37 protein-coding genes and 1 pseudogene are annotated in these 52578 nt (G+C 27.3%); 31 read left to right on the top strand and 7 right to left on the bottom strand.

Annotation, left to right across the window (positions count from 1 at the left end; all coding sequences use genetic code 11):
• Positions 1 to 51: 51 nt before the first annotated feature.
• The 3 genes from NG918_RS13750 to NG918_RS13740 all read right to left on the bottom strand — a co-directional run bounded on the left by NG918_RS13750 (position 52) and on the right by NG918_RS13740 (position 2357).
• Positions 52 to 882: a pyridoxamine kinase gene (locus NG918_RS13750; RefSeq protein WP_252226641.1), complete on the bottom strand. Its 831-nt coding sequence runs from the start codon at positions 880 to 882 to the stop codon at positions 52 to 54.
• 36 nt (positions 883 to 918) lie between these two features.
• The gene (locus NG918_RS13745) at positions 919 to 1746 is read right to left on the bottom strand and encodes a Cof-type HAD-IIB family hydrolase (RefSeq protein WP_252211779.1); all 828 of its coding nucleotides are present in this window, start codon (positions 1744 to 1746) and stop codon (positions 919 to 921) included.
• A gap of 341 nt (positions 1747 to 2087) precedes the next feature.
• Positions 2088 to 2357 (bottom strand): ATP cone domain-containing protein, encoded by a 270-nt coding sequence (locus NG918_RS13740; protein WP_252211780.1) that lies wholly within the window; start codon positions 2355 to 2357, stop codon positions 2088 to 2090.
• 342 nt (positions 2358 to 2699) lie between these two features.
• On the opposite strand from NG918_RS13740, the gene NG918_RS13735 reads away from it, so the two are divergent.
• The 15 genes and pseudogenes from NG918_RS13735 to NG918_RS13665 all read left to right on the top strand — a co-directional run bounded on the left by NG918_RS13735 (position 2700) and on the right by NG918_RS13665 (position 25673).
• Positions 2700 to 4919 carry an N-acetylmuramoyl-L-alanine amidase gene (locus tag NG918_RS13735; RefSeq protein WP_252226639.1) on the top strand — a complete coding sequence of 740 codons (2220 nt, stop codon included), beginning with the start codon at positions 2700 to 2702 and terminating at the stop codon, positions 4917 to 4919.
• Between the two features lie 299 nt (positions 4920 to 5218).
• The gene (locus NG918_RS13730; protein ID WP_252211782.1) at positions 5219 to 7216 is read left to right on the top strand and encodes an N-acetylmuramoyl-L-alanine amidase; all 1998 of its coding nucleotides are present in this window, start codon (positions 5219 to 5221) and stop codon (positions 7214 to 7216) included.
• A gap of 458 nt (positions 7217 to 7674) precedes the next feature.
• Positions 7675 to 10650, top strand: a complete 2976-nt coding sequence (locus tag NG918_RS13725) for an N-acetylmuramoyl-L-alanine amidase family protein (protein ID WP_252211783.1) — start codon at positions 7675 to 7677, stop codon at positions 10648 to 10650.
• Between the two features lie 211 nt (positions 10651 to 10861).
• Positions 10862 to 11482, top strand: a complete 621-nt coding sequence (locus NG918_RS13720; RefSeq protein WP_252211784.1) for a hypothetical protein — start codon at positions 10862 to 10864, stop codon at positions 11480 to 11482.
• 354 nt (positions 11483 to 11836) lie between these two features.
• Entirely contained in the window at positions 11837 to 12382 is a 546-nt protein-coding gene (locus NG918_RS13715; RefSeq protein ID WP_252211785.1) for a YcxB family protein, read from the top strand.
• 419 nt (positions 12383 to 12801) lie between these two features.
• Complete coding sequence (locus tag NG918_RS13710) at positions 12802 to 14661, top strand: NTP transferase domain-containing protein (RefSeq protein WP_252211786.1); 1860 nt, start codon at positions 12802 to 12804, stop codon at positions 14659 to 14661.
• Between the two features lie 492 nt (positions 14662 to 15153).
• The gene (locus tag NG918_RS13705; RefSeq protein ID WP_252226638.1) at positions 15154 to 15852 is read left to right on the top strand and encodes a sugar phosphate nucleotidyltransferase; all 699 of its coding nucleotides are present in this window, start codon (positions 15154 to 15156) and stop codon (positions 15850 to 15852) included.
• 83 nt (positions 15853 to 15935) lie between these two features.
• Positions 15936 to 17396 (top strand): flippase, encoded by a 1461-nt coding sequence (locus NG918_RS13700; RefSeq protein WP_252226637.1) that lies wholly within the window; start codon positions 15936 to 15938, stop codon positions 17394 to 17396.
• A gap of 189 nt (positions 17397 to 17585) precedes the next feature.
• Positions 17586 to 18293, top strand: coding sequence for an N-acetylmuramoyl-L-alanine amidase family protein (locus tag NG918_RS13695; RefSeq protein WP_252226636.1), 708 nt, complete (start codon positions 17586 to 17588; stop codon positions 18291 to 18293).
• 394 nt (positions 18294 to 18687) lie between these two features.
• Entirely contained in the window at positions 18688 to 19659 is a 972-nt protein-coding gene (locus tag NG918_RS13690) for a DMT family transporter (protein ID WP_252226635.1), read from the top strand.
• Between the two features lie 201 nt (positions 19660 to 19860).
• A complete protein-coding gene (locus tag NG918_RS13685; protein ID WP_252226633.1) occupies positions 19861 to 21867 on the top strand; it encodes a diguanylate cyclase domain-containing protein in 2007 nt (668 codons plus the stop codon).
• A 38-nt stretch (positions 21868 to 21905) separates the two neighbouring features.
• Positions 21906 to 21989: pseudogene (locus tag NG918_RS13680) on the top strand (HAD family hydrolase); the annotation flags it as partial.
• A gap of 231 nt (positions 21990 to 22220) precedes the next feature.
• Positions 22221 to 23540 carry an ABC transporter substrate-binding protein gene (locus NG918_RS13675; RefSeq protein ID WP_252211792.1) on the top strand — a complete coding sequence of 440 codons (1320 nt, stop codon included), beginning with the start codon at positions 22221 to 22223 and terminating at the stop codon, positions 23538 to 23540.
• A gap of 283 nt (positions 23541 to 23823) precedes the next feature.
• Positions 23824 to 24711 (top strand): carbohydrate ABC transporter permease, encoded by an 888-nt coding sequence (locus tag NG918_RS13670; protein WP_252211793.1) that lies wholly within the window; start codon positions 23824 to 23826, stop codon positions 24709 to 24711.
• A gap of 50 nt (positions 24712 to 24761) precedes the next feature.
• Complete coding sequence (locus NG918_RS13665; protein WP_252226631.1) at positions 24762 to 25673, top strand: carbohydrate ABC transporter permease; 912 nt, start codon at positions 24762 to 24764, stop codon at positions 25671 to 25673.
• A 212-nt stretch (positions 25674 to 25885) separates the two neighbouring features.
• Here NG918_RS13665 and NG918_RS13660 read toward each other — a convergent pair whose 3' ends face one another.
• Positions 25886 to 26893, bottom strand: a complete 1008-nt coding sequence (locus NG918_RS13660) for a glycosyltransferase family 2 protein (protein ID WP_252226630.1) — start codon at positions 26891 to 26893, stop codon at positions 25886 to 25888.
• A 224-nt stretch (positions 26894 to 27117) separates the two neighbouring features.
• Between NG918_RS13660 and NG918_RS13655 the strand changes: the two genes are divergently transcribed.
• The 4 genes from NG918_RS13655 (at position 27118) to NG918_RS13640 (ending at position 32635) form a co-directional block, all read left to right on the top strand.
• Complete coding sequence (locus NG918_RS13655) at positions 27118 to 27996, top strand: LicD family protein (protein WP_252226629.1); 879 nt, start codon at positions 27118 to 27120, stop codon at positions 27994 to 27996.
• A gap of 235 nt (positions 27997 to 28231) precedes the next feature.
• On the top strand, positions 28232 to 29215 hold the full coding sequence (locus NG918_RS13650) for a glycosyltransferase family 2 protein (protein ID WP_252211797.1): 984 nt from the start codon (positions 28232 to 28234) through the stop codon (positions 29213 to 29215).
• Positions 29216 to 29279: 64 nt separating this feature from the next.
• Positions 29280 to 31142, top strand: a complete 1863-nt coding sequence (locus NG918_RS13645; protein ID WP_252211798.1) for a nucleoside-diphosphate sugar epimerase/dehydratase — start codon at positions 29280 to 29282, stop codon at positions 31140 to 31142.
• Positions 31143 to 31144: 2 nt separating this feature from the next.
• Entirely contained in the window at positions 31145 to 32635 is a 1491-nt protein-coding gene (locus NG918_RS13640) for an O-antigen ligase family protein (RefSeq protein WP_252211799.1), read from the top strand.
• Positions 32636 to 32830: 195 nt separating this feature from the next.
• Here the strand turns inward: NG918_RS13640 and wecB are convergent, their stop codons facing one another.
• On the bottom strand, positions 32831 to 33895 hold the full coding sequence (gene wecB, locus NG918_RS13635) for a non-hydrolyzing UDP-N-acetylglucosamine 2-epimerase (protein ID WP_252211800.1): 1065 nt from the start codon (positions 33893 to 33895) through the stop codon (positions 32831 to 32833).
• Between the two features lie 212 nt (positions 33896 to 34107).
• On the opposite strand from wecB, the gene NG918_RS13630 reads away from it, so the two are divergent.
• The 8 genes from NG918_RS13630 to NG918_RS13595 all read left to right on the top strand — a co-directional run bounded on the left by NG918_RS13630 (position 34108) and on the right by NG918_RS13595 (position 43385).
• On the top strand, positions 34108 to 35361 hold the full coding sequence (locus tag NG918_RS13630; RefSeq protein WP_252211801.1) for a glycosyltransferase: 1254 nt from the start codon (positions 34108 to 34110) through the stop codon (positions 35359 to 35361).
• Between the two features lie 173 nt (positions 35362 to 35534).
• Positions 35535 to 35966: an Rrf2 family transcriptional regulator gene (locus NG918_RS13625; RefSeq protein ID WP_252226628.1), complete on the top strand. Its 432-nt coding sequence runs from the start codon at positions 35535 to 35537 to the stop codon at positions 35964 to 35966.
• A gap of 151 nt (positions 35967 to 36117) precedes the next feature.
• Positions 36118 to 36723, top strand: a complete 606-nt coding sequence (locus NG918_RS13620; RefSeq protein ID WP_252226627.1) for a DsbA family oxidoreductase — start codon at positions 36118 to 36120, stop codon at positions 36721 to 36723.
• Positions 36724 to 36749: 26 nt separating this feature from the next.
• On the top strand, positions 36750 to 37388 hold the full coding sequence (locus NG918_RS13615; RefSeq protein WP_252226626.1) for an NAD(P)-dependent oxidoreductase: 639 nt from the start codon (positions 36750 to 36752) through the stop codon (positions 37386 to 37388).
• A 364-nt stretch (positions 37389 to 37752) separates the two neighbouring features.
• The gene (locus NG918_RS13610) at positions 37753 to 39771 is read left to right on the top strand and encodes a methyl-accepting chemotaxis protein (RefSeq protein WP_252226683.1); all 2019 of its coding nucleotides are present in this window, start codon (positions 37753 to 37755) and stop codon (positions 39769 to 39771) included.
• A gap of 383 nt (positions 39772 to 40154) precedes the next feature.
• Positions 40155 to 41375, top strand: coding sequence for a glycosyltransferase family 4 protein (locus NG918_RS13605; protein ID WP_252226624.1), 1221 nt, complete (start codon positions 40155 to 40157; stop codon positions 41373 to 41375).
• A gap of 150 nt (positions 41376 to 41525) precedes the next feature.
• The gene (locus tag NG918_RS13600) at positions 41526 to 42131 is read left to right on the top strand and encodes a sugar transferase (RefSeq protein WP_252211806.1); all 606 of its coding nucleotides are present in this window, start codon (positions 41526 to 41528) and stop codon (positions 42129 to 42131) included.
• A gap of 150 nt (positions 42132 to 42281) precedes the next feature.
• Positions 42282 to 43385 carry a Gfo/Idh/MocA family protein gene (locus tag NG918_RS13595; protein ID WP_252211807.1) on the top strand — a complete coding sequence of 368 codons (1104 nt, stop codon included), beginning with the start codon at positions 42282 to 42284 and terminating at the stop codon, positions 43383 to 43385.
• Positions 43386 to 43444: 59 nt separating this feature from the next.
• Here the strand turns inward: NG918_RS13595 and brnQ are convergent, their stop codons facing one another.
• On the bottom strand, positions 43445 to 44716 hold the full coding sequence (gene brnQ / locus NG918_RS13590) for a branched-chain amino acid transport system II carrier protein (RefSeq protein ID WP_252211808.1): 1272 nt from the start codon (positions 44714 to 44716) through the stop codon (positions 43445 to 43447).
• Between the two features lie 345 nt (positions 44717 to 45061).
• Here brnQ and galU point away from each other — a divergent pair, with 345 nt between their 5' ends.
• From galU to NG918_RS13575, 3 genes are all read left to right on the top strand, one after another.
• On the top strand, positions 45062 to 45934 hold the full coding sequence (gene galU, locus NG918_RS13585; RefSeq protein WP_252211809.1) for a UTP--glucose-1-phosphate uridylyltransferase GalU: 873 nt from the start codon (positions 45062 to 45064) through the stop codon (positions 45932 to 45934).
• Positions 45935 to 46176: 242 nt separating this feature from the next.
• Positions 46177 to 48186 carry a methyl-accepting chemotaxis protein gene (locus tag NG918_RS13580; RefSeq protein ID WP_252226621.1) on the top strand — a complete coding sequence of 670 codons (2010 nt, stop codon included), beginning with the start codon at positions 46177 to 46179 and terminating at the stop codon, positions 48184 to 48186.
• Positions 48187 to 48448: 262 nt separating this feature from the next.
• Entirely contained in the window at positions 48449 to 50470 is a 2022-nt protein-coding gene (locus tag NG918_RS13575) for a methyl-accepting chemotaxis protein (protein ID WP_252226619.1), read from the top strand.
• A gap of 203 nt (positions 50471 to 50673) precedes the next feature.
• On the opposite strand, the gene trpS is transcribed toward NG918_RS13575, so the two are convergent.
• Positions 50674 to 51684 carry a tryptophan--tRNA ligase gene (gene trpS, locus NG918_RS13570; protein ID WP_252226617.1) on the bottom strand — a complete coding sequence of 337 codons (1011 nt, stop codon included), beginning with the start codon at positions 51682 to 51684 and terminating at the stop codon, positions 50674 to 50676.
• Positions 51685 to 51964: 280 nt separating this feature from the next.
• On the opposite strand from trpS, the gene NG918_RS13565 reads away from it, so the two are divergent.
• The gene (locus tag NG918_RS13565; RefSeq protein ID WP_252226615.1) at positions 51965 to 52513 is read left to right on the top strand and encodes an ECF transporter S component; all 549 of its coding nucleotides are present in this window, start codon (positions 51965 to 51967) and stop codon (positions 52511 to 52513) included.
• The last annotated feature ends 65 nt before the right edge of the window (positions 52514 to 52578 follow it).

Genomic DNA, 52578 nt, shown 5'->3' with positions numbered 1-52578 from the left:
TGCTTATGTATATATCAACATTCACTTAAAATATAGCCTTAATTAATTATGTTATTTTAATTCACATAAGTATTCTTCAAAGCATATACCTTCGTGTACTGAAATATCTAATTCTGATGTGAATTCTAGGCATTTGCTTATAAAATCACTAGCTTTTTTTACACTAGCTATAATATCTAAATTATTTACCATATCAGCAGCTAATATTGAACTAAACACATCTCCTGTACCACAACGATCTTTTCCAACTTTTTTTACACTTATTATCTTTGGAGATTTTCCAATTTCATAAATATAATTTTGTACATAATTATTATTTTGTAATCCTGTTATTACAATTTTTTTAGGACCATTTTCACATAGGCTTTTAGCTATAAATTCTAGTTCTTTTTCATTTAGAGTTCTATTTGGATAGGGCATATCTATTAACTTGCAGGCCTCAGTTAGATTTGGAGTTATTATATCAGCATATTTTATTAGTAATTTCATCTCATTACACATTTCATTTGTATATGTTGAATATATTTTTCCGTTGTCGCCCATTATAGGATCAACTAAAATATGTGTATTATTATCTTTGAATTTTTTTATAAAATCTATGACAATATCAATTTGATTTTTAGAACCTAAAAAACCTGTACATATGCCATCAAAGTTTAAGTTGAGTTCTTTCCAATGGTTCGTGAAATTTTCCATCTTATCTGTGTAATCATCAAAAAAGAAATTTGGGAATGCTGTATTTGCAGATAAAATTGCAGTGGGCAATGGGCAACATTGTATTTTCATAGCAGATATTATTGGAAGTGCAACAGTTAAAGAACAACGACCAAATCCAGATAAATCATTTATAACAGCTATTCTTTTTTGTTTATTTTTATTCATATTAACACCTCTATTAAGTAACATTTCTTTATTTGACTAAAGTATAAACTTTTCTATTACTTTTGCAACACCATCATTTACATTTGTATCTGTAATGTAATCGGCAACTTCTTTTACTACATCTGAACCATTTCCCATAGCTACCCCAAGTCCAGCAAATTTAATCATTGATAGGTCATTTTCGTTATCCCCTATACAGATGACTTCTTCTTGCTTTATTCCAAGTTTTTCAGAAAGAATTCTTGCAGCATTTCCTTTTGAAACACCCCTTTGCATAACTTCAAAATTGTTATCACCAGAACTTACAGTCTCTATATCTGAAAATTTTAACAAATTATTTTTAACTTCAAATAAAGTATTTTTATCTTTACTATTATCTAAACAAATTACTTTTATTATTTTATTACTGTATTTTTCAAGAATTTTATTTATATCAGATGTAATGAAAAATTTAACTTTTTTTTCATCACTGACTAATTTATTTGTTACATTGTATGTATGATTTTCAGGAAATAGAGAATCAACAATAGCTGTATCATGAGTATAATATATTATTTTAAAATCATGTCCTTTTATAGAATCATGAATCTTTAATACTTGTTCATTAGTTAAGGTATTACTATACATTACTTCATTTGTTGATCTATTTTTTATGTATGCTCCATTGCATGAAATAAGATCTGTTTTTATACCTATAAGGTCAGCAAAATAATCAGCAGAAGCAAATATTCTCCCTGTGCTTATAGCAACTTGCACACCTTTCTTAACAGCTTTTTTTAAAGCATCTTTGTTTCTTTCACTAATATTACTGTGACCATTTAATAAAGTACCATCCATATCGATACATACTAATTTATATTTCATAAATAACATCCTCCCTTTAATGTATGACTATGTTTTTTATTGTACAGCAAATTATAGAAAATTTTAAGTTTTAAAGACTTAAAAAACTATATCTATGAGCAAATATTAGTTGAAAATTGAGATTACCAGATAAAGAGTAGGGAATTTAGAGTGCTGAAAGAAATTCTATATTAGAATTTTAAAATATATATTTTTGAATGAACAACGAACAATTGACAATTTAGGATGAAATAACAACGTGATTTCTAAATATATATTTTTTAAGAAAACCAGTGGCTTTCAATCATAATTGTCCATTGTCAACTGTAAATTGTTCATTGAAGGGTGGCACAACCGTTTTTTTAAAAACTTAATGAGCCTTCAAGATATGACTTACATATTGCTTTAAATCCTAATTCTTTTAGTACATTTAAGCATATAGCAAACACTTCATAAGAAGAAGTTTCTGTTCTATTTAATTTACATAAAATATTATTAACTTCTTTTTCTATTAATTTAAGTTCAGCATCTGATAATGGTTCTGTAACTTCTTCTGATGCGTTAAGTATTGATTGTCTAATTTTTGACATTTGAAATTCTTCAATTCTTCCATTTTTTTTAATTATGTTCATATAATCATCTCCTGACTTATAAATGTTTATTTATATTATCGGTTAAAAGCTATATAAAGTAAATGTTTAATGCACTAATAGAATATATTGTTTGGAATTATGGGGATTTATATTAGAATTTGTAATAAGTAAGAATTTTATTTAAAATAGAGCATTATTAAAAAATTGGTAAATTTATTGTTTTGAGCATATATTTTATTTATAAGGAAGTTGTTATAGATTAATTATCCATGATAACTATAATTTACATCAAGAACTTCATGTGATAAAATTAGATTATATTTATAAGAAAAATGGATAATTATGTTAAAAATATGACAACTAGGAAGGGGGAATACTATTTTGAATATTAAAAGTAAAATAGTGTCATTTTTATTTGTATTTGTAATGGCACTAGGTTTTATGTCATCAACTATTGTACAAGCATCTGTAAAGGATATAAACATAATATCAGATACAGAAGCTACTGCAAGTGATGCAAAAAAATGGGCAAAAACTAAAGGCGCAACTGAAGAATTTTTAAGTTTAGCAGACCTTTATTGGAAGTATTCAGAGACTTGCGGAAATGTTAATCCAGCTATTGCATATGTACAATCAGCAAAAGAAACTGGATTTGGAAGATTTGGAGGAGTATTAGATTCGAGTTTTCGTAATCCATGTGGAATGAAGACTTCACAAGGTGGATCAGATGGAGATAAATATGCTCATAAGAAGTTTAATACTTGGGATGAAGGCGTACAAGCTCACATGGATCATTTAGCACTTTATGCAGGGGCTAATGGTTATCCTAAAAGTGATACATATGATCCAAGACATTTCATAAGTATAAAAGGAAAATCACCAACTGTTAATTCATTAGGTGGAAAATGGGCTCCAAGTATTACTTATGGAGAAGAAGTAAACAAATATTATATAGAATTATGTGATTATTCAAATATTACGGTTGATAAAGATGAGCAAAAAGATGATGAAGATAATTTAAATGACAATGATGATTCATCTTATTTTGCACCACCAGGACCTGTTGAAAAGAAACCTAATTCTTTGGTAACTGATTCTGTAATAATGTTTGACAATTCTTTTGTTGAGCCAACACTTAATAGAGAAACAAATGTTAGTTCAGATATTGGCTGGAAAGAACAAGATGGAAAGTGGTACTATTATTATTCAGATGAAAGCAAGGCAGCTGGATGGATTAATCCTAATGGAAACTGGTATTATTTAAATTCTACAGGGGAGATGTCTGTAGGATGGACGAATTTAGATAATTCATGGTATTATTTCGATGCTGATGGAATTATGGTGACTGGTTGGAAGTGTATAAATAATAATTGGTATTACCTAAAGACAAGCGGTATAATGGCAACTGGATTTTTACAAAATGCAAATGATTTATATTACTTAGATAAGTCAGGTGCTATGCTTTCAAAAGAAGGTTGGAATTTAATAGACGAAAAATGGTGCTATGTTGAAAATAGTGGAAAGTTAAAATTAGGTTGGCTTTTAGATAATGGAAATAAGTATTATCTTCAAGGTGATGGAAGTATGGTTACAGGAATAAAGTTAATAGATAATAAAACTTATGTATTTGATCAAAATGGAATCAATAAAACAGGTTGGACAAATATAAATAATTATTGGTATTACTTTAATGAAAATTCAGAAATGAGTACAGGATGGCTTAATTTAAATGGAACATGTTATTACTTATATGATACTGGAGCTATGGCAACAGGGTGGTTAAACTTAGGTGATGAGTGGTATCATTTAAATGATAATGGAAGTAGAAGCACAGGATGGGTACAAAGTGGTGGATATTACTATTACTTAGACCTGGAAAGTGGAAAGTTACTTAAGAATACAAAAGTTGATGGTTATGATATAGATAAAAATGGAAGAAGGAAGTCAGATAAAAATGATGTAACTTCTGGAAATAATTCTAATAATAGTTTAAGCAAGACTATTGTAGTGGATGCAGGTCATAACTTTGGTGGAGATGATGGAGCATACGCTACCAATAATGGGATTACTTATTCAGAAAGAGATTTAAATATGCAAGTTGCAACAAAACTTAAATCAGAACTTGAAAATAAAGGTTATACTGTTGCTATGACTAGAAATGAATCAGAGAGAGAAACATTAGCAGCTATGCAAAGTCTTGATAAAAGAGTTAAATTAGCTAATGATCTTAATGCTACTTTATTTGTAAGTATACATCATAATTCAGCAGATGCAGCATCTGCAAATGGAGTGGAAGTATTTTATAGCACTAATGCTCAAGATGATAGAATGGGTGGAAAATCACCTAACCAATCAAGAATTGAGAAAAGTAAAGCAATGGCAACAAGTGTTGTAAATAATATATGTAGCAAAACAGGTGCTACAAATAGAGGACCTAAAAATGGGAATTTAAATGTTTGTAGAAACACTAATATGCCAGCAATACTTATTGAATGTGGATTTATAACTAATGCAAATGAAGCAGCAAGATGTGCGGATTCAAACAATCAGACAATTGTAGCAAAAGCAATAGCCGAAGCAATTGAAAATCAATTAAATTAATTGTAGAAACTTAGAAAAGTTAAATAAAAAAATCTTTTACGTAAATTTAAGGTTTATGTAGAAGATTTTTTATTTTTTTCTATGGAAAATGAAACCATAAAAAACTTGCTGATTAAGTATAATTAAGTAGAATAAAGGCTTTAGACAGAATTAGAAAGTTAATTATAAAAATTTACTTTTTTTTTTGCATATGTTAGAATTAGTGTGATTTTAGAATATTAATGCAAATTTTTTGGAGAATTTTGTAGATGATATTTTAAATTATATATTTCAGAGGAGAATGGAGGGAAAGAAAGATTTTGAATATTAATAAAAAGGTTATTTCACTATTTCTTGCTTTGACTATTGTATTTTCAATTGTTCCGACAATTAATGTACAAGCCAGTACTAAAGGAGACTTTGCTGATATTAAGATAGTATCAGATACGGAAGTTACTGCCAAACAAGCTAAAGAATGGGCTGAATCAAAAGGTGCTACAAGTACATTTGCAAGTTTAGCAGAGCTTTATTGGAAATATGCAGAAAAATGTGGAGATGTTAATCCAGGGATAGCATATGTACAAGCTGCCAAGGAAACTGGATATGGTAAGTTTGGTGGAGTATTAAATGAAAGCTATAATAATCCATGTGGAATGAAAACGTCACAAGGTGGAGGAGATACAGATCCAAATGCACATCAAAGATTTAACTCTTGGGACGAAGGAGTACAAGCCCACTTAGATCATCTTGCGTTATATGCAGGTGCTCAGGGCTATCCAAAAGAAGGTACATATGATCCAAGGCATTTTGTAAGTATTAAAGGGAAAGCAACTACTGTTAATTCATTAGGTGGAAGATGGGCGCCAAGTCCTACATATGGTAAAGAAGTTAATGCATTATATAATAATTTATTAACTTACTCAGGAATAGACAGCGAGTACGAAGAAAACACAAAACCAGATGTACCAGGTTCTAACGAAGAAGAAAATTATATTCCTGAATTTCCAGAAACAGGAACAAAACCGAGCGTACCGCAAACAACAAAACCTATAGAAGATTCAAATGATAATAGTACTAATATTTCATCATCAATTGGTTGGAAACAACAATATGGAAATTGGTATTATTATAAATCAGATGGAACTAAAGCAACAGGCTGGATAAAGCCAGATGGAAATTGGTACTATTTATATAGTGATGGTTCTATGGCTACAGGCTGGTTACAAACTAAAAATCACTGGTATTATCTTCAATCTTGGGGCGGAATGCAAAAAGGTTGGTTAAATGATGGAGGTAAGTGGTATTACCTTCAAGGTGATGGAATTATGGTTACAGGATTTAGTTCAATAAATGGTAAAACTTATTTTCTAGATATAAGCGGAGCTATGAGAGTAGGTTGGTTTGAAATAAGCGGAAATTGGCATTATTTCAATACTGATGGAAGTATGTTAACTGGATGGATTAAACCATATGAACATTGGTATTACCTATATTCTAATGGCGCTATGGCAAAAGGTTGGATAAAACTTAATGGAGACAAATGGTATTATCTAAACAATAGTGGAGACATGGCAACAGGATGGACTATGGTAGGTAATGATACTTATTATTTACATTCATCATCAGGTGAAATGCTTAAAGATACTGTTATAGATGGTTGGAAAATAGGACCGGATGGAAAAAGACAAAGTAGAGTTGATGGCGGATCATCATCTTCTAAGCTAGTAGTAATTGATCCAGGCCATAATTATGGTGGAGATGATGGGGCTTATGCAACCCATAATAGAGTTACTTATTCTGAAAGAGATTTAAATATGCAGCTTGCAATGAAACTTAAAGTAAAGCTTGAATCTATGGGTTATAAAATAGTTATGACTAGAAATGAAACTGATAGGGAAACTTTAAGTGTTACTCAAAGTCTTACTAAAAGAGTTAATCTTGCCAATGAACTTAATGCTGATTTCTTTATAAGTGTGCATCATAATTCAGCAGATGCTACATCTGCAAGTGGTGTAGAAACTTATTACAGCACAAAAGCTCAAGACTCAAGTTTTGGTGGTGCTTATAGTGATTCTAAGATTTCAACAAGTAGAAGAATGGCTACTAATATTACAAATAGCATTGTAAATAAAACAGGTGCGGTTAATAGAGGTGGCAAGGATGGTAATTTATTTGTGTGTAGAAATACAAATATGCCATCAGTATTAGTAGAAGCAGGATTTATAAGTAATCCAACAGAAGCAGCAAATTGTGCTGATTCAAATTATCAACATAAAATAGCAGATGGTGTTGCAGAATCAGTAGCAAATTCATTTTAAAATAGAAGAAGGCGTAAAGCCTTCTTTTTTTATTCTTTAGGAATTTATATTATTAAAAAATTTGTGGATAACTTTTAAAATAATGTGTTTTAAAGGTATTATGAGTACCCCTAAAGAATAAAAAATAATCATATGCCGCACCATTATTCCTGCACTACGTTTGGAAAGGGCGCATGGCTAAAAAAATCGACGGCTCCAAAGTCGCCTTAGCGATTTTATTCTTTGGAATAATTTTCATAGATATATTTTACCGTTTAATGATGATTTTATATAAAGCTATATTATATTTGGACGAAAAATATAATATGATTAATATTTTAAAAAAAACGTAGTTTTTTGAATATTTCCTGAGAAATAATTAGAAATAAGTCTAATGCAAATATATTATTCTATTGCTAAAATATGATAATATATAAGTATATATAATAAATTTGGGAAAAAATATTAGGAGGATGAACATGGGGGAGAAAATTAATAAAAAGAGAATTATATCACTATTTGTAGCACTAACGTGTATTTTTTCTTTATTACCAACATCATTTGGTGTAAAAGAAGTACAAGCTGCTACTGCAAAAGCGGATGGTGGACCAACCCTAGACATTAGTGCACCAGAATATGCATTAACTGTTACAGGTACAAAACTTGATGGTAATACTATTGACACAGGAGTAAAAGTTGATAGTACTAAAACAATTTATAACACTCAAGGTAGATTTAAAGAATTTCAAATAAATTTACCAAAGTATAAACAAGAGAATATTACTAATAACTCACAAGAAAATGCTTCAGAAAGAATAGACACTGAAACAATTACTAATATTGATAGAACAATAGATATTGACTCAATTAATAAAATTTTGAAAGACCAATTAAATGATATTGATGTTGAGTTAGAGAAAACTCAAAATAAATCAACTTCTAATGAAGTTACTAATGGTATTACAGTAAGAAATGTACCACTAGGAACTAATGAAGTTAATTATAAGATAACAGAAAAAACTACTATAACTGTTAAAGAAACAATATATACTATTAAATACGATGAAAATGGTAAAAAATACTATGAAGAAAAAGAAAAAAAGGATCCTGTTGTAACAGTAGATTCAATAGATAGTAAATCAACTCCAATAACTATTGAACATGCTGAAAATTATGCTCAAGGCAAGATAAAAAAAATTGATTTCGAAAGTTATGTAGGTTCAAGAGATACTTATAATCCAGAAACTGATAAAAATAAAGTACCTTTTTTATATACTAAAGAGCTTTTAACAACTGATACTGAAAGCTTTTTTACTTATGAACATATAGTAAATGACCAAATTCAAAACTTAGATTATATAATAAATTTTGAGGAATCATTTAATTTAAATGGTGCTAATGTATGGATGGATGGACAAAAACAAGACAAGATAACAAGTGATAATAATAATTTAAAAGGATCATTAAAAAAGACAGATTCTAAAATAATGGTAATTAAAATGCCTAATGAAGAGAGTTTAGGTAAAAATTATTCTATTAAGTTAAAGTTTACAGATGAAAATTCTAATAACGATTATACATTAAGAAAATTAGATATAGAAAATAAATATAATAATGACACTATAACTGATGCTACTAGCTATATTGGAAAAAAATTTAAAGATGTTAGCATACCAGGACAACCTAAAAGATATGAGGGAAATATTTATTTAGATGAAAGTGCTGGAAAAGTCAAAATGACTCCTAGCTTTGGTAAGAATGAGGGGTATGTAGTAAAACTGAGTAATCATTACTTAGATGAATATGGAAAAGTAAAAATAAAACAACAAGATTTTGATAAATTTGTATCGTTTAATGATAGTACTAGTGATAAACCAAATGCAAATGTTCTTTATGTAGATGTTTATGAAGGATCTGACTCATCAGATCAATTAGGAGCATTATTAGCAACTTATGAATTAACAGTTGTATTGAAAGGCAAACAATCTTCGTTTGATTTTGAATTCGGAAATATTACTTTAAAAGAAGCTAATGGTGGAAATAAAGAAATAAACTTTAACTCATCAATTCATAAATATGATTTATATGTAACAGATCCATCACAAAAGATAAGAATTACATATAAAGATGGATTAGAAAAAACAGTAGCAAGAGTTAAAGTAAATGGAATTGAGGAATCTATTCAAAGGTATGGAAGCTCTGAATTTGATTTGAGTAATTCAGGTGGAAAGCAGTTAACTATTACTGTTTACAAAGATGGAGATTTAGCATCAGACAAGTATATATTTAATATACAAGGTGATTCAGATGATGGTGGTGAAGAAATACCAAGTGCTCAAAATGCATATTTAAGTTACTTAAATTTCAATACTGGAGAGTTAAAGAAAGAAAATGGAACTTCAGGATTTTCAAGAGAAACTTTAAATTATGATTTAGTAGTTAAACCAGATACAAAAGTTGTGGATGTTACAGCAATAGTTGATGAGCCTAAGGCAAATATAACTGAAGCAAAAGTTGTTGAAACAGGTGAAATTTATAATTTGACATCAGGTACTAAAAGTCAAATTCCTTTACAGGAAAGTGGAATTACAACTTTACAAATAGTTGTTACTGCTGAAAATGGTAAGGATAAAAAGATGTATACTGTAGTCATTAAACACGATGGAAGAAGTAATAATGCTGACTTAAAAGATATAGAACTTAATACAGGTGATTATGAATTTAATTCTAAACATGATACATTTAAGGCACGTGTTGATCAAGATGTAAAATCTGTTAAAGTTAAACCGATACCTGTAGATGAAAATTATTCGAGCATTACTGTAGATGGAGAAAAATTTACAGGAAGTCCAATATCAATAAGTCTTAAAGGTCAATGGAAAACAGAAGTTGATATAGTTGTAGTAGCTGAAGATAAAAGTACAAAGAAGACCTATGAATTAACTATATATAGAACCAATGATCCTTTAGATGACATCAAAGATCCAGATGATGACGACGACGATGATGATGATGATGACAAAAATGACGCATACTATGATGAAAGCAATAAAATTTGGATTGATATGAGCAAGTATGAAGAATGGGGAAAAGTAAAAGGAAAATACATTTACTTTGACAAAAGAGGAAGACAAGTTAAAGATGCTTGGGTAAAGGTTGACGGTAATTGGTTTTATGTTAACAAATCAGGATATAGAGACACTGGTTGGATAAAACAAACTGATGGTAGATGGTACTATCTTGATAATAACGGAAGAATGATAACAGGTTGGTTTTATGACAAAGAAAGAGGAAACCAATATTACTTTAATCCAAATGGAGCAATGCAAGTAGGTTGGTTATACTTAGGCGGGAATTGGTACTATTTTGAATCAGGTGGTAGAATGCTTCAGAATGAAAAAGCATATATAGATGATGGTTGGTATTCATTCTCTAACTTTGGAATAATGTATTAGAAGTAATTTACCTATTGCATATATCAACACACATTTAAAACAGAGCCAATAATTTAAAAGGTGTTTATTAAGCAGTAAATAATTTTATGTGAATATAAAGTTATTTACTGCTTTTTATATAAAAATTATATAATTTAAGAATATTTAAAGCCAAATAAAGTATTGTAAAATTTTATCGATAAATTAAATAGAGAAAATAAGGGGGATAATTATGGAAATAAATAATAGAATATATAATGGATATATGGAAAATGCAAATATTAATCAAAGGAAAAATATTGATAATAATACTCATAAAGACACTATAAAAAATGTTTATAATAATGCTGATAAATTAGAATTATCTAAAGATGTGAGAATAGCTGCTAGTAGAAGTAGGGCTATAATGGGACCTCAATTAGATAAGGGGACAGCTAGCAATACTACTATTTATGTGGATAAGTCAACATTTATGCAAATATCAAGCTATACAACCAATAATTCTGAGTGTCAGTGGGAGGAGCTTGGTGTAGATGGTGAAAAAAGATGGGTTGTAGTAAATGGGCAAAGATTTGAATGTCCGTTAAGTAAAGAAGAAAAAGAAGCTATAAAAAGAGCATCAAAAACTATGCTTGATTATCTAATAGAAGCCGACAAGGAAAAAGAAGAAAAGGAAGAGAAAAAAGAAAATATAGATTTTAAATTTAATGGCGATGGAAGCATATCTATAGGTGATGAATCTTTATTAAGTAGTAATCCAAAGTTAAGTGGATTATTAAAAAATGATAAGGTAATGAATATGTTAAAAGATATTGCTAAATTAAATGGTGGTAGTTTATCTATGCATATTTAATTATATACTTTAATGAGAAATAGAATACATAGTAAGTAAATTTTGTAATAAGTATAAGATTTAAGTATGTATTCTATTTCTTTTTATATGAAATGAGAGGAAAATTATAATATATACTATGCAAAAGTATATATTAATGTTATTGGATATGTTTACAAATTGTAATATAATTAGAATATAAATTAATTGCTTTCTCTGAATGTAGTGTTTATATTGTAAAGTGATTATTATAGTAGAAAATTATGATTCTATAGTGATAATAAAATTTAATTTAAATCTAATTTATAATATAAAAAGCTATATGTTAAAGATAATATTAATTTATATACTAACGAAAATTTGGGGGGAAGAGAATTGATTGAGTTAAGGTATAAAAATACTGAAGAACAATGGGTGGATTTTTCTATTTATAAAATGACTAGCCAAAGTAATAAGGATAGATTGGCTACTTTAAGAAGAAATTTGTTTTTGGGAATAGGTCTTTTTATAGGTGTGCTGTATTGCGTTTTAGGAATTCAAGAATATAGTAAAGGAGAAAGTCCAATATTTTCTATTGTATTAGGTGTAATTTTTGCTGGTACAGGAATATTTGGATATTTTAAATTACCTACATACTGGATTAAAAGAGCAAAGAAAAATTTTAAGGACTTATTTAAGAAAAATGAAAAATCTTTGGGAAGAACTATAGAAGTATTTTTGGAAAAAGACGGGTTGATAATTAATAGAAATAAGGAAAAGACGAAACTTTTATTAAATAACATTACAGATGTTACGGAGATAAATAATTGTTTGTATGTAATTTCAAATGATAATCCTGGAATAGTTATTCCTAATGATGCATTTGAAAATGCAGATGATAAGATGAATTTTAAAAATACTATAATGAGTAATGTAAAATAGTTAACCCTGTCCTACGTTTGGAAAGGGTGCATGTCTAACAAAATCCATAGGCAATTTTGTTCTATTGGTATTAGAGTTTAATAAAAATTAATATAATATTTTAAAGCTATATTTTAAGTTGCAATTTAACTTAAAATATAGCTTATTTTTTGGAAATTCTATGAAGTATAGTAGGATTAAATTATTTAATAACAAATTTTGTTGAATATATTTACATTTTTAATAAAGTATAATATAATTTATTATAGTTCATATTATGAACAAAAATTTTGGGCGGAAATTTTAAACTGGAAAGCAGAGAGATGTTAAAAAAGCATAAGCCTAAAAATTAAAATTTTGGATAATATAATTTAGATACATATAAATAAAATATTCATATAGTTTAAATGTGTAGAGTGTAAATCAAAGGGGGAAGTTATATGTTAGAAGATAGATTGGAAATATTAAAAATATTAAACAATAATTTTAATATTAATCAAAGAGAGTTATCAAAAAGAACAAATATTTCATTAGGAAAAGTAAATTCAATTTTAAAGGAATTTACTCTTGATGGAACTATAGAGAGAATTATAAATAATAGGGGAATTTTATATAGAGTAACTGAAAAGGGAATGAAGATATTAGAAGAAAATCTTGCTTCAGCTAAAAATACTAGGTTGAAAATCCATGAAGAAGATAATAAACCTGTCAAAGAAGCTGTAATTCTTGCTGCTGGAAGAGCAAAGGACTTTGGAAAACCTGTTGGAATGCTTGAAATTCAAGATTTTAAGTTAATAGATAGAACTTTAAACATACTTAAAGAAAATGGAATTAATAAAATTACTATAATAACAGGTTATGAAAGTAATTATTATGATGAGTATTTTAAATCAAATAAAAATATAACTTTAGTTAAGAGCGATAAATATAAATGGACGGGAACTATGTATTCATTATCTCTGGCTAGAGAGTATGTTAAAGAGGATTTCTTATTAATAGAAAATGATTTAATTTTTGAAAAAAGAGCAATTAAAGAGCTTGTAGAAAGTAAAAGCAGAGACTGTATTCTTCTTACTAATGAAAGTGGATCAGGAGATGAGGCTTTTGTTGAAATAAGAGATAATCATCTATTTAAAATGTCTAAAGACATACATCAATTTAATAGAATAGATGGTGAAATGATAGGCATAACTAAGGTGTCTCATAAATTATATCAAATGATGCTTGAAGAATTTAAAGATAATATAAATCCATATTTAAATTATGAATATGTGTTATTAGATGTTGCTAGAGATTATAATATTGGTTTTGTTAAAATAGATGATCTTGCTTGGGGAGATGCTGACACTAAAAAAGAATATGAAAATATTTTGAATCATCTTTATCCAACTATAAGAAGACGTGAACTTAATTATGAAATTAACACTGTAAAGACCATAGTTAGAGAAGCTATGAAAGTATCCGAAGATGATATAAGTGAAGTTGTATCTGCTGGAGGAATGACTAATAAAAATTATAGAATTTGTGTTAAAGGAAAAAGATATATATTAAGAATTGCTGGTATTGGAACTGAAAGTATGATAAGTAGAAAGAATGAAATGTTTAATTCTTCAATTGCTTCTGAGAGAGGATATAATGTTGAAACTCCATATTTTAATGTTGAAACTGGAATAAAAATATCTACTTTTATAGAAAATGCAGAAACTTTAACTCCAAGAAGTGTTAAAAAGGAAGAGAATCTAAAACAAGTTACTAGAATATTAAGAAATTTACATGAGGATAATGAGTTCCCAATGAAAAATGAGTTTAATGTATTTAGAGAACTTGAAAAATACGAAGATATTTTAAAAAATTCCCATGGAGAATTCTTTGATGATTATGATGAAGTAAGAGAAAGATTTATGAAATTAGAACAGATTTTAAAAGAGTTAGATAGAGTATTTGTTCCATCTCATAATGATTTAGTATCAGAAAATTTAGTGAAGGATACGGAAGGTAGAATTTACTTAATAGATTGGGAATATAGCGGCATAAATGATGACATGTGGGACTTAGCAGCTCTTTCTTTAGAAAATAGTTTTTCAGAAGATGATATAGAATTAATGTTTAGACTTTATTTCAATGGTGAGGCAGATGAAAATTCAAGAAAAAGATTATTAATTCATCAAATAAGCCAAGATTTATTATGGGCTGTATGGACATTAATTAAAGAAAATGAAGGCGATGATTTTGGTACTTATGGAATAGATAGATACAATAGAGTAAAAGAAAATTTAAATAAATTAGAAGCTGAATTTTAGGAATGTAACTCTGTTTTACAGTATAGCGCTGATATATGTATAAACAAAGCTGGTCGGAGTAATTTGACTTAGGAATACTAAAATGAGTAGAGTCCCATTTCAGCTTGCTCCAAATATAATTTTTGACAAGCAATAAATGTGATTATTAAAAGGAAACTCGACTTCGCTGAGTAAGTTCGAAAATCCAAATGTAAAATTTGGTTTCTCACTTAAGAATTCTCAAAGTCCAATTACAATGCCATTTTGTTTATTACATATATCAACATATATACAAAGTAGAGACAGAATTAATTTTAATAACCATGTTTAAATGTATAGTAATATTTTAGTATAAAGATCATGGACAGAGGAATTTGATTTAAGAATTCTAAAAATAAAATTCCAACGCCACTGCGCCTTTATACTAAAATATTAACATTCATAAAAACAAAGCGTTAAAATATGTATAAACAAAGCTGGATGGAGTAATTTGATTTAAGGAGAGAAAAACATATGAGAGCAATATTAGTAGCTGCTGGGATGGGAACTAGACTTAGACCGCTTACAAATACAATACCAAAGTCTTTAGTGGAGGTTAATGGAATTTCGTTACTTGAAAGACAAATAATAAATTTAAAAGAGATAGGAATAGATGAAATTGTAGTTTTAACTGGATATTTACATGAAAAGTTTGATAATTTAGTTAAGAAATATAACTTAATTAAGATAATTAATGATAAATATGATGTTTATAATAATATTTATACAATGTATTTAGCAAGAGAATATCTTCATGATGCTTTTGTTATTGATGCGGATAATTATATCAATAAAAACTTTTTACCAAATAGTAAACCTAAGCACTCAGAGTATTATTCTGCTTGTAAGGAAAATATTGTGGGTGAATGGATACTAAAGTATGATGAAAGTGATAAATTATATAGAGTTGATATAGGTAAAGATGGAAATGAACCGGACTATATAATGTCAGGAGCGTCTTATTGGAGTGAAAAAGATGGAAAAATTATAGCAGAAAAAATCGCTCAAAAGGTAGAACAAGAAGAATTTAAAGATTTATATTGGGATGATATAGTTGTAGAAAATCTTAATAATTTAGATATTTATGTTAACAAAATAGGATGTAATGATATTTTTGAAATAGATTCCCTTGAAGATTTAGAGTACTTAAAAAATAAACTTAGTATAAAATAGACTTAATTGACAACTTCTTTAGTTAGTGTAAAATATAGTAGAAGTAAAATAATCCATTTAGCGATTATAGGAGGACTACATAGATGTCAAAATCAATATCGAAAAATGCATTGTTTAAAGGATCATTAAATTTATTTAATATTGTATTACCAATATTAGTTGGTCCTGTAATAACAAGAACTTTAGGTGAAGATTTATATGGATATATTTCATATGCAGAATCACTAACAGGATGGTTTTTAATATTTGCTTGTTTTGGAATTTCTCAATATGGACTGAGAGAAATAAGTAAAGTTAGGGATGATGAAGAAAGGCTTCAACAAACATTTACGAGTTTATTTTTATTTACTCTATTTACTAATATACTAGTTTCTTCAATATATATGATTTTTATATATACAGTAGGAAGAGGTAGACCTGATTTTTATACTTGTATGATTTTAGGTTTTAATCTTGTTTTTAATCTTTTTTATGTTGAATGGATTAATGAAGCATTAGAGAATTATGATTTCATAGCTATAAAGACTATGATTGTTAGAATAATATATTCTTTACTAGTTATTTTTTGTATAAGAAATATTAATGATTTTGAATTATATTTATACTTAGTTATAGGTTTTAATTTCTTAAACAATATATTAAGTTTTGTATACATAAAGAAAAGAGTGAAATTTAATTTTAAAAATTTACATTTTAAAAGACACATTAAGCCAATGTTTTTTGTTGTTATCTTATCTAATGTAAATATTTTATATACTCAATTAGATAAATTAATGATGGGTAGTGGAGCAGTAGGTGCAGGAACTAGGGATGTTGGATATTATAGTTTAGCCCAAAAGATAATGACAATAATTAATACATTAATGCTTACTATTATTCAAGTAACTATGCCTAGACTTTCAAATTATTTAGGTAATGATTCCAAGGAAGAGTATATGTCTCTTTTAAAAAGAATTATAAAGATATATTTTATGTTTTTATTCCCAGCATCTATTGGCATGATATGTCTTTCAAAAGAGATAATACTTATGTATGCAGGACCTAAATTTATAGCAGCAGCACCTGTAATGTTTATATTTTCAATTTACATGTTAACTATTGGGGTTGAAGGAATAATATCTAATCAAATGATATACCTTAATGGAAGAGAAAAAGATGATGTTAAATTAGTATTAATTGGTGGGGTTTTAAATGTTATATTAAATATAGGCTTAGCTATAACAGGTAAATTTACACCTACAAATGCAATTATAACAACTCTTATTGCAAATTTAATTGTTATAGTACTTGAATATAGATTTGTAAGAAAAGTTATTAAAATAGATATAAATTTATTCGCATTTGAAAATGTTAAGTACTTTTATTATTCATTACTATTTATTCCACTAATATTTTTAATTAAGCATTTTATAAATAGTGTATTTTTAATTTCAGCAGTATCAGTGTTAGCATGTGGAATAGTATATGTAGGAATTTTATTTATAACTAAAGACGAAGTATTTTTACAACTTACAAATACTTTACTTAGAAAATTTAAAAGATAATGAATTAAGAGTATTTAAAACAGAGTCTTAAATTAAAAGTTGATTATAGAAAATCTAAAAGCGTGAAATTTTATTTTTGAAATTTCACGCTTTTTTAGTTCTATCAGTAAGCAATGTTACATAAGTTATTAATAAGTAAATAAAAGAATATGTAGTAATTCAAAAGCTAAAAAAGAGGGGGATTCTTATATGGTTAGGAGAATTATAAAAAGAAGCTTATTAGTACTTATGGCTACACTTTGTTTAAATGTTGTAATCGTTAATACAGATTTAAAGGTATATGCAACAACAATAGAATCAAGTGACTCAACAGATAATTTAAATTTATTAAGTTGTGAAAAACTCATAAAGGTATCTGAAGAGGAAAATGTGTACAAGACAAGTATATATAATAATGTTGAAAGAGCTGTAATTAATTATGAATTTTTAAATGAACTTAATATAGATAATATTGAAATAGATATATTAAATCCAAATAAAAATGAGAAATTTGCAAATTGTGTTTTAGATAGAAAAAATATGGTTATACTTATAGATAATCTTCAAATTGGCTTAACTAAAGTGATTATAAAAGATAAGACAAATGAAAAAGAAATTTGTAAATTATATATAGATTATAATAAAAATTATAATGACAATGATGAAGTAGGATGGGTTAAAAGTTTAGGTGAGTGGTATTTTATAGACCCATCTACAAGAGATAAAAAAACTTATTGGTTACTTCATAATGGTCATTGGTATTACTTAGGGAAAGATGGAGTTATGAAAAATGGATGGATTTTAGATAGTGACAAATGGTATTACTTAAATTCAAGTGGTATTATGGAAAGTGGGCTTATAAAAGATGAAAGTGGAAATGTATATTATTTAAATGAAGACGGATCTTTAAGAGTGTAATTTAAATTTGACATAATATAATTATTTTAATAATTATTTAATTAAATATATTTTATGTTTTAAAAGGAATATTAAATACAAAACAATTTAAATGACATAATGTATAAAAGAGTAAAGCTATTAGTAACTTTACTCTTTTTTTGTGTAAGAAATTAGGAGACTTTAAAATCTTAAAGTTTATGGCTTTTAACCATAGCATCAACTCTCTACTTCTAATTAATAAGATTTAATATTTACACAAAAAATATATTTATGAACATATTGCTTTGAACAATGAACAATGATAATATTAATTTGTTCATAAAATGAACGAAGGCTTTGAGCAATATTTAGATAAATTAAAGAAAATAATATTTAATATATTGAGTAACAGCAATAAAAGGGGGACTTTAAAATGAATTTTAATAATAATTATAAAAAAGGAGTAGGGTGTGGAATTATTTCAGCTATATCATGGGGGGCTGATACAGTTCTTATGGGATTTATATTAGCAATGACACCATTTATAAAAACTGAGCAAGCTATAATACTTGCCCCTATAATAACAGCCTTTTTACATGATAGTTTTTCTGCGATATGGACATTTATATATCTTGGATTAAGAAAAAAATTAGGTGATTTTTTTAGTGCGGTTAAAACTAAAAGTGCTTTATGGGTTGCTCTTGCAGCATTGCTTGGAGGTCCAATTGGCATGAGTGGATATTTACTATCAGTAAAGTACATAGGACCATCTTATACAGCTATTATATCTTCATTATATCCAGCGATTGGAGCAGTACTTGCTACTATAATTCTAAAAGAAAAAATTAATAAAAGTGCATGGATTGGTTTAGTAGCAGCTATATTAGGAGTTTCTATACTAGGCTATACATCTACAACAAGTGCTGCTAATCCTATAGGTTTTATATTTGCAATAATTTGTGCATTGGGTTGGGGTAGTGAATGTGTAGTATGTGCCTATGGAATGAAAGGTGATGAAGTAACGTCAGAATTTGCTTTGCAAATAAGACAGTTTACGTCAGCTGTTGTATATGGATTAATTATTGTTCCAATAGTAGGAGGTATAGGACTTAGCTTTAATATCTTTAAATATAGTGCCATATTTTGGATTGCAGGAACGGCATTAGCAGCTACGGTATCATATTTATTTTACTACACAGCAATATATAAAATTGGAGCAACAAGGGCAATGGGAGTAAATATAACATATGTTGTTTGGGCAATTGTATTTGATACCATATTCTTAGGAAATAAAATAAATGAACTAACTATTTTAAGCAGTATTTTAGTTATAATAGGAGTTTACTTTATTGCAAAAGAGCCAGAACAAGAAGTTGAAGAAATAGAACTTGCAAAAGCAAAATAAAAATTTAAGCATTAATTAAATCTTTAGGTAAATCAATTATTATAAATTTACCTAAAGATTTTATTTTTTTGGAAGGATATTTTTTTATTAAATTTAATTAAAATAAACTATACATGGTACTATAAAGTTAGGTATTATATTTATAGTAGATATTTATCGAAATAAAAAGAAAAACATTGTAAGAATTATTGAGGTGGAGTGATGGATATAAAAAAGAAATCTATTATTTTTGCAGTATTATTAGCGATAATTCCTGTTTTAATTACTATGAATATATATATTACAAAATTTACTCAGCGGTCTATTGAATTAATTAAAGAAAATGTAATAATAGCAGCAAGAGATCAATCAACTCATTTGCAAGATTTTTTTGATCAAAGATTAATTAATCTTAATGTTATTTCCAATATGCCAATAACTCATGATTTTCTAGATGATTTCAATAATAATATATTAGATAAATCTGAGGAAATGAAATTTAGAAAAGAAATTATATTTGATATTTTAAACTTAAGGCAGCAGGAACAACCATATTTAGTTAAAACATCATTAATTAGCAAAGATAATACAATAATAGCATCAAGTGACAGTGATAGTATTGGTAATAAAGCTGTTTTTGATAAAAACGATATAATAAAATTTAATAATAAAGAAACTGTTATTACAGATATTATAGAAAATGAGAAATTTAATAATGGAGAAAAAAGTGCAATTATAGCAATACCAGTATTTTTCCATGATGAGTATCAAGGTGTTATAGAAAGTGTTATTAATATGCAGTACTTTGAAAAAGTTGTTAAGGAGGTACGCTTTTTTAATACTGGTAAAATTGCAGTTATGGATAGCAAAGGAACTGTAGCTGCAACTATAAGTGATTGCTTAGATGAAGATATATATAATATAGATAGACCTAATACTTTAGAAGAAGCATGGAAAAATATAGACTTTAAAAATAATTCAAGTGGATTAATTGAATATAGCATTGATGAAATTGAAAAAATAGGTTATTTTTATAAAATACCTAATTCTAATTGGGTAGTTTTGAGTGGAGTTGAGTGGTCAGAGTTTAAGGACCCTCTTAATGAAAGTATTAATATTATGTTTTTTATATCTATAATAATTTCAGCAGTTGTAGCTATAACATATATTCTTATTATTAATTTCTTCTCTAAACCTATTTATGGATTATTAAATTCAATAAGAGAAATAAAAAAAGGAAACTATAAAAGTAGATTTATATATAATGTAAAAGATGAATTTGGAGAAATATCTCAAGCATTTAACGAATTAATGGATGAAATTTTAAAGAATAAGATGCAACTTAAATTAAGTGAAGAAAGTTATAGAGTTATAATGGAGCAAACTGATGATATTATTTTTCAGTGGGATATTAATAATGATATAATAAGTTACTCTGATAATTGGAATCACAAATTTGATTATGAGCCTATTATTGAAGGCCAGGATTTAAATACATTAAATATTATTTATGAAGATGATAGAGAAAAGTTTAATGGGATAATCGATGAAATAAAAGATACCAATGAATATAGAGAATGTAAAGTTAGATTAAGAAAAAATGATAGTGAATATATATGGTGTAAATTTAGAATTAATATAATTCTAGATGAAAATGATACGCCAATAAAAGTTATAGGTGTAATAACAGATATTGACCATGAAAAAAGAGAAAACGAAAAATTATTGTTTAAAGCAGAAAGAGATAGTTTAACTGAAATTTACAATAAAATAACTGCTCAAAATATGATTGAAGAGTATATAAATGAAAGCTCTAAAGAGGATAAACATGCATTGTTTATTATAGATGTTGATGATTTTAAATCTATAAATGATAATTTAGGACATTTAACTGGTGATTACGTTTTAAAAGATATTTCAACTAAAATAACAGATATATTTAGTGAAAATTCAATAATAGGAAGAATAGGTGGAGATGAATTTATTGTATTTTTAAAAGATATTGAATCAGAGGAGTTTGTTTGTCAAAAAGCTGATGAATTAGTTAGCGGATTTAGAGAAAGTTATACTGGAAAAGATGGTGTATACAAGGTATCAGGAAGTATTGGGATTTCTATATATCCAAAGGGTGGTAAGAATTTTGAAGAACTATTTTTAAGTGCAGATAATGCTCTTTATTATGCTAAAAAACAAGGAAAAGATACATATTACATAGTTAAATCAACATAAAAGAGCTATAATTAAAAAAGCATAAGGAGGTAGCAGTAATGATAAAATTAATAGTGTCTGATATGGATGGAACACTTTTAAATAGTGAACATAAGATATCAAAAGAAAACTTAGAAGCAATAAATGGTGATGTATAATAAAAATCATTAATATTTAAAATAGAGAGTATATGAAAATGTAAACTAGAATTTTAGTTTGCATTTTTTTGTTGCGTAAAATTTTTATTATAAAAAATAACAGGAAAAAATGTAAAAAATTAGAATGAACATATTGTGTTGAACATTGAACAATGGTAATATATAGTTGTTCATAAAATGAACAAAGGAAATGGTATTAATAAGGGGGATAAGTAAATGAAAAGTATATTAAAGAGAGGGTTTGGAATTGGATTAGCTTTAATGATTTCTGTGGGATTAATCTCTTGTAATGAAGGGAAAAGCAAAGAAACTTTAAGCAGAAATGGAAAAATTCAAGTTGAATATTGGTATGGTCTTGGAGGAAAGCTTGGGAAAAACATGGACAATATAATAAATGATTTTAATAATTCTCAAGATAAGTATGAGGTTAAAGGAGTTTCACAGGAGGATTATGATACGACTTTTAAAAATTTACAAGCAGCTATTGCAGCTAAAAAAACGCCAGCACTTGTAATTTTAGAACCAGATAAAGCTTCAATTTTAAATAATAAAGGTGTACTTGAAAATGTAGGTAATTATACAACAACAGATAGTGATTTTAATAGTGATAATTACATAAAATCATTTTGGGATTCATGCAAAAAGGATAATAAACTATACGCTTTTCCTATGTTTGGAACAACACAAGTTTTATATTATAACAAAAAGGCGTTTGAGGATGCAGGCATATCTAAAGATTCATTAAATACTTGGAGTAAAATTGCTGAAGCAAGTAAAAAAGTAATTAAAAAGGATAGTGATGAAGTTAAGTTTTATGGTTGGGAGCCTATGTGGGGAGCTGACAATTTAATTGATGCATCATTAAGTAATGGTGGAAGTATTTTAAGTGAAGATGGAAGTAATGTATTAATAAATTCACCTGAATGGGTAGAAGTTTGGGATAATTTTAGAATGTGGATACATGATGATAAAATCATGAAAGTTAATTCAAGTGGACAAGGATGGGAATACTGGTATTCAACAATTGATGATGTTATGCAAGATAAAGCAGGGGGATATACAGGGTCATCAGGAGATCAAGGTGATTTAGATTTTGAAAAGCTAGGTGCTATTGAACAACCTGCATTTAAAGATGGAAAAGAAGCAAAACCAATTGCAGAAGCAAGACTTTTAGTTATTCCAAGTATAGCTAATGAAGAGGCTAAAAAAGGAGCTTATGAATTTATTAAATACTTTACAAGTGCATCAGTTAATGCAAAATGGTCAATAGCTTCAGGGTATATTCCTGTTAATAAAGCGGCATGTAATACTGATACATTTAAGGAATATGTGGAAAAAAATCCGCAAGCACTTATTCCAATAAAACAAGCGTTACATGCAAGTAAATCTTTTATTGACCCAACTAATGGAAAAATATATGATGCTTTAAAAGTTGCAGCAGATAAAGTTGAATTAGAAAATGTATCAGCACAAGAAGCTTTAGATGAAGCCCAAAAATTAGCACAATCAGAATTAGATAAAACTTTAAAAAAGTAATAAAACTTTAACCTATGTTCTAAATATGTGTTGATATATGCAATGCCACGTTGCCTATTGCATATATCAACACTTTGCCAAAACATAGCATGAAATTAAAGTCTTATAATATATCAACAGAACGTTTACAAAAATGGTGGAAAAGTATTTACTACTGTGGATAAGTTTTGGAATTTTAACAACTATTTTAATAGAGTGTTGATATTGTAAGTTTGCTTATTAAATAGATAGAGATGTATTCAATAGAAATCCAAATTTTATTTAAGGGGTTATGGAGAGCGTTATGAAGAAGTCTAATATTAAAAAGTTTGATCAAATTTTTACTATACTTATATTTGTATTGCCGGCTATTATTCCACTTATGATATTTTGGATAGTTCCAATTTTTAAATCACTGTTTATAAGTTTTACAGATTGGGATTATATAAGTGCTGAATATAGTATTGTTGGATTGAAAAATTATAAACAGTTATTTTCTAACAAATTATTTTATGAGGCGTTAAAAAATACAGTGATATTTACAGTGGGAACATTACTTCCAACAATAGTTGGTGGATTAAGTTTAGCATTATTGCTAAGAACAAAGTTTAAATCTTCAGCAATATATAAGGTTATAATATTTTCTCCATGGATTACACCTACAGTTGCAATTTCTATTGTATGGAGTTGGATATTTGAACCTGACTATGGATTTGCAAATTATATATTAACTTTGTTAAATTTACCTAAATTACAATGGTTGCAAAGTTCAAATACTGCTATGATTGGAGTAATTATCGTTACTGTTTGGAAAAGTATTGGATGGGCTATGGTTTTTTATTTAACTGCACTAGAGAAAATACCTAAAGATTTATATGAATCAGCTTCAATTGATGGGGCTGATTCATTAAATAAATTTAAGAGTATAACATTACCTTTAATTTCACCTACTACATTTTTTCTTAGTGTAATAACAATGATAAATTCTTTGCAGGCATATGATCAAATTCAGGTTTTGACTCAGGGAGGACCATCTGGAAGTACTAGAACATTATTATACATGTATTATCAATGTGCATTTGAAAATTTCAATATGGGAGAAGCTACTGCAATAGCAACAGTAATTTTGGCTATAACTTGCATACTTTCATTAATTCAATTTGTTGTTTCAAAAAAATGGGTACATTATTAATTACTTAAAGGGTGGCACAGCTACTTTGTTCTGTAGGGGGTAAATTGTGTATGGTAGAAAGAAAATTATATAGAGATAATGAGGTGTATTTAGAAAACATTAAAAGTAATATTAGTAAAAGAAAAGTAAATTATAAAAAAATAATAGCTAATGTAATAAGATATGCTTTTATTATATTAGCAAGCATAATAGCTTTCTTTCCATTTTTGTGGATGATATCAAGTGCGTTAAAAGTAAAAGATGAAGTGTTTCTTTTTCCACCTAAATTAATGCCTTCTAATCCACAATGGAACAATTTTATAGATGTATTCGAAGAAGCTCAATTTGGACAATATATGTTTAATAGTTTTTTTACTTCTTTTATTGAAGTGGCATTTCAAGTATTTACAGCAGCAATGATAGCATATGCGTTAACTTTGTTAGAGTTTAGAGGTAAAAGGTTACTATTTGGAGTGATAATGGCAATATATATGTTACCATCAGCAGTTACATATGTTCCATGTTATATTTTACTTTCTAATTTAAATTTAATAGATACACTTTCAGGATTGATAGTAAGCAATTTAGTTAGTATATTTGGAATATTTTTATTAAGACAAGCATTTTTACAGGTTAATAAAAGTTTAATAGAGGCTGCAAGAATAGATGGAGCTTCTCATTTTAAGATATTATGGAAGATAGTATTCCCAATAACAAAGCCAACCTTTGTAACTTTGATTTTAATAAATTTTGTTACTTATTATAATGATTATATGTATCCATCTCTAATTTTAAAGAGTCCAGAAAAGTTTTTGATTTCATCAGGACTTAGACAATTTTTTATTGAAGGAGGAGCATATGGAATAAAATGGCCACAAGTTATGGCAGCAAGTACAATAACAATACTTCCATTATTAATATTGTTTGTAATTGCTCAAAAGTGGTTTATGAAAGGCATTGGCGATACAGGTGTGAAAGAATAGCTTTAGAAAGATGTTGATATATGCATAGGTAAAGGTGGGCTGAGTAATTGAACTTAGGANNACTCATTAAGTATTCTCAAAATCCAATTACAATGTCACCTTACCTGTTGCATATATCAACATATACTAAAGTAGATCCTTATAAAAAATTATTTAAAATATCTTAATAATCACCCAGTCCAACTTTAATTATGCATATATCAACACATGCTTTAATTTAATATATTCATTATAGTTTTATAAAGTTTTGGTGTTTTGTTGAATAGTGAGAATAGGATAATCCACTTAAATTCGTGGCTAGGGCTATTGTAGTATTTTTTTGATGTATTCATAGCTTTATTTTTGATTAAGTTTATTGTTTCATGATCATCTGAAATATTATTTATACATCCAAAGTAAAGATCGATGATTGACCACATATACCATTTTAAAGTTTTAGCATATAAGTTTTCATCATTTAATTTATTCATGAATTTTACTTTTTCATCAAAAACATCTAGCATACATAATCTTTTTTTATCAAATTTAGCGTTCATTATACTGTCAGGAGTATTTCTATAGTAGTATAATTTTTTATTTGTATATACTAATTTGTTAGATTCAAATAATAATTTATACATTATAGCCTCATCTTCAAATATTCTCATATTAGGAAATCTTATTTCATTAAATAGTGATTTTTTATAAATTTTATTCCAAAGTACTACTGTTGAAACATACATTTCATTATATAAATTATTTAATGATTCTATATTATTGAAAGATATTATTATTTCTTTATTATCATTTGTAATTTTTTCATCTTCATTTTCTACTTTTATATAATTGCATTGTGAAATATCTGCATTATGTTCTTTTGCTAAATTAAATAGTGTTTCAAACATATTGGGTTCAATCCAATCATCACTATCAACAAAAGCTATAAATTCACCTTGAGCTATATCTAAACCAGAGTTTCTAGCAGTACTAGCACCACCATTTTCTTTATGAATAACTTTTATTCTATTATCATTTAGAGCTAGCTCATCACAAATTTTTCCACTGTTGTCAGGGGAACCATCATCTACTAATATTAATTCAAAGTTTTCTAAAGTTTGATTTAATATACTTGTGATAGAGTTATTTAAGTAATCTTCAGCTTTATATATTGGCATAATAATACTTATTAAAACTTCAGAGTTTTTAATATTGTCATTTAAGTTTTTATAATTTTTAATCATATTTTATTATCTCCATTATTTCTTAAGTATTGATTCTTAAACTATTTTATCATTATATACATTATTATGTTAGTACAAAATTCACTTTTTATTGTTCTTATGTTCTCATTTTGTTGACATAAGTCAATTTTGATAATAACATTAAAATGTATGCTGAAATAGGCATTATATTTTATTCTTTAGGAAATTATAAAAATCTTAAGTACATCGAGAAGGTGGCAAAAATGAGTAATATAGATGATACATCAAAAAAAAATTATCAAAATAAAGATACCGATGAAGAATATGAAAATTTAAGTTTAAAAGATGCTCAAATGTTGATGGTTAGTATTTTAAAAGATGTTGATAAGATATGTGAAAAACATGGATTAAAATACTTTTTAGATGCAGGAACTTTATTAGGAGCAGTTAGACATAAGGGATTTATTCCATGGGATGATGATATGGATATTGGAATGCTTAGAGATGACTATGAAAAGTTTCTTAAAATAGCTAAGGAAGATTTACCTAGCCATTTATTTTTACAAACTTTTGAAAGTGATAAATATTATGATATTTACCAAGTACCTTGTAAAGTTAGATATAATGGCACTGTACTTATTGAAAAAGCAATTGGAGAAAATGAAAAAATGCATAATGGTGTATATATAGATATATTTCCTTATGATAGTTTACCAAAGCATAATTTTATTTATAAAATTCAAAGATCAATAAGTGGAAACATATTAAAAAGTTTCGTTAGATTGAGAGATATCCCAGAAAAATTAACTTTCAAAAATAAAATTACATTTTCTTTTTATAAAATAATAACAAAAATATTTACAGCTAAAAGAAGAAGAAAGTTTTTTGGAGCTTTAGTTAAATGGAATGATAAAAATTCAAAGTACATGGGATATGGCGTTGATACTGCATGGAGCGAATATATTTATAAAAAAGACGATTATTTTGATTTGATTAAATTAGAATTTGAAGGTGAACATTTTTATGGACCTAAAAATGCGGATGCAATTTTGACTGGGCTTTATGGTGATTATATGACATTACCAAAAGAAGAAGAAAGAGTATGGCATGCAAAAGAAATAAAAAAGCTTAAAAGTATTTAAGTAAAAGTATTTAAACTTGTAATTTGAATTATACTATTATTATGAAGTACATGGGTGCATTTTAGCTAAAGGCACTAATATAGTAAACATTGCATATAATGATCAATATTAGTATAATTCAAATAGTAAAAAAATAATAATATTTAAAATGTAAGAAAAAAGTAAGAAATTTTAAATAAAAGATTCTAAAAAGTCATGTAGAATCTATTATAATAAATAAAGGGAGAGAATAATTTTGTTTAAAGTATCTATAATTACTCCTGTTTATAATGTAGAAGAGTGTATTGAAAAAAGTGTAAATTCTGTTATAAATCAAACTTGTAAAGAGTTTGAATTTTTGCTTATAGATGATGGTTCAAAAGATAGAAGTATTGAAATAGCAAAATCATTATTAGAAGGCTCAGATATAAACTTTAAGATTATAACTCAAGAAAATGCAGGAGTCAGTTGTGCTAGAAATAGAGGAATAAACATAGCCAGTGGAGAGTATATAACATTTTTAGATAGTGATGATTATATTGATTCTAGGTTTGTTGAACTTATGTATGAAAAAGCAAAGAAAACTGAATGCGATATTGTATTTTGTGACTATAGTGAAGTTGATAACAACGGGAATGTATTAGTTAAGAATAGAACTAATTACTTAAATGATTTCATATCAGGAAAAGAAGCAGCACTTTTACAGTTAAAGGATGAAATAACTATAGGCATGAGAAGTGCTATATATAAAAATTCTGTTATTCAAAATAATAATTTATTATTTGACACTAATAGAAAATATGGAGAAGATATGGTTTTTGTTGTAAAGGCATTACTATATTCAAATAAAGTTATAAGTGTAAATGAAATACTAGCTTTTTATGTAATATGGGGAAATTCTGTAACTCAAAATGTATCTTTAAAGCATCTTGATTGCTATTATTCATATATAGATTTATTAAATTATGTAAAGAAAGATAGCAATTTAAAAGAAATAGAAAATTTCTTATCAGAATTTAAAATACAATACTCGATATCACATGTTTTTTCAATTTTAGGTAAAGATCCTAATTTCCATAAGGATTTATTTAAATTTTTAAGTCAAGAGGATGTTAAGTCATATCTAAAAAATTATAAAATTCAAAAGTTTGATAAAAATAATATAAGATACTTAATTCAATGTAGTGGCATGAGATTTTGTCCAAAGCTACTAATAAATGTTTTAAATAAAATGAGATAATTAAAATAGAGTCTTACTTGCTGTAAGTTATGGCAAGAATCTCTCCAGACGGGAGGAAACTATAATGAAAAAATGGAAGACACTGATAATTATGATAATTGATATATTTATGGTAAATATGGCATACCTTTTTGCTATAAATATAACTTTAAGTGGAAGGTTCACAGAAATTGCAAAAATATATACAGAAGACGTTATAGCTGTAAGTTTAATATATTTAGTGTGTTTTTATTTATTTAAAATGTATGAAAGCTTGTGGCATTTAACTGGAACCGATGAATTTCTATTAGGTGTTGGAGGATCAATTTTAGCAGGGATAGTATCAATTGGATATACTAGATTTTGGGGTTCTGTCATACCATTAAATGTTTCGGTTGTAGGTATTCTTTTAAGTATTTTCTTTGTATTAGGTTATAGAATTTTATATAGAGTATATAGAAGAACACTTTTATACATACCATTTAAATATTCATCAGATCAAAGAAGAGTAATGATTGTTGGTGCTGGTTCAGCAGGAACTATGATTATTAATGAAATGATGGCAAGAAGAGAATTAAAATATAACCCTATAGTTCTTATTGATGATGATAAAGAAAAGCTTGGAAGAAGAATTTCAGGTGTAAAGATAGTAGGAAATAGATATGATATACCATGTGTAGTAGGAGAACAAGAAATTGATTTAATATTAATAGCAATTCCTTCTCTTGATTCAAAGAATAAAGCGGAAATTATTGATATCTGTAAAAAAACTAATTGTAAGCTTCAAATAATTCCTGGTATGTATGAAATATTAAGTGGAGAAGCAAATGTTAGTAGAATTAAAGATGTAGATTTAGAGGATTTACTAGGAAGAGATCCTATTGTATTAGATAACAAAGGTATTTCAGATTATATACAAGGAAAAACAATATTAGTAACTGGAGCAGGTGGATCAATAGGTTCTGAGCTTTGTAGGCAAATAGCAGTATATAATCCTAAAAGACTTATATTATTTGATATATATGAAAATAATATATATGATATTCAAAATGAATTAAAAGAAGAGTTCCCAGATATGAATCTTACTGTTTTAATTGGTTCAATAAGAGACAGACAAAGATTACATGAGGTATTTAATAAACATAAAATAAATGTTGTATTCCATGCAGCAGCGCACAAACATGTGCCATTAATGGAGGACAGTCCTAAAGAAGCTGTTAAGAATAATGTTTTTGGAACATTAAATTTAGCTACTGAAGCAAGCAAAGCTAATATTGATAGATTTGTAATGATTTCTACTGATAAAGCTGTTAATCCAACTAATATAATGGGAGCAACTAAAAGATTATGTGAAATGATTGTTCAAGCTATGGATAAACAATCAAAAACTGAGTTTGTTGCCGTTAGATTTGGAAATGTTCTTGGTAGTAATGGATCAGTAATTCCATTATTTAAAAAGCAAATAGCTAATGGTGGTCCAGTTACCCTTACTCATAAAAAAATAGTTAGATACTTTATGTTGATTCCAGAAGCAGCTCAACTAGTACTTCAAGCGGGTGCATTTGCTAAAGGCGGAGAAATATTTGTACTAGATATGGGAAAACCAGTTAAAATTTATGATTTAGCTTGCGATCTTATAAGACTTTCAGGTTTCGAACCTAATAGAGATATTAAAATAGTTGTTACTGGACTTAGACCAGGGGAAAAATTATACGAAGAACTTTTAATGAGCGAAGAAGGTTTAAAAGATACTGCACATCAAAAGATATATGTTGGAAAACCAACTTTTGAAGATATGGATACATTAAATTATAAACTTGAACAATTACGCAGATTATTAGAATTAAACGACATAAATGAAATTAAACATCAAATGCAAACTATTGTTCCAACATATCATTATAAAAATGAGGATGAAGTTGCAGCAGAAAATGCTGATAAGGAGTAATTATGAGTAGAGAAGATAAGACTAGAATTATATTTATAACACTGATATCGATAATTGCTATGATTTTTGGAGTAACTAATGGAAATTATGTAATACCTATTATGTATATAATAACCTTAGTTATATCATCATACATAGTGCAAGAAAAAGATATATATAATCAAATGTATGCAGTACTTTTAGTGTCGGCATTCTATGATTATACACTTTATGCACCAGGCATTCAAAGTGTATATATGTTTCATATAGTATTAGGCGTGTTTACCCTAATGTCACTATATAAACTAATAAAAGATAGAGATGTTATAAGACATATAGATAAGAAAGTTTTAATCATATATGTTATATGGTTTGTTTATATGTGTGCAAGTGTTTTTTGGGCAATGAGTAAAAGCCTATCTATTAAATATATAGCAATATATTTAATGATGTTTGCATTTATATTTAATATGATGGTTTATAATGTGAGCAAAGATAGACTTAAGAAAACAGTGAATTTATTATTATTTCTAATATCACTTATTACTTTAATTGCATTTATAGAGGTATTGTTAGGAAAGCAATTACCGATAAAACATTATGCTGATGCATTTATGGACGGATTACCTCAAAAGGATCAAAATCAAATAAATGCAAGACCAATGGCATTTTCGTTTAATCCTAACAATTTAGCGGCTACACTTGCTATATTATCGCCACTTTTCTTTTATGCTATTTATAGATGTAAAAATATTTTTGGGAAAGTATGGTATGTAGTAATATCAACTATAGTATTTATATTAATAGGTACAACAACATCAAGAACTGGATTTGCTTCAGCGGCATTTGGAGTAGGAGTTTTCTTAATTTTTTCAATATTTAATATTAAGAAAATTGGAGTTAAAAATATAATTTATCCACTTATATTATGTATTACTCTTTCATTATCTTATAAGTATAGTTATCTTGTTATGAATATAAAGCCTGTTGAGGGACAAGAGATAGTAGAAAATGGACTTAATAATAAGATGCATAGTTTAGAAAATATAGAATTTCAAGAAGGCGGAGAAGGTTCTGTTAATGTTAGATTTACTATAATAAATGATGTATTAAAAGGGACTATAACAGATAAAAATTATCTAGGATATGGTGTTGGAAATGTAGAAAATTTCATTAAAGAACAGAAGCATACAGGAAAAATATATAGTCCACATTGTTACGCAATAGAAATATTAGGTGACTTTGGATTACCTGGAGTAGCATTATATGGAATATATTATTTATATATTCTTATAGGAAATATAATTATTGGAATAAAAAAGAAGAGTATGGCATGTTTTGCAGCAGCAACCGGTCTTATTGCTTTTGCACCAGCAAGTTTTGGACCAAGTTCAATAACTTATGTATTTTCATATTGGATACTTATAGGTTTTGCAGTATCATGCATGCAAGTTTATAAAAGAAGTGATAATCAATATAATTCTAAATTATCAATGAAAGAATTTCATCTTTAAAATATATAAAAAAGGACTACAGTGGTAGTCCTTTTTTGTTGAGAGTTGAAAGTGCAAAGTTGAGAGTTTATGAAAAAATTCCTGATGGAATTTCAAATATATATTTTTAGAAAGTCTTTAAGACTTTCAACCAAAACTCTCAATTATCAATTCTCCACTTTTAACTAAAAAACGTGGCATAAAGCCACGTTTTTATTATTTCTTATAATTTTGAATTATATCTGTTATTTTTGAAGAAGTATCTCCATCACCAAATGCAGAGGCAGGAGTACCAGTTGGATTAAAGCTTTCAATAGCATTTAAAATTTTGTTAGAATCACTTCCAACAATAACATTCCAACCATTTTCTACGGTTTCAATCCATTCAGTTTCGTCTCTCATTGTAATACATGGTTTCTTTAAGAAATAAGCTTCTTTTTGAACTCCACCACTATCTGTTACAATCTTAGCAGAATTTTCTTGAAGAGAAATCATTTCTAAATATCCTACTGGATCAATTATTTTAATATTGTCTCCTACATGTAGATTGTATTCACTAATGAATTTCTTTGTTCTTGGATGAAGAGGTAATATTATTTTTTTGTTGCATTCACTTAATGCTTTTATTATTGAAGTAAGTCTTTCTAAACTATTTGTATTTTCAGCACGATGTATTGTTGAAAGTATGTAGCTATTTGGTGTTAAGTCTAAAGTTTCAGTAATATTAGATATTTCTTTAGCTTTTTCTTTAAATAAGTTTATAGCATCATACATTACATCACCAGCATTATAAACACCTTTTGTAATATTTTCTGTAGCTAAATTTTTAACTGCAGTTAATGTAGGTGCAAATAATAAATCAGAGATATGATCTGTTAAGATTCTATTTTGCTCTTCTGGCATTGCTTTATTAAAACTTCTAAGTCCAGCTTCAACATGTGCTACTGGAATTAATAATTTACTAGCACATAATGAACCAGCAAGAGTTGAATTAGTATCTCCATATACTAAAACCATATCAGGCTTTTCTTTTAGGTATATATCTTCAAGTGCACATAACATGCTTCCAGTTTGATTTCCATGATTTGAAGAACCAATATTTAAATTATAATCAGGTTTTGGAATACCTAATTCTTCAAAAAATATATCAGACATATTATTATCATAATGTTGACCAGTATGTACTAATATTTCACTATTTCCATTTTTTCTAATTTTATTTGAGACTGTTGCGGCTTTTATAAACTGTGGTCTAGCTCCGATTACAGTTAGTACTTTCATATAGTACGCCTCCTTAAGATTTAAATAATTGTTTTCATGAGTATTATTTTAGCATATCGGCACTATTAATCAAACTTAAATTATAATTAATTACATTAATTATATACTAATTGCTCAGTATTAATTGTAAACTATCAATGTGGACAATCGTGAGTTGAAATGGATAATTTGCTATGTTATTCTTAAACTATTACAACAATGGAGGGAAAATAATGAAAAACTGTTTAGTTCTTTTAACTAAAGTCTTTCCTTTTGATAAAGGAGAGGAATTTATTGAAGATGAAATACCAATGCTTTCAAAAGCTTTTGATAAAATAATTCTTATAGCTACTAGTACTGCAGATAATGCAATACAAACTAGAGAGGTTCCTGAAAATTTTGAAGTACATAGAATTAAAGCATCAGGAATAAAGCGTAAGTTACCTGTGAATGCAATAAAATTTTTCCCATTTTCAAAGTATAAAGGATATGTTTTAAAAGAGGAAAGCAACGAAGTTAAGGGATCATTAAAAAGAAGAGGTTACTTAACATACTTTTTAGCTAAGGCAGAGAGTGTATACAAAGAATGTGAGAATATTCTTATGAGTTCTGATATAAAGAGTTATGATAAAAAGACATTTTATAGTTACTGGTTATATGATATAGCATATGCAGTTATAAAATTAAAAGAAAAGTTTGGAGATAAAACTAGTAAAGTAGTAAGTCGTACACATAGATATGATCTTTATGCTGATAAAAATTCATTAAATTATTTACCACTTAGATATTATTTGCTTGAAAATTTAGATAAAGTATATCCATGTTCTGATGATGGTAGTAATTATTTAAAAGGTTTATACCCAGCTTATAAAGAGAAAATAAAAACAGCTTATCTTGGAACTAGAAACTATGGTATATCTAATTCATCAAATGATGGTGTGTATAGAATAGTTAGTTGTTGTCATGTGTCACCAGTTAAAAGAATTGATTTATTAGCAAAATCATTAGCAACATTAAAAGATTCTGGATTAAAATTAAAATGGATACATTTTGGTGCAGGGGATGGACTAGAGGAAGTAAAAGAGTACTCAAAAGAAAACTTAAGCTTTATGGATGTGGATTTTAAAGGATCAGTAAAGAATGAAGAATTGATGAATTATTATTCAAATAATCCAGTTGACTTATTTGTAAATACAAGTAGTTCAGAGGGTTTACCTGTAAGTATTATGGAAGCTTGTTCATTTGGAATTCCAACTATAGCTACTGATGTTGGAGGAACTAGCGAGATAGTAAGAAATGAAGAAACAGGATTTTTATTAGATGTTAATTTTAAACTAGAGGAATGTGGAAATAAGATTAGAGGAATGGCAGAACTTTCTGATGAAGAAAAGCAAAAATTTAGAGAGAAATGTCGTGAAATATGGTTAGAAAATTTCTGTGGTGAGAATAATTTCCAAGGCTTTTCGAAAGAAATACAACCATATTAAGATAAGTAGATTTATTAAAATATATAGGTTAGAACATGGTTGTTTTATATTTTGGTAAGATAAAAATATGAATAACCATGTTTCGTTTTTTATTCTTTAACTTAAAAAGTTTATAAAAACTATTGACTTTAGCATTCGATAGAACTACAATGGTTACAACAGGAGTGATAAAAATGAAAATAAGCAGTAGATTTTCTGTAGCAGTTCATATTTTATCTATACTATCTATGGAAGATAGCAATTTATGTACTTCTGAATGGATAGCAGGTAGTGTAAATACTAATCCAGTTGTTATACGAAGAGTAATGGGAATGTTAAAGAGAGCTGGTTTAGTTAATGTTATAGCAGGTGCTGGTGGAGCTTATTTATTAAAGGAGTTAGACCAAATAACATTGCTAGATGTATACAGAGCTGTGGAGGTCGTCAAAGAAGGAGAATTATTTCAATTTCATGAATCACCAAATATAAATTGTCCTATTGGTGCAAATATTCAAGGTGTGCTTGAATGTGTACTATTAAGTGCTCAAGAAGCTATGGAACAAGTATTAGGAAATGTAACAATGGAATATATAGTTAAAGGCATAAGGAAAAAAATTGAGAAGTAAATCAATTTTTTTTTAAATAGATGTAACTTATATAGTTACAACTGTTAATAATTTTATAAATTGTTGCAAATTAATACTTACTATAGAAAACAAATTTTTTTGGAAGTGTTGTAACTATATCAATTACAACAAAAATAAGGAGGTTATTAAAATGACATTAAATATTAAGGTATATTCTGATTTTGTTTGTCCATTTTGTTTTTTAGGAGAGGAGACTTTAAGTCAGGCTGTAAAAGGAAAGGATGTAAATATTCAATGGATGCCATTTGAATTAAGACCAGAGCCATCGACTAGAATTGATCCTTGGAAGGATTCTTCAAAATTAAATTCATGGAATAATTTTATTGAACCAATGGCAAAAAAATTAGGGATAGGTATGAAATTACCCAAGCTTTCACCTCATCCATATACTAATTTAGCTTTTGAAGGATATCATTATGCAGTTGAGTTTGGAAAAGGAAATGAATATGTTGAAAGAGTTTTTAAGGGTTTCTTTGAAGAAGAATTAGATATTGGAAAAGTTGAAATATTATCTAAGTTAGCTGAAGAAATAGGTTTAAATAAAGAAAAATTTAGTGAGGTTTTAAATACTAGAAAATATAAAGATAAGCAAGAAGAGGTATTGAAGCAGGCTTATGAAGAGAGTGGCATTACAGCAGTGCCTACAATATTTATAGGTGACGAAGTAGTACAAGGTATTACATCAAAAGAAAATTTAGAAGAAATAATAAAAAGACAATTGTTAAAAAATAATTAATTTTATAAATGGAAGGAAGATATATTATGAAAATTGCTTTAATTGGTTCAACAGGAAATGCGGGAAAGATGATCTTAAAAGAGGCTCTAAATAGGGGACATGAGGTTATTGCTATTGCAAGAGACAAATCAAAGGTAAAAGATACTAATGAAAAATTAACTGTTTTACAAGGGGATATTTTAAAATTAGATACATTAGAAAATAAATTAGAGGGAGTAGATGTTTTAGTTAGTGCTTTTGGGCCTAAATTTGGACAAGAGAATACACTAATAGATGCAACTAATAATTTAATAAGCTTGGTTAAAAAGTCAGGTGTTAATAGACTTGTAGCAATGGGTGGAGCTGGAAGTTTAAAAGTTGAAAGTGGTATTGAATTAGTTCAGACAGAAGGATTCCCTGAAGATTGGAAACCAATAGCATTAGCTCATTCAAAGTCTTTAGATATATATAGAAATGAAAAGGAAATAAATTGGACATATCTAAGTCCAGCAGCATTAATAGCACCAGGAGTAAGAACAGGAAAATATTCAGTTGGAGATGAATATTTAGTTGTAGATGAAAAGGGAAAAAGTGAAATTTCTTTTGAAGATTTTGCAGTAGCTATTATTGATGAAATTGAAACTCCTAAACATATAAAAAGTAGATTTACAGTAGCATATAAGTAAAATACAAATACTATAAGCAGAAATTTATATAAAAAAATTTTATGTATATTATTCGAAAAACATATTATTAATAACACATACTTTTTACTATAAAAAATTATAAATGTGTTAACTTGATTAAAAAATATATTACTTGATTAAAAAATATATTATATGTTGCAATTTAAAATATACAATAATAGAGTAAACATCTATTTGATTTATTTAAGATCTCTTATTGCAACATATAATATATAATTTTTTATTTTATACTTAAGTGTAAATAGTGTAATTCGATAATTTATATAAATGGGTTTGTTAATTTTAGGGGAGTTTTGCGGAGAATATATATGTTACAAATAGAATTACGGGAGTGATAAAAATGTTGAAAAAGCTATCTTTTAAAATGAAATTATTAATTACGATTTTACCTGTTGTGATAATTGGAATGTCAATTTTGAGTTTTACAACATTTTATCAATTTAGAAAAAATATTGAGAATGAACTTATTAATAATAAATTAGAGGAAGGAAAAAAACTAACTGAGAATATAAACACTTGGCTAGAAGGAAAACTATTAGAAGTAAGAAGTTCTGCTAATACACCTACAGCAAAACTAATAGAAACAGATATTTCTGCTGTAGATAATTTTAATGCAGAAAGAATTAAATTTTTAGAAAAAAATTATCCAGGAGAATATGATAATGCAGCAGCAACTTTATTTAATAATGATGGTAAATCTAGAGCTCAATATTCAAATGGAAATTTTGTAAATGGTGATGTGTCAGAAAAAGCATGGTACAAAAATTTAATGAGTGGAGTGCCATATAATATATCTAATCCAGTAGTATCAAAGGGAACTGGTAAAACTTTGGTTGTAATAGGTGTCCCAATTAATAATGAATCAGAGCAAACAATAGGAACAATGATATCTGCTGTAAATCTTTTACATATTCAGGAAAAGGTTAAGGAATTTAAATATGGTGATAAAGGATATAGTTTATTAATAGGAAATGATGGAACTATTCTTGAACATCCAGATGAGTCATTAGTAATGAAAACAAAAATATCAGAAATACAAGATGAAAATATACAATTATTAGGAAAAGAAATGATGGAAAAAGAATCTGGTGTATTTAGATTTGGAAATGGAGATAATAAATCCATTGTATTTTACAATAAAGTTCCATTATCAGGCTGGAGTGTAGCAAGTGTTGTATCTGAAAAAGAATTATTTGCTTCTTCAAATAGGTTAATGACAATTTTACTTTTCATAACAATAGCAATTGTATTTATTATAGCACTTGTAATAGCATTTGTAGCAAAACAAATGACATTGCCATTAACTAAGTTGTCTGATTTCGCAGAAGAAATTGCATTGGGGAATCTTACAAATGAATTAGAAATTCACGGACAAGATGAAATTTCCAAAGTAACAAAAGGATTAAACAATACAGTTTTAAAACTTAAGGAAATGATAGGTGACATAAGTAGTTCAGCTGATGAGGTTATGGTAGTATCTAATAGTTTAGCGTCAGCAACAAGTGAATCATTAAAGGGAAGTGAAGATGTTTCACGAAGTATGCAAGAAATAGCAACAGGTGCTGTATCTCAAGCAGAAGGAGCAAGTAAAGCATCTATTGTAACAGGAGAATTAGTTGAAGATATAAATGAAGTATTTAAAAAGTGTAACTATATGATAAATATAGTAGAAAAATCAAGTGATATGAGTGTCACAGTTTCACAAGGAGTTAAAGAAGCTGTAGATAGTATAAAGAATATAGCTGCAACTAATAAACATAATGTTGAAGAAATACAAAATTTATTAGAACAATCTAGAGAAATTGGACAAATTGTAGATGTAATAAGTGGTATAGCTGAACAAACTAATCTTTTATCACTTAATGCAGCCATTGAAGCAGCTAGAGCCGGTGAACAAGGCAGAGGATTTGCTATAGTTGCAGATGAAGTAAGAAAATTAGCAGAACAATCAAGTAATTCTTCAAAAAGGATATCAGAACTTATTAGCGGGGTTCAAAAACAAATTGAAATCATATCAAATAAAATGGATGCTGGAACAAGTGAAGTTATGCATGGAGTTAAAATGGCAACATTAGTTGGTAATGATTTTGAAGAAATAGAAAAAGCATTTAATGAAGTTAATAGTGTTGTATCAGATGTATCACAGGCCACTAATAGAATGGAAAAGAAAGTGAATGTAACAGCTGATATTATAAATAATGTTGCAGCCGTAACAGAAGAGAATGCAGCATCTACAGAAGAGGTTACTGCATCAAATGAAGAGCAAACTGCTTTTATGCATCAAATTGTAGAATCAACTTATACATTAGAAGAATTAGTTGAAAAACTTAACAATACAGTAGAGAAGTTTAAATTATCATAGACTTAAAAGTAAATTATATGTTAAAAGCTTATAATCTTATAAAATAAAGATTGTAAGCTTTTTATTTATTTAATTCTTATGGATTTAAATAAAATTTTTTTTATGTTATAATCTACTAGAATTATAAACAAAAATTTTATCTTAGATGGGATTTTTACTCTATTTGAGACTTAGAAATTGTTATATCCATAAGGAATTAGCATTCATAATACTCCTACTTTTACAGGTAGGAGTATTATGAATGCTAGCTATGAGATAAAAAATATTAGTATAATGTAAATATGAAAAGTATAACGAATGGAATTTAAAAAACAATATAGTTTCTATTTATAAGTATGTAAATATTAAGTTATATATTACATAATTTAAGGAGAGAATTTTAAATGAATATTTTACTTATAAACCACTATGCTGGTTCTGATTATCATGGAATGGAATTTAGACCATATTATATGGCTAGAGAATGGAAAAACATGGGGCACAATGTTACTATATTAGGTGCTGATTTTTCTCATTTAAGAAAAAACAATCCTAAGATTACAAAGGATTTTGAAGAAGAAATAATAGATGGAATTACATATGTATGGGTGAAAACACCAGAATACAGTGGAAATGGAATTGGAAGAATAAAAAACATATCAACTTTTATGTATAAATTAAGAATGAATTATAAAAAAATTGCAGATAAGTATAAACCAGATGCAGTTATAGCATCATCTACATATCCTTTAGATATATATCCAGCTCATAGAATAGCTAAGAGATGTGATGCAAAACTTTGTTTTGAAATACATGATTTATGGCCACTTAGTCCTATGGAAATTGGAGGATTTTCTGAGAAAAATCCAGCAATAGTAGTACTTCAAAGAGCTGAAGACTTTGCTTATAAAACTTCAGATGTTATCGTATCAATTTTACCTAATGCAGATAAGCATATAAGAGAAAGAGGATTTTCAACTGATAAATATGTGTATGTTCCAAATGGAATAATACTTGGTGAAAAGAAAAATCCACCAACAGAAAAGACTATTGAAAGACTTAAAGAATTAAAAGAGCAAGGTTATTTTTTAGTTGGATATACAGGAAATCATTCACCAGCAAATGTATTAGATACAATGATAGATGCAGCAAAGAAAACTAAAGATGAAAAAGTTAAGTATGTTTTAGTTGGAAAAGGTAATGTCAAAGATGAGTTAATTAATTATGCAAAAGCTAATGATGTAAAAAATGTAGAGTTTTTAGATCCAGTATTAAAAGATAATATGGATAATGCATTACAATTATTAGATATTTGTTATATAAGTTTAAAGAAACAAAACTTATTTAATTACGGGGTTAGTCCAAATAAATTATTTGATTATATGATGGCAGCAAGACCTGTAATTTACGCAATAGAAGCTTCAAATGATCCAGTTAAGGATTCTAACTGTGGAATAACAGTACCAGCGGAAGATCCTGAAGCAGTAGTTGAAGCAGTATTAAAAATTAAAGAATTAAGTGATGATGAAAAGGATAAAATGGGTCAAAACGGAAATGACTATGTATTAAAAAATCATACTTATCATGGTTTAGCAGTGAAATTTTTAAATGCTTTAAAGAAATAAGTTAAGAATTTATGAAGAATTAATATATTTACAACTTAAGTTATTTAAAAATGATAAAATATCTATTAAATATATTGTTGATAAATTATGCAATAATATAGAAAAAATTTATAACAGTAAATTTAGAATTGATTTTGTAGGAGTGTATTCATGAACAATTTTAATAAGATAGTTAAGAGAGTATTTGATTTTATATGCTCTACTTTAGGAATAATAATTTTAAGTCCAATATTTATTTTAATATCTATTATGATAAAAACAGGATCTGATGGTCCAGTATTTTTTAAACAGATAAGAGTCGGAGAAGATGGCAAGGACTTTGAAATATTAAAGTTTAGAACTATGGTAGTTGATGCTGAAAAATTAGGAAAGCAAATAACTGTAGGAAATGATAATAGAATTACTAAAATAGGTTCATTTTTAAGAAAATATAAATTAGATGAATTACCACAATTAATAAATGTATTTAAAGACGATATGAGCTTAGTTGGACCAAGACCTGAGGTGCCAAGGTATGTTAAGATGTATAATGATGAGCAAAGAAAGGTACTTGAAGTAAAACCAGGAATAACTGATTTGGCATCTATAAGATATAAGGATGAAAATGCGCTGCTTGGAAAAGCTGAAAATCCAGAAGAATTTTACATAAATACAATTATGCCTAATAAATTAGCATTAAATTTAGAATACATAAACAAAAGTAATGTATTTTTTGATATTTATATAATAGTAAAAACTATATTAAAATGTATATAGAAAAACTATGTAATTAAAATAAAGTTGATATTGTAGTATAAACAATATTCTTAAGCTTAAGAGTAATTTACAGTAAGCTTATAGGTCAAGTGTTATAATTTATAATAAAATTTAAGCATATTAAATATATAGAAAAGGTCGTGTAGTATTATGAAAAAATTAAAATTTGCGATTATTGGTTGTGGAAGAATTTCTTATAAACATGTTGAAGCTTTATCAAAAAATATTGAAGAAGCAGAATTAGTTGCAACATGTGACGTTATGTTAGAAAAAGCAGAAGCGAAAAAAGCTGAATACATAGAAAAATGTGGAGTATCACAAGATACTGTTCATGCATATTCAGACTACAAAGAAATGGTTGAAAAAGAAGATATAGATGTTGTTACAATAGCCACTGAAAGTGGATATCATGCAGAAATAGCTATTTACTGTATGAAAAAAGGAATAAATACATTAATAGAAAAGCCAATGGCTATGTCAATTGAAGATGCTAATGAAATGATTAAAGTAGCAGAAGAAAACAATGTTAAGCTTGCAGTTTGTCATCAAAATAGATTTAATAAGCCAATTAAAAAGTTAAGAGAAGCTATTGAACAAAATAAATTTGGTAGATTAGTTAATGGTACAGCAAGAATCCTTTGGAATAGAAATATGGGATACTATGAACAAGCACCTTGGAGAGGAACTTGGGAATTAGATGGTGGAACATTAATGAATCAATGTATACATAATATAGATTTACTTCAATGGATGATGGGTGGAGAAATCGAAAGAGTATACGCTGAATGTGATACTTATTTAAGAGACATTGAAGCAGAAGACTTTGGAGCAATAATTATAAGATTTAAAAATGGAGCTATTGGTATTGTTGAGGGTTCAGCTTGTGTTTATCCAAAGAATTTAGAAGAGACTTTAAGTATTTTTGGAGAAACTGGAGCAGTTTGCATTGGAGGTCTTGCAAATAATGAACTTGAAACTTGGAGATTTGATGGCGAAAATGAAGAAGCTGTTAAAGAAGAAGTTAATGTTAAAATAGACAATGTATATGGCGAAGGACACACACCATTATTTAAGGATGTAATAGATGCTATAAATAACAATAGAAAGCCTTTAATAGCCGGTGAAGAGGGAAGAAATGCTATGTCTATAATTCTTGCAGCATATAAATCAAGAAAGACTGGTATGCCAGTGCAATTTCCATTAGAAAACTTTAGTACTTTAGATATGAAAGATGAGTTTAAAGGAAGAAAGTAATTAAAACAAAATGCAGAGGGAATTTTTCCTTCTGCATTTTGTTTTAATAAAGATATTTATTATATTAATGAACTTGCATCTTGTTTTCTTAGTGGAAATATAATATATCCTATTAAGATAGAAATTATAGTTGGAATAAGCCATGCAAATCCTAACTTTCCAAGAGGAATAAAGTTTAAATTAATAGATGGTATTATTTCTAATATTCCAAATACTAATGAGGTATAAACACCTATTCTAACTGCTTTTATGTTTGTTATATAATTATTAGCTAGTGTAGTAACTATTAAAGTTATAGTTACTGGATATAAGATAGTTAAAATAGGACCAGATATTTTAACTATTTTATCAACACCAAGAGAACCAATTATAATACTTATTAATGAAATTACTAATGCATTCATTTTATAAGATAGTTTTCCATTAGATGCTTTTTCAAAAAATGAAGAACCAGCAGTTAATAATCCTATAGAAGTTGTTAAACAAGCAAGGCCAATAGCAATTCCTATTATAGTAGTACCAATATTACCTAATATATCATTTGAAATTAATAATAGTAAGCTTGTTTTAGATAAATCTGGAATTTCAACTCCACTTGTTTGAGCACCTAAAAACATTAAACCACCATAAATGAATGCTAAACCAATTACAGCAACACCGCTTGATTTTAAGGTCATAGGAAGTAATTCTTTGTTCGAATATTTTTTTTCTTTAAGTGTATTTGTAATAACTGTAGCAAATAATAACCCAGCTAATGCATCCATTGTTTGATAGCCTTCTATAAATGAAGATGACAATACAGCGGTTACATTAGTAGAAACAACATGTCCTATAGGGGATATTATACCTTTTACAATTATAAATGTTAATATAAGTATTAACATGGGAGTAAGGTATTTACCAATAGTATCAATTATAGAAGATCTCTTTAGTACAAAAATTAAATTTATTCCAAAATATATTATCATTGAAACAAGAGGACTAAGACTAGGTACTAAAGGACTTATTGTTAATTCATATGTAGTTGCAGCAGTTCTAGGAATTGCAAGCATAGGACCAATTGCTATAAATAATATTGTCGCAAAAATTATAGCGAATTTTGGACCTATTTTAGAAGCCATAGTTTCAAATGTACCATCACCTTTTGTTGCAGCTATTATAGCAAGAAGCGGTAATCCAACTCCAGTGCAGACAAATCCTATGATACCTAAAATATATTGATCACCAACCATGTGACCTAAAAATGGTGGGAATATTAAATTACCAGCACCAAAAAACATAGCAAATAAAGCAAATCCTATTATAATTATATCTTTTGTGTTTTTTTTCATAATAGTTTCCTCCTAAAATTATTGAGAATATTATATGTAATACTAATTATTATTAATAAGTGATACTTTTAGATATTAACATAACATTAGTATATCCTCAATACAAAATAACAATATATGACCAGTAATTTAAATTAAAACAATAATAAAAATATTATAATTTTATAAAAATATTAAAAAAACATTTAAATATTTAAAAATTAAGCAAGTATATATTAAGAGTTTCTATTACATATTAACACTTTAGTAAATATGTGATAACATAAGAATAGTTAAAATTATAAGTAAAAACTTTATTTAGGGCACAATCAAAAAAATATAACCTTATGAGAGGAAGATATAAAGATGAAAGTTAAAAAAGCGATTATTCCAGCAGCTGGACTTGGAACAAGATTTTTACCAGCTACTAAAGCACAACCTAAAGAAATGTTACCAATAGTTGATAAACCAACAATTCAATACATAATTGAAGAAGCCGTTGCATCGGGCATTGAAGAAATACTTATTATAACAGGGAGAAATAAAAAGTGTATAGAAGATCACTTTGATAAATCTATAGAATTAGAATTTGAATTAGAAAAGTCAGGTAAAGAAGAACTTTTAGAATTAGTAAGAAATATTTCAGATATGGTTGATATACATTATATTAGACAAAAAGAACCTAAAGGATTAGGTCATGCAATTCATTGTGCAAAAACATTTGTAGGTAATGAACCTTTTGCAGTTTTATTAGGTGATGATGTTGTTGATAGTGAAGAACCATGTTTAAAACAATTAATAGATTGTTTCAGTGAATATAATACTACTATTTTAGGTGTTCAAACTGTAGCGGAAGAAAACGTATCAAAATACGGAATAGTTGATGGAATCCATATAGAAGATAGAGTCTATAAAGTAAAGGATTTAGTTGAAAAGCCATCAACAGAAGAAGCACCTAGCAATGTAGCAATTTTAGGAAGATATATAATAACTCCTGAAATATTCAATATATTAGAAAATACAAAGCCAGGAAAAGGTGGGGAAATTCAATTAACTGATGCATTAAAAACTTTAATCAGTAAAGAAGCTATGTATGCGTATAATTTTGAAGGAAGAAGATATGATGTAGGAGATAAACTTGGGTTCTTACAAGCAACAGTAGAATTTGCGTTAAAAAGAGAAGAACTAAGAGAACCTTTTATAGAATATCTAAAAAGTAATCCATGGGATGAAAAATAAAATAAATAATTATATAGTATAAATATAATTAAGTAATTAAGCATAAAAATCATTTAAAACAGAGTCTTATATTATTAAGTTTTAAATAGTTTTTATGCTTTTTATTGTTAAATTAAGTTGTATATTTTTAAATTTAATTAAAAATTTAAAAATAAATTTCATATATAAGGATAATAAATGCTTAAGTGGATAATAAAATTGTCGATATTTATATTATAAAACAATAAAAGGGGATAGTTATAATGAAGGCTAATAAAAAAGTAGATATTAAGTTAAAGTTTAGATCTATTAAAAATAAATTGGTTGCAATAATGATAAGTATTGCAGCAATTCCTATATTAGTATTAGGTATTTCATCACTTACTGGATTTACGATTTCAAGTAATAATGAATTTAAGAAAAGTGGGATTAGTTTAGGACAATCTGTTAAAGAAAATGTAAATTCAAAATTTAATACTGTAGAAGAGGTTATGGATTACATAATAAATAATAATACCTTTGATGATACGGAAGAATCAAACAGAAAGATAAATGAAGATTTTGAATTATTTAAAGAAGGAAATAAAGATATAGTTACAGCGTATTATTACAGTGAAAATAGTAAAAATTTTGTAATGTATCCTTATGAGGATATGCCTAAGAGTGATTATACAACTAGAGATTGGTATATAAAAGCAAAGGAAGCAAAGGATAAATTTGGTATAACAGATGTATATGAAGATATAAGTAATAAAGAGTATGTGGTTACTATTTCTAAAACTGTTGTTAAGGACGATAAATTTCTAGGGGTTTTATGCGCAGATTTTAATTTAAGCAGTATTGCAAAATCAATATCTAATATTAAATATGGTGAAAATGGGATTTTAGCAATATTTGATCAAAACGGTACAGTAATTGCACATACAAATAGTGAATACATAGGAAATAATAATATAACCAATAATTCACAGTGGAATAACATACTAAATGTAAATGAAGATTTTATAGATATGAATATTGAGGGGTCTGAATATAAAGTTAATTTTACAACATTAGATAAAATTGGATGGAAAATATTGCTGGAAATTCCTGAATCAGAATTTAAAGAAGCTCAAAAAAGCTATAAAATAGTTTTATTTATAACAGCAATTATATTGTTAACACTTGCAATAATTTTAGGAAGAGTATTTTCTATTAAATTAGCTAAAAATATAATTAAGATTAAAAAAGCAATAGGAAAGACTGCAACTGGAGATTTTAGTGAAAAAATCAGCATTTTAACTGGTGATGAATTAGAAGAATTAGCTGTGAGTTTTAATGACATGCAAGAAAATGTTTCAGGATTAATTTATAATATTGATAATTCTATTAAAGAGGTTAATGATACTTCGGTTAATTTATCTAGTATGAGTGAAGAGGTATCATCAGCAATTTCTCAAGTAGCAGATACTATTGGTGAAATTTCTAAGGGAAGTATGGAATCGGCACAAAATCTTGAGATTTTATCAAGTAATTTAGAAGATGTATCAACTGAAATAAATACAATTAATACTGCAAGTAAAAATATAAACAATTTAGCAATAGATACTAATAATTTAAGTAAAGAAGGACTTGATATGATAAAGACTATTATGGATAAATCAAGTCAAACTAAAGAAAGTACAATTGATGTTAGCAATGTAGTTTCTATCGTTGCAGAAAGTGTACAAAGTATTGCATTTATGAATGAAGCAATAGCTAAAATTACTGAACAAACTAATCTATTAGCATTAAATGCTGCAATAGAAGCAGCAAGAGCAGGCGAAGCTGGAAAAGGATTTGCAGTTGTAGCAGATGAAATAAGAAAATTAGCAGAGCAAACAGCACAATCAGCTAAAGAGATAGATAAAACAATAAAAACAGTTTCTACAAATGTTGATAGAGCAGTTTACCAAGTAAAAGAAACTAGTAAAGCAGTGCAAAGTCAAGAAGAATCAGTTTTAAATGCAGAAAATATTTTCAATAATATATTATTATCAATAGATGATTTAACAAATAAATTAGAAGAAATTACATCTGGAGTTGAGGAGGTTACTTTAAAGAAAGATAATATTGTAAATCAAGTTCAAAATTTATCAGCTATAGGAGAAGAAACAGCAGCAGGAACAGAAGAAGTATCAGCATCATCAGAAGAAGTATCAGCATCTACTGATGAATTTGTTAAATATGCAGGTGAATTAAAAGAGTTATCAAATAGCTTAAATGATGAAATACAACAATTTAAGCTTAAATAAAAGGATTCGTTGACATATATAAAAAGATATGATTAATCCAGTAATAAATTAATGATTTTGTACTGAGTTTTAAATCATATCTTTTTATTTTTACTAATTTTTAAAATGTTAATATTTTTTTATTAAGATTTATATCTAAAATTAAAAAAACTAAAAACGACAAAAAATTCAAGAAAATATATATATTTACGAAAATATTAATATAAATTAACTAAAGAACATAATATATTATTCTAATAAAAAATAATAAAGGGGGATTTTGATGCGCTATAATAAAATAAGATCTAAAAATAAAGTTTCATTATTAAATTTTAAAACTCTTAAGAGTAAATTAATAGCAATTATGATAACTGTTGCAGCAATTCCGATTTTTGTATTAGGAATAACATCTATAGTAGGATTTTCAATTTCTAGTGATAGAGATTTTAAGAAAAGTGGAGTGAGTTTAGGACAAGCAGTAGACGAAACTATAAATACAAAAATTAATAGTATTGAAACAATGTTAAATCATATTATTACTAGACATAATTTTGATGATAGTGAAATTGACAATAATGCTTTATATGAAGACTTGAAATTATTTAAAAATGGAAATGTAGATATTGAAAATGCATATTATTATAGTGGAAATAGTAAAAAGTTTGTTATATATCCTGATGCAGACTTTGATGATAAAGATTATACAAAAAATGAATGGTATGTAAAAGCTAAAAATGCGAATGGCAAGTTTGCTTTTACAGATGTTTTTGTAGATATGGCAACAAAACAATATGTAGCAACAATTTCTAAGGCTATTATAAAAGATGGTAAAGTACAAGGTGCTTTATGTATAGATTTTAAATTAACAAGTCTTGCAGATGCAATAGAGAATATTAAATATGGCAATAATGGTGAATTAGCAATTGTTGATAATAATGGTATTGTAATAGCACATACAAATAAAGAGCTAATAGGAAATTCTGATATATCTAAGAAACAAGAATGGAATTACATACTAAATTCAGATAGTGGTTTTACTAAAGTTAGTGAAAAAGATAAGAAAGATAGTATAAATTTTACGACTTCACATTTAACTGGATGGAAAATATTACTCAAAATACCTGAAGCTGAACTTATGAAATCACAACAAAGTTATAAAAGAATTTTAATAATAACAGCGATTATATTATTAATATTTGTAATAATTTTAGGAAGAAATTTTGCTGTTAAATTATCTAAAAATATAAATAAAATTAAAGAAGTAATTAAAAATGCAGCAAATGGAGATTTTACAGATAATATTAATATTTCAACGGGAGATGAACTTGAAGAACTTGGAAAGAGTTTTAATGAAATGCTTGAAAATATTTCTTATTTAATTGGGAAGGTGGATACATCAGTTCATAGAGTTAACGATACTTCATCAGGATTAGCAAATATGAGTGAAGAAGTATCATTAGCTATTAGTCAGGTTGCTAATACTATTGGAGAAATATCAAATGGAAGTATGGAGTCAGCGGAAAATCTTCAAAGTTTATCAGAAAATTTAGATGGTGTATCTAATGAAATAAATGTAATAAATGATGCGGTTAAAAATATAAGTAAATTAGCAATAGATACAGATGGTTTAAGTAAAAAAGGACTTGATATGATAAAAGACATAATGGACAAGTCCAGTCAAACTAAAACAAGCACTTTAGATGTGAGCAATGTTGTTAAAGTAGTTTCAGGAAGTGTACAAAATATAGCTTTAATGAATGAAGCAATAGCTAAAATAACAGAACAAACAAATCTTTTAGCATTAAATGCAGCCATAGAAGCAGCAAGAGCAGGGGAATCTGGTAAAGGATTTGCAGTTGTTGCTGAAGAGATAAGAAAACTTGCAGAGCAAACATCTGAATCAGCAAAAGAAATTGATTCAATAATAAGAGAAGTTGCTACAAATGTTAATAAAGCAGTAAATGAGGTTGATAAGACTAATGATGCTGTTAATAGTCAGGAAAAATCTGTATTAAATGCAGAAAGTATATTTAACAATATAATTTCTTCAATAAACAACTTAACAAATAGAGTTGAAGAAATAGCTGAAGGAATTAATGAAGTTACTTTAAAGAAAGATAATGTTGTAAATCAAGTTCAAAATTTATCTGCTATAGGAGAAGAGACAGCAGCGTCATCACAAGAGGTATCAGCGTCAACTGAAGAAGTGTCTGCATCTACTGATGAATTTGTTAAATATGCAGGTGAATTAAAAGAATTATCAAATAACTTAAATGATGAAATACAACAATTTAAGCTTAAATAAAAGGTTATGTTGATATATTCATAAGCAAAGCTGGGCGGAGTAATTAAATTTAGGGATATAAAATTAATATAGTCCAATTTAGCTTGCTTCTAATATAAAAATAAGACAAGTAATAAATGTAATCTTACACTAAGATATCAACATTTCTTTAAAACAAAAAGCTATGATTTAAAAATCATAGCTTTTTGTAATTCTTAAAACTTTTATCTTGGAATGAATCCAACTTTCTTTTGCATTTTTCTTAAAGTTTTATTTGCTATATAAGATGCTTTTTTAGCACCTTCTGAATAAATTTCTTCAAGTTTTTTCTTATCTTTTAAGAATTCTTTAACTTTTTCTTGGACTGGAACTAATTCTTCAATTACAGCATCAGCTACATCATTTTTAAGTTCGGCATAGCCTTTGCCTTCATAGTTTGCAACTAAAGATGTAGGATCAACACTTTTAATAGTGCCTAATATATTTAATAAATTTTTAACTCCAGGTTGATCATCAGTATAGTTTACTATACCAAGACTATCAGTTACAGATTTACTGATTTTTCTTTTAATAACATCTGGTGGATCCATAATTAATATAAAGCCATTAGGATTGTCATCTGATTTTGACATTTTCTTTAATGGATCTTGAAGACTCATAATTTTTGCACCAGCTTTTGGAATATAAGGATCAGGAATTTTAAAAGTATCACTATAAGTATTATTAAATCTTGCAGCAATATCTCTTGTTAATTCTAAATGTTGCTTTTGATCAGCACCAACTGGAACTAAATCTGTATTATATAAAAGTATGTCTGCAGCCATTAATACTGGATAATTAAATAAACCAGATGCTATTGAATCACCATACTTTTGAGATTTATCTTTATATTGAGTCATTCTACCAAGTTCACCCATATAAGTATTACAAGTAAGTATCCATGCAGCTTCAGTATGAGCTGGTACATGAGATTGTATAAATAATGTATTTTTATTTGGATCTATTCCTGCAGCAAGATATATAGATAATAATTCTAAAGTTCTTCTTCTTAAATCGGCAGGTTTTTGACGTACTGTTATAGCATGTAAATCAACCACACAATAATAAGTTTCAAATTCATCTTGCAATTTCACCCAATTTTTTAACGCTCCAAGGTAATTCCCTAAAGTTAAATCACCAGAAGGTTGAATACCACTAAATATTACTTTTTTACTTTCAACTATATTTTCTGACATAAAAACCCCTCTTTCTAAGGTAAATAATAATACTTATATTATAGGTATTGCATAGATGTAAGTCAATTATTACAATAATTAGTATTTTAAAATATGGCTCTGTTTTAGCAGAGTGTTGATATATGCATAAGCAAAGTGAGTGAAATTCTCAACTCTCCATTTTAACTAACAAAGTTTAAATAGTCATTTATTTATTTTATGAATTGTATGGGTACATTTGCTATGAATCGAGTTGGAATATATAATAAGCTCATTAAATTTATTTTAGGGGGAAAAAATTATGCAAAGTGAAAGTAAAACTTTAAATGTTAAAGAATTGGTGCTAATGGGGCTTATGATAGCATTAGTATATCTGGCAGGTAGTATAATAAAAATTCCATCACTTGGAGGTTTTGTTCACATTGGGGATTGCATGGTGTTTTTATCTGTAGTATTACTAGGAAAGAAAAAAGGTGCTATAACAAGTGCATTAGGAATGTTTCTTGTTGATGTATTAGGTGGTTATTATTTATGGGCTCCATTTACATTAATTATTAAAGGAATGATGGCATATATTGCTGGATGTATTTTGGAGAAAATGAAAAGTAATAATTCTTTTATAAAGAATACAACAGCATTTGCTATTAGTGGAGTATTTATGATTGTAGGTTATTTTGTTGCTGGGACAATTATGGCAGGATTTTTAACTGAAAAAGCAGGAGTAGTTCAAGGATTAATATATGCTTCAAAAGATATAGTAGGTAATATAATTCAAGTTACAACTGGAGTAGTTATAGCATTACCGTTAAGTGGGGTATTGCTTAAAGCTAAAAAAGCAGTATTGAATTAATCTTTATTTTAGGTATTAGTGATATGTGCATAAGCAAAGTGGGCTGAGTAATTGAACTTAGGAAT

The sequence above is a fragment of the Clostridium sp. ZBS2 genome, assembly GCF_023845855.1.
GTDB classification, from domain to species: domain Bacteria; phylum Bacillota; class Clostridia; order Clostridiales; family Clostridiaceae; genus Clostridium; species Clostridium aquiflavi.
This window is presented reverse-complemented; position numbering and strand designations above follow the sequence as displayed.

Coding starts and splice junctions, on each gene's coding strand:
- NG918_RS13750 (WP_252226641.1), bottom strand. CDS start 882: ATGAATAAAAATAAACAAAAAAGAATAGCTGTTATAAATGATTTATCT.
- NG918_RS13745 (WP_252211779.1), bottom strand. CDS start 1,746: ATGAAATATAAATTAGTATGTATCGATATGGATGGTACTTTATTAAAT.
- NG918_RS13740 (WP_252211780.1), bottom strand. CDS start 2,357: ATGAACATAATTAAAAAAAATGGAAGAATTGAAGAATTTCAAATGTCA.
- NG918_RS13725 (WP_252211783.1), top strand. CDS start 7,675: ATGGGGGAGAAAATTAATAAAAAGAGAATTATATCACTATTTGTAGCA.
- NG918_RS13720 (WP_252211784.1), top strand. CDS start 10,862: ATGGAAATAAATAATAGAATATATAATGGATATATGGAAAATGCAAAT.
- NG918_RS13710 (WP_252211786.1), top strand. CDS start 12,802: ATGTTAGAAGATAGATTGGAAATATTAAAAATATTAAACAATAATTTT.
- NG918_RS13705 (WP_252226638.1), top strand. CDS start 15,154: ATGAGAGCAATATTAGTAGCTGCTGGGATGGGAACTAGACTTAGACCG.
- NG918_RS13700 (WP_252226637.1), top strand. CDS start 15,936: ATGTCAAAATCAATATCGAAAAATGCATTGTTTAAAGGATCATTAAAT.
- NG918_RS13695 (WP_252226636.1), top strand. CDS start 17,586: ATGGTTAGGAGAATTATAAAAAGAAGCTTATTAGTACTTATGGCTACA.
- NG918_RS13690 (WP_252226635.1), top strand. CDS start 18,688: ATGAATTTTAATAATAATTATAAAAAAGGAGTAGGGTGTGGAATTATT.
- NG918_RS13685 (WP_252226633.1), top strand. CDS start 19,861: ATGGATATAAAAAAGAAATCTATTATTTTTGCAGTATTATTAGCGATA.
- NG918_RS13675 (WP_252211792.1), top strand. CDS start 22,221: ATGAAAAGTATATTAAAGAGAGGGTTTGGAATTGGATTAGCTTTAATG.
- NG918_RS13670 (WP_252211793.1), top strand. CDS start 23,824: ATGAAGAAGTCTAATATTAAAAAGTTTGATCAAATTTTTACTATACTT.
- NG918_RS13665 (WP_252226631.1), top strand. CDS start 24,762: ATGGTAGAAAGAAAATTATATAGAGATAATGAGGTGTATTTAGAAAAC.
- NG918_RS13660 (WP_252226630.1), bottom strand. CDS start 26,893: ATGATTAAAAATTATAAAAACTTAAATGACAATATTAAAAACTCTGAA.
- NG918_RS13655 (WP_252226629.1), top strand. CDS start 27,118: ATGAGTAATATAGATGATACATCAAAAAAAAATTATCAAAATAAAGAT.
- NG918_RS13645 (WP_252211798.1), top strand. CDS start 29,280: ATGAAAAAATGGAAGACACTGATAATTATGATAATTGATATATTTATG.
- NG918_RS13640 (WP_252211799.1), top strand. CDS start 31,145: ATGAGTAGAGAAGATAAGACTAGAATTATATTTATAACACTGATATCG.
- wecB (WP_252211800.1), bottom strand. CDS start 33,895: ATGAAAGTACTAACTGTAATCGGAGCTAGACCACAGTTTATAAAAGCC.
- NG918_RS13630 (WP_252211801.1), top strand. CDS start 34,108: ATGAAAAACTGTTTAGTTCTTTTAACTAAAGTCTTTCCTTTTGATAAA.
- NG918_RS13625 (WP_252226628.1), top strand. CDS start 35,535: ATGAAAATAAGCAGTAGATTTTCTGTAGCAGTTCATATTTTATCTATA.
- NG918_RS13620 (WP_252226627.1), top strand. CDS start 36,118: ATGACATTAAATATTAAGGTATATTCTGATTTTGTTTGTCCATTTTGT.
- NG918_RS13615 (WP_252226626.1), top strand. CDS start 36,750: ATGAAAATTGCTTTAATTGGTTCAACAGGAAATGCGGGAAAGATGATC.
- NG918_RS13605 (WP_252226624.1), top strand. CDS start 40,155: ATGAATATTTTACTTATAAACCACTATGCTGGTTCTGATTATCATGGA.
- NG918_RS13600 (WP_252211806.1), top strand. CDS start 41,526: ATGAACAATTTTAATAAGATAGTTAAGAGAGTATTTGATTTTATATGC.
- NG918_RS13595 (WP_252211807.1), top strand. CDS start 42,282: ATGAAAAAATTAAAATTTGCGATTATTGGTTGTGGAAGAATTTCTTAT.
- brnQ (WP_252211808.1), bottom strand. CDS start 44,716: ATGAAAAAAAACACAAAAGATATAATTATAATAGGATTTGCTTTATTT.
- galU (WP_252211809.1), top strand. CDS start 45,062: ATGAAAGTTAAAAAAGCGATTATTCCAGCAGCTGGACTTGGAACAAGA.
- NG918_RS13580 (WP_252226621.1), top strand. CDS start 46,177: ATGAAGGCTAATAAAAAAGTAGATATTAAGTTAAAGTTTAGATCTATT.
- NG918_RS13575 (WP_252226619.1), top strand. CDS start 48,449: ATGCGCTATAATAAAATAAGATCTAAAAATAAAGTTTCATTATTAAAT.
- trpS (WP_252226617.1), bottom strand. CDS start 51,684: ATGTCAGAAAATATAGTTGAAAGTAAAAAAGTAATATTTAGTGGTATT.
- NG918_RS13565 (WP_252226615.1), top strand. CDS start 51,965: ATGCAAAGTGAAAGTAAAACTTTAAATGTTAAAGAATTGGTGCTAATG.